The 57,671-nt window shown below is 50.2% G+C and carries 53 protein-coding genes, 9 tRNA genes, 1 rRNA gene, 1 other RNA gene and 1 pseudogene (1 of these 65 running past the window's edge); 7 read left to right on the top strand and 58 right to left on the bottom strand.

All coding sequences use genetic code 11. From position 1 onward, the window contains the following. Positions 1 to 902 carry the start of an S-layer homology domain-containing protein gene (locus ACE5KN_RS21035; RefSeq protein WP_375533143.1) on the bottom strand. 2,209 nt of this gene lie to the left of the window's left edge, so 902 of the gene's 3,111 nt are visible here — the first part of the coding sequence; the start codon lies at positions 900 to 902; its stop codon lies off the left edge, out of view. 1,043 nt (positions 903 to 1,945) lie between these two features. On the opposite strand from ACE5KN_RS21035, the gene ACE5KN_RS21030 reads away from it, so the two are divergent. The 3 genes from ACE5KN_RS21030 (at position 1,946) to ACE5KN_RS21020 (ending at position 3,713) form a co-directional block, all read left to right on the top strand. Further along, on the top strand, positions 1,946 to 2,395 hold the full coding sequence (locus ACE5KN_RS21030) for a MarR family winged helix-turn-helix transcriptional regulator (RefSeq protein ID WP_375527038.1): 450 nt from the start codon (positions 1,946 to 1,948) through the stop codon (positions 2,393 to 2,395). A 52-nt stretch (positions 2,396 to 2,447) separates the two neighbouring features. Continuing rightward, the gene (locus tag ACE5KN_RS21025) at positions 2,448 to 3,224 is read left to right on the top strand and encodes a pirin family protein (protein WP_375527094.1); all 777 of its coding nucleotides are present in this window, start codon (positions 2,448 to 2,450) and stop codon (positions 3,222 to 3,224) included. 84 nt (positions 3,225 to 3,308) lie between these two features. Beyond that, positions 3,309 to 3,713 carry a DoxX family protein gene (locus ACE5KN_RS21020; protein ID WP_375527039.1) on the top strand — a complete coding sequence of 135 codons (405 nt, stop codon included), beginning with the start codon at positions 3,309 to 3,311 and terminating at the stop codon, positions 3,711 to 3,713. 361 nt (positions 3,714 to 4,074) lie between these two features. Here the strand turns inward: ACE5KN_RS21020 and ACE5KN_RS21015 are convergent, their stop codons facing one another. After that, positions 4,075 to 4,383, bottom strand: a complete 309-nt coding sequence (locus ACE5KN_RS21015; RefSeq protein ID WP_375527040.1) for a winged helix-turn-helix transcriptional regulator — start codon at positions 4,381 to 4,383, stop codon at positions 4,075 to 4,077. A gap of 128 nt (positions 4,384 to 4,511) precedes the next feature. Here ACE5KN_RS21015 and ACE5KN_RS21010 point away from each other — a divergent pair, with 128 nt between their 5' ends. Further along, positions 4,512 to 5,678 (top strand): MFS transporter, encoded by a 1,167-nt coding sequence (locus tag ACE5KN_RS21010; protein ID WP_375527041.1) that lies wholly within the window; start codon positions 4,512 to 4,514, stop codon positions 5,676 to 5,678. Positions 5,679 to 5,839: 161 nt separating this feature from the next. Here ACE5KN_RS21010 and ACE5KN_RS21005 read toward each other — a convergent pair whose 3' ends face one another. After that, a complete protein-coding gene (locus tag ACE5KN_RS21005; protein WP_375527042.1) occupies positions 5,840 to 6,040 on the bottom strand; it encodes a hypothetical protein in 201 nt (66 codons plus the stop codon). 290 nt (positions 6,041 to 6,330) lie between these two features. On the opposite strand from ACE5KN_RS21005, the gene ACE5KN_RS21000 reads away from it, so the two are divergent. Then, positions 6,331 to 6,882 (top strand): DUF421 domain-containing protein, encoded by a 552-nt coding sequence (locus ACE5KN_RS21000; RefSeq protein ID WP_375533142.1) that lies wholly within the window; start codon positions 6,331 to 6,333, stop codon positions 6,880 to 6,882. Positions 6,883 to 7,037: 155 nt separating this feature from the next. Here ACE5KN_RS21000 and ACE5KN_RS20995 read toward each other — a convergent pair whose 3' ends face one another. From ACE5KN_RS20995 to ACE5KN_RS20900, 20 genes and pseudogenes are all read right to left on the bottom strand, one after another. Continuing rightward, complete coding sequence (locus ACE5KN_RS20995) at positions 7,038 to 7,421, bottom strand: retropepsin-like aspartic protease (RefSeq protein ID WP_375527044.1); 384 nt, start codon at positions 7,419 to 7,421, stop codon at positions 7,038 to 7,040. Beyond that, complete coding sequence (locus ACE5KN_RS20990) at positions 7,418 to 7,675, bottom strand: hypothetical protein (RefSeq protein ID WP_375527045.1); 258 nt, start codon at positions 7,673 to 7,675, stop codon at positions 7,418 to 7,420. The genes ACE5KN_RS20995 and ACE5KN_RS20990 overlap by 4 nt, the downstream gene beginning before the upstream one ends. Before the next feature lie 161 nt (positions 7,676 to 7,836). Beyond that, positions 7,837 to 8,394 carry a hypothetical protein gene (locus tag ACE5KN_RS20985; protein ID WP_375527046.1) on the bottom strand — a complete coding sequence of 186 codons (558 nt, stop codon included), beginning with the start codon at positions 8,392 to 8,394 and terminating at the stop codon, positions 7,837 to 7,839. A 26-nt stretch (positions 8,395 to 8,420) separates the two neighbouring features. Then, on the bottom strand, positions 8,421 to 9,305 hold the full coding sequence (locus tag ACE5KN_RS20980; protein ID WP_375527047.1) for a hypothetical protein: 885 nt from the start codon (positions 9,303 to 9,305) through the stop codon (positions 8,421 to 8,423). A 147-nt stretch (positions 9,306 to 9,452) separates the two neighbouring features. After that, positions 9,453 to 11,171, bottom strand: coding sequence for a restriction endonuclease (locus ACE5KN_RS20975; RefSeq protein WP_375527048.1), 1,719 nt, complete (start codon positions 11,169 to 11,171; stop codon positions 9,453 to 9,455). Between the two features lie 331 nt (positions 11,172 to 11,502). Then, a pseudogene (locus tag ACE5KN_RS20970) lies at positions 11,503 to 11,838 on the bottom strand (Rpn family recombination-promoting nuclease/putative transposase); the annotation flags it as partial. A gap of 70 nt (positions 11,839 to 11,908) precedes the next feature. Then, positions 11,909 to 12,272: a transfer-messenger RNA gene (gene ssrA, locus ACE5KN_RS20965) on the bottom strand. Positions 12,273 to 12,530: 258 nt separating this feature from the next. Further along, on the bottom strand, positions 12,531 to 13,010 hold the full coding sequence (smpB, locus tag ACE5KN_RS20960; RefSeq protein ID WP_375527050.1) for an SsrA-binding protein SmpB: 480 nt from the start codon (positions 13,008 to 13,010) through the stop codon (positions 12,531 to 12,533). A gap of 340 nt (positions 13,011 to 13,350) precedes the next feature. Further along, a complete protein-coding gene (gene rnr, locus ACE5KN_RS20955) occupies positions 13,351 to 15,960 on the bottom strand; it encodes a ribonuclease R (protein ID WP_375527051.1) in 2,610 nt (869 codons plus the stop codon). A 537-nt stretch (positions 15,961 to 16,497) separates the two neighbouring features. Beyond that, on the bottom strand, positions 16,498 to 16,731 hold the full coding sequence (gene secG / locus ACE5KN_RS20950; protein ID WP_355323898.1) for a preprotein translocase subunit SecG: 234 nt from the start codon (positions 16,729 to 16,731) through the stop codon (positions 16,498 to 16,500). 186 nt (positions 16,732 to 16,917) lie between these two features. Beyond that, a complete protein-coding gene (locus tag ACE5KN_RS20945) occupies positions 16,918 to 17,331 on the bottom strand; it encodes a DUF3899 domain-containing protein (RefSeq protein WP_375527052.1) in 414 nt (137 codons plus the stop codon). 2 nt (positions 17,332 to 17,333) lie between these two features. Continuing rightward, a complete protein-coding gene (locus ACE5KN_RS20940; RefSeq protein WP_375527053.1) occupies positions 17,334 to 18,989 on the bottom strand; it encodes a peptide ABC transporter substrate-binding protein in 1,656 nt (551 codons plus the stop codon). 95 nt (positions 18,990 to 19,084) lie between these two features. Further along, on the bottom strand, positions 19,085 to 20,044 hold the full coding sequence (locus tag ACE5KN_RS20935; protein WP_375527054.1) for an ABC transporter permease: 960 nt from the start codon (positions 20,042 to 20,044) through the stop codon (positions 19,085 to 19,087). A 1-nt stretch (position 20,045) separates the two neighbouring features. Beyond that, positions 20,046 to 20,972, bottom strand: coding sequence for an ABC transporter permease (locus ACE5KN_RS20930; protein WP_375527055.1), 927 nt, complete (start codon positions 20,970 to 20,972; stop codon positions 20,046 to 20,048). 344 nt (positions 20,973 to 21,316) lie between these two features. Beyond that, a complete protein-coding gene (eno, locus tag ACE5KN_RS20925) occupies positions 21,317 to 22,603 on the bottom strand; it encodes a phosphopyruvate hydratase (protein WP_375527056.1) in 1,287 nt (428 codons plus the stop codon). 49 nt (positions 22,604 to 22,652) lie between these two features. After that, positions 22,653 to 24,197, bottom strand: a complete 1,545-nt coding sequence (gene gpmI / locus ACE5KN_RS20920; RefSeq protein WP_375527057.1) for a 2,3-bisphosphoglycerate-independent phosphoglycerate mutase — start codon at positions 24,195 to 24,197, stop codon at positions 22,653 to 22,655. Between the two features lies 1 nt (position 24,198). Then, a complete protein-coding gene (tpiA, locus tag ACE5KN_RS20915; protein ID WP_375527058.1) occupies positions 24,199 to 24,951 on the bottom strand; it encodes a triose-phosphate isomerase in 753 nt (250 codons plus the stop codon). A gap of 20 nt (positions 24,952 to 24,971) precedes the next feature. Then, the gene (locus ACE5KN_RS20910) at positions 24,972 to 26,153 is read right to left on the bottom strand and encodes a phosphoglycerate kinase (RefSeq protein ID WP_375527059.1); all 1,182 of its coding nucleotides are present in this window, start codon (positions 26,151 to 26,153) and stop codon (positions 24,972 to 24,974) included. Positions 26,154 to 26,271: 118 nt separating this feature from the next. Then, positions 26,272 to 27,279: a type I glyceraldehyde-3-phosphate dehydrogenase gene (gap, locus tag ACE5KN_RS20905; RefSeq protein WP_375527060.1), complete on the bottom strand. Its 1,008-nt coding sequence runs from the start codon at positions 27,277 to 27,279 to the stop codon at positions 26,272 to 26,274. Between the two features lie 314 nt (positions 27,280 to 27,593). Further along, complete coding sequence (locus ACE5KN_RS20900; RefSeq protein WP_375527061.1) at positions 27,594 to 28,622, bottom strand: sugar-binding transcriptional regulator; 1,029 nt, start codon at positions 28,620 to 28,622, stop codon at positions 27,594 to 27,596. Between the two features lie 292 nt (positions 28,623 to 28,914). Here ACE5KN_RS20900 and ACE5KN_RS20895 point away from each other — a divergent pair. After that, positions 28,915 to 28,989 (top strand) — tRNA-Arg (locus ACE5KN_RS20895). A 194-nt stretch (positions 28,990 to 29,183) separates the two neighbouring features. Continuing rightward, positions 29,184 to 29,780, top strand: coding sequence for an ATP-dependent Clp endopeptidase proteolytic subunit ClpP (clpP, locus tag ACE5KN_RS20890; protein WP_375527062.1), 597 nt, complete (start codon positions 29,184 to 29,186; stop codon positions 29,778 to 29,780). A 99-nt stretch (positions 29,781 to 29,879) separates the two neighbouring features. On the opposite strand, the gene ACE5KN_RS20885 is transcribed toward clpP, so the two are convergent. The 35 genes from ACE5KN_RS20885 to ACE5KN_RS20715 form a co-directional block, all read right to left on the bottom strand. Continuing rightward, a complete protein-coding gene (locus ACE5KN_RS20885; RefSeq protein ID WP_375527063.1) occupies positions 29,880 to 30,962 on the bottom strand; it encodes a PdaC/SigV domain-containing protein in 1,083 nt (360 codons plus the stop codon). A gap of 147 nt (positions 30,963 to 31,109) precedes the next feature. Continuing rightward, the gene (locus ACE5KN_RS20880; RefSeq protein WP_375527064.1) at positions 31,110 to 31,868 is read right to left on the bottom strand and encodes an SIMPL domain-containing protein; all 759 of its coding nucleotides are present in this window, start codon (positions 31,866 to 31,868) and stop codon (positions 31,110 to 31,112) included. Between the two features lie 317 nt (positions 31,869 to 32,185). Beyond that, the gene (locus ACE5KN_RS20875; protein ID WP_305757081.1) at positions 32,186 to 32,455 is read right to left on the bottom strand and encodes an HPr family phosphocarrier protein; all 270 of its coding nucleotides are present in this window, start codon (positions 32,453 to 32,455) and stop codon (positions 32,186 to 32,188) included. 146 nt (positions 32,456 to 32,601) lie between these two features. Then, entirely contained in the window at positions 32,602 to 33,546 is a 945-nt protein-coding gene (whiA, locus tag ACE5KN_RS20870) for a DNA-binding protein WhiA (protein WP_375527065.1), read from the bottom strand. 5 nt (positions 33,547 to 33,551) lie between these two features. Continuing rightward, positions 33,552 to 34,538 carry a gluconeogenesis morphogenetic factor MgfK gene (mgfK, locus tag ACE5KN_RS20865; protein WP_375527066.1) on the bottom strand — a complete coding sequence of 329 codons (987 nt, stop codon included), beginning with the start codon at positions 34,536 to 34,538 and terminating at the stop codon, positions 33,552 to 33,554. Between the two features lie 15 nt (positions 34,539 to 34,553). Beyond that, the gene (gene rapZ / locus ACE5KN_RS20860) at positions 34,554 to 35,456 is read right to left on the bottom strand and encodes an RNase adapter RapZ (protein WP_375527067.1); all 903 of its coding nucleotides are present in this window, start codon (positions 35,454 to 35,456) and stop codon (positions 34,554 to 34,556) included. 46 nt (positions 35,457 to 35,502) lie between these two features. Further along, complete coding sequence (locus ACE5KN_RS20855; RefSeq protein ID WP_375527068.1) at positions 35,503 to 36,453, bottom strand: ROK family glucokinase; 951 nt, start codon at positions 36,451 to 36,453, stop codon at positions 35,503 to 35,505. A gap of 418 nt (positions 36,454 to 36,871) precedes the next feature. Further along, complete coding sequence (trxB, locus tag ACE5KN_RS20850; RefSeq protein ID WP_375527069.1) at positions 36,872 to 37,825, bottom strand: thioredoxin-disulfide reductase; 954 nt, start codon at positions 37,823 to 37,825, stop codon at positions 36,872 to 36,874. A 32-nt stretch (positions 37,826 to 37,857) separates the two neighbouring features. Then, positions 37,858 to 39,600, bottom strand: a complete 1,743-nt coding sequence (locus ACE5KN_RS20845; protein WP_375527070.1) for a tetratricopeptide repeat protein — start codon at positions 39,598 to 39,600, stop codon at positions 37,858 to 37,860. Between the two features lie 143 nt (positions 39,601 to 39,743). After that, the gene (locus tag ACE5KN_RS20840; RefSeq protein WP_375527071.1) at positions 39,744 to 40,691 is read right to left on the bottom strand and encodes a ribose-phosphate diphosphokinase; all 948 of its coding nucleotides are present in this window, start codon (positions 40,689 to 40,691) and stop codon (positions 39,744 to 39,746) included. Between the two features lie 451 nt (positions 40,692 to 41,142). Then, on the bottom strand, positions 41,143 to 41,967 hold the full coding sequence (gene hisJ, locus ACE5KN_RS20835) for a histidinol-phosphatase HisJ (RefSeq protein WP_375527072.1): 825 nt from the start codon (positions 41,965 to 41,967) through the stop codon (positions 41,143 to 41,145). 49 nt (positions 41,968 to 42,016) lie between these two features. Next, positions 42,017 to 42,712, bottom strand: a complete 696-nt coding sequence (hisIE, locus tag ACE5KN_RS20830) for a bifunctional phosphoribosyl-AMP cyclohydrolase/phosphoribosyl-ATP diphosphatase HisIE (protein ID WP_375527073.1) — start codon at positions 42,710 to 42,712, stop codon at positions 42,017 to 42,019. Continuing rightward, positions 42,709 to 43,467 carry an imidazole glycerol phosphate synthase subunit HisF gene (gene hisF, locus ACE5KN_RS20825; RefSeq protein WP_375527074.1) on the bottom strand — a complete coding sequence of 253 codons (759 nt, stop codon included), beginning with the start codon at positions 43,465 to 43,467 and terminating at the stop codon, positions 42,709 to 42,711. The genes hisIE and hisF overlap by 4 nt, the downstream gene beginning before the upstream one ends. Positions 43,468 to 43,496: 29 nt before the next feature. Then, positions 43,497 to 44,234 (bottom strand): 1-(5-phosphoribosyl)-5-[(5-phosphoribosylamino)methylideneamino]imidazole-4-carboxamide isomerase, encoded by a 738-nt coding sequence (gene hisA / locus ACE5KN_RS20820; RefSeq protein WP_375527075.1) that lies wholly within the window; start codon positions 44,232 to 44,234, stop codon positions 43,497 to 43,499. A 291-nt stretch (positions 44,235 to 44,525) separates the two neighbouring features. Continuing rightward, positions 44,526 to 45,170: an imidazole glycerol phosphate synthase subunit HisH gene (hisH, locus tag ACE5KN_RS20815; RefSeq protein ID WP_375527076.1), complete on the bottom strand. Its 645-nt coding sequence runs from the start codon at positions 45,168 to 45,170 to the stop codon at positions 44,526 to 44,528. Between the two features lie 3 nt (positions 45,171 to 45,173). Next, positions 45,174 to 45,782, bottom strand: a complete 609-nt coding sequence (gene hisB / locus ACE5KN_RS20810) for an imidazoleglycerol-phosphate dehydratase HisB (RefSeq protein ID WP_375527077.1) — start codon at positions 45,780 to 45,782, stop codon at positions 45,174 to 45,176. Between the two features lie 6 nt (positions 45,783 to 45,788). Continuing rightward, positions 45,789 to 47,078, bottom strand: coding sequence for a histidinol dehydrogenase (gene hisD / locus ACE5KN_RS20805; RefSeq protein WP_375527078.1), 1,290 nt, complete (start codon positions 47,076 to 47,078; stop codon positions 45,789 to 45,791). Beyond that, on the bottom strand, positions 47,075 to 47,734 hold the full coding sequence (gene hisG, locus ACE5KN_RS20800) for an ATP phosphoribosyltransferase (protein ID WP_375527079.1): 660 nt from the start codon (positions 47,732 to 47,734) through the stop codon (positions 47,075 to 47,077). Before hisG ends, hisD begins: the two co-directional genes overlap by 4 nt. Positions 47,735 to 47,754: 20 nt before the next feature. Next, complete coding sequence (locus ACE5KN_RS20795) at positions 47,755 to 48,942, bottom strand: ATP phosphoribosyltransferase regulatory subunit (RefSeq protein ID WP_375527080.1); 1,188 nt, start codon at positions 48,940 to 48,942, stop codon at positions 47,755 to 47,757. Positions 48,943 to 49,147: 205 nt separating this feature from the next. Then, positions 49,148 to 50,344 (bottom strand): acyltransferase, encoded by a 1,197-nt coding sequence (locus ACE5KN_RS20790; RefSeq protein WP_375527081.1) that lies wholly within the window; start codon positions 50,342 to 50,344, stop codon positions 49,148 to 49,150. Between the two features lie 174 nt (positions 50,345 to 50,518). Next, positions 50,519 to 51,004: an acyltransferase gene (locus tag ACE5KN_RS20785; protein ID WP_375527082.1), complete on the bottom strand. Its 486-nt coding sequence runs from the start codon at positions 51,002 to 51,004 to the stop codon at positions 50,519 to 50,521. Further along, positions 51,001 to 51,654 (bottom strand): pyrophosphatase PpaX, encoded by a 654-nt coding sequence (gene ppaX, locus ACE5KN_RS20780; protein ID WP_375527083.1) that lies wholly within the window; start codon positions 51,652 to 51,654, stop codon positions 51,001 to 51,003. The genes ACE5KN_RS20785 and ppaX overlap by 4 nt, the downstream gene beginning before the upstream one ends. A gap of 2 nt (positions 51,655 to 51,656) precedes the next feature. Beyond that, entirely contained in the window at positions 51,657 to 52,703 is a 1,047-nt protein-coding gene (gene lgt / locus ACE5KN_RS20775) for a prolipoprotein diacylglyceryl transferase (RefSeq protein ID WP_375527084.1), read from the bottom strand. 36 nt (positions 52,704 to 52,739) lie between these two features. Continuing rightward, positions 52,740 to 53,678: an HPr(Ser) kinase/phosphatase gene (hprK, locus tag ACE5KN_RS20770; protein ID WP_375527085.1), complete on the bottom strand. Its 939-nt coding sequence runs from the start codon at positions 53,676 to 53,678 to the stop codon at positions 52,740 to 52,742. 237 nt (positions 53,679 to 53,915) lie between these two features. Further along, positions 53,916 to 55,040, bottom strand: coding sequence for an ABC transporter ATP-binding protein (locus ACE5KN_RS20765; protein WP_375527086.1), 1,125 nt, complete (start codon positions 55,038 to 55,040; stop codon positions 53,916 to 53,918). 102 nt (positions 55,041 to 55,142) lie between these two features. After that, a complete protein-coding gene (locus ACE5KN_RS20760) occupies positions 55,143 to 56,147 on the bottom strand; it encodes a PucR family transcriptional regulator (RefSeq protein ID WP_375527087.1) in 1,005 nt (334 codons plus the stop codon). Positions 56,148 to 56,385: 238 nt separating this feature from the next. Next, a tRNA-Lys gene (locus tag ACE5KN_RS20755) sits at positions 56,386 to 56,458 on the bottom strand. Between the two features lie 8 nt (positions 56,459 to 56,466). Further along, a tRNA-Tyr gene (locus ACE5KN_RS20750) sits at positions 56,467 to 56,552 on the bottom strand. 8 nt (positions 56,553 to 56,560) lie between these two features. Continuing rightward, positions 56,561 to 56,633: transfer RNA gene (locus tag ACE5KN_RS20745), tRNA-Phe, on the bottom strand. Positions 56,634 to 56,968: 335 nt separating this feature from the next. Continuing rightward, positions 56,969 to 57,045: transfer RNA gene (locus ACE5KN_RS20740), tRNA-Asp, on the bottom strand. A gap of 13 nt (positions 57,046 to 57,058) precedes the next feature. Next, positions 57,059 to 57,134: transfer RNA gene (locus ACE5KN_RS20735), tRNA-Thr, on the bottom strand. A 5-nt stretch (positions 57,135 to 57,139) separates the two neighbouring features. Further along, a tRNA-Val gene (locus tag ACE5KN_RS20730) sits at positions 57,140 to 57,215 on the bottom strand. Positions 57,216 to 57,225: 10 nt separating this feature from the next. After that, positions 57,226 to 57,302 (bottom strand) — tRNA-Met (locus tag ACE5KN_RS20725). Between the two features lie 75 nt (positions 57,303 to 57,377). After that, positions 57,378 to 57,465, bottom strand: a tRNA-Ser gene (locus tag ACE5KN_RS20720). Positions 57,466 to 57,594: 129 nt separating this feature from the next. Further along, positions 57,595 to 57,671, bottom strand: a 23S ribosomal RNA gene (locus ACE5KN_RS20715); the annotation flags it as partial.

Raw genomic sequence — 57,671 nt, 5'->3', positions numbered from 1 at the left:
TTACCAGGATGCTCTGGATCTTGTCCTGTCGCAACGTTCTCGTCCACTGTTACTGTCGGCAATGTAACTTCTTCTGATTGTGTAGCCGTCTTTGGAGTTGTAGTGTCTGCATCAAACGTCGTCGAAGCAACTACTTTGTACTTCCCTCCCGGCAGTAAAGGCCTGAATACGATCGGCTCTCCGTTGCTTGGATACCACCCATTTGCATCAGGTGTAATTTCATTGCCATTTTGGTCATACGCTTTATATCCTGTAACGGGGTTCCCGTCAAGATCGGTAATGCTCATCACCGTACTTACATCAAGAGGGGTTGCAGTAATTGCGCCTGAGCCTTCATAAACCGAATAAACGGCCGACGTTACATCCTTAATACCACTGGTAAAAGCAGCAACATTCGTTGTCGCCGTGATAGCATCACCTATGACACCGGAATTATATTCGACGATAACACCGGGATCTTTGTAGGCACTAGAGCCACCATGTGTATTATTTACAGCTAAGTAACCTATCTTCGTATTATTAGTGTCCAACAGAAGTGTAAGATGGTCGTATGCTCCATTAGGTACAAAATTACTCGTCAACTCAAGGCCTGTTGGTTGACCATTTGATACATATCTTGTCTCATTATTAGTAGAGGTGCTCCAGTTAGATGCCGCTGTAGTTTTTGTGGCACCTATGAAGCTTATAAAATCCCACTCTGCGGTAAAGCTAGTCTTAAATTCTTTAAACATACTGGCAATGGCCAGCATTTCCGCAGGCTTATTTGCTGCTGGCTCTACAAGATGCCCGCGATTGTTCGTTGCAATCGTTACAGCATCCTTAAAAGTCATGGTAGCCGGTCTTGCCACGTATACAAAATGGCGTCCATTGTACGTGCGGACAGATGTTTTCCCATCGCTCAACGGCGCCCCTGGCATCACGTTTACTGTGACCTTTTGGGATTGTCCTGAAGCTTGCGTAAATGTCAACTTTCCAATTGTATCTTGGATGTCAGCATAAGTATTGCTGCCTGTAAAGTTGAATATCCGGTTGGTAGACGTGGACTTGTCAGTGACAACGCCACTGATTGTGATGCCATTCGTCAACTCGGTAATACCATTACCAAGAGTTCCGACGGCAATCGAACCATTATTCACGGCCACTGTAAAGTATCCGCCCGCCGGATCAACGACACCGTTGCTTCCAAATGCAGCTTTTGATAGCTGATAGGTCGTTTCGGATAATCGAGCAGGCGTACCAAGATCAAGTGCTGGTGCAGCTGCTGCTCTTACTTGTGACGGCTGAAAAGGCAATATCGTCAATACCATAACGATTGCCATCATCACGGACATTATTTTTCGATTTTTTAGTTTCACTGTTTCCCGCTAACGAAAGCATATAGGAATGCCATATTGCAGATTTCTTTCTGTTAGCAGATTTCCCCCCTTTTTATAAAATGATGTGTCGATGCATCCGATTCAAGCGCCGTTGCTCTCTTATTCCCCAATCCCTTTTTCAAACATTTTACAAGGGTAACTGTTTATTTGGACTCCAGTAACCTCCTTTGTTCGCCAACGAACTTATCATCGTTTTCTTTGGCTGGGATTGCAAAATAGGCTGGCACCTTTACACAATCTCTTTTTGTTGAAATTTGAAGCATAATATTTTCGTCAAATTCCAACATCTACTGCACTTCTTAGTTTAACGGTCCTATCTCTACAAAATCTCTACAAGCTGAAATGAAGGTCAGGTGCAAGTCACGCTTCAAGAACAAAATCATTCTTCGAGTGACATAGCGTCAAAACCAACCAATATATCCACAACTTTATACACACCTTATCCACAGATTACAAGAATCATAATTTCCTATACAACAAAAAACCATTGACATCAGAATAATCCCTGGTATATATTTATCTCAACTTAAAGATTTTCAAAAAAGAGACTACTTAAGGGAGTGATCACATTGCCCCTTCAACTGGACGACGCTCAGGCAACATCCCTAAAGCTATTCGTTGTTCTTTCCAAAGCATACAAAGCAATTTCGGAGCAGGTTATAAAGGATGTGAAGCAGTATGGTCTATCCCCTTCCGAATTTATGATTCTGGAAGTGCTATATACGAAGCGGCGGATTCCTCTGCAGCAAATTGGGGAAAAAATATTAGTAACAAGCGGCAGCGTCACCTACAATATCGACAAGCTGGAGAAGAAGCAGCTGTTAAGACGCGTTCCCTGCCGGGAAGACCGCAGAGTGATCTATGCTGAAATTACAGAGGCCGGAGATGAATTTCTGAGCCAGATCTTCCCGGATCATGCGGTGACTGTCCATCATTTAATGGAGGGAATTTCCCTGACTGAACAAGAGGCGGCGATTGCACTTCTCAAGAAGCTGGGGAAAAGCGTGAAGCCAGGTTAGAGGCTCAGTTCATATAGATTTGATTTCAAATGTATAGAAGGAGGAATTCATGGTGCAACCAAGAGTATACACCCCTGCCATGCAGGGAAAGGGCGAATTTGACGGCGGAAAAATCAAGGAACAAAAGCCCATCGGCTTCTCGGGCGAGGGATCGGTCATCAAACGTGTCGGCCCTCTGTTCTACTGGGCATGGGGGACCTCAAGCGAAGAGGCCATCATCGGATTGCATCCTCATGAAGGCTTCGAGATTATGACCTATGTAGTGGAAGGCCTCTCCTCCCATAAAGATACCATGGGAACGGACAGCGCAGTCGGCGCGGGCGGAGTTCAGATCATGCAAACCGGCGCGGGCGTCAGTCATCAGGAAAAGCTCAGCCCGAATACGGAGTTTTTTCAAATCTGGTTTGAGCCTTATTTAGAGGAAGCGATGCTGAGACAACCGGTCTATCACCAATATGAGCATGCAGATTTCCCGCAGCAAAGCCATGCAGCAGGCTATAAAGTAAAAACGGTAATTGGCAGCGGTGCCCCTATCGAGCTTGTGGCCGACGCAGAAATGTGGGACGTTGAAGTTAGCGAAGGAACCAAGTATGAGCATACAGTGCCTGCAGGCTACACTCTAACAGCTCTTGCCATTCGCGGGCAAGGTGTATGGGGAGAAGCTGGCGCAGCGAAGCATCCCCTTCCTTTTCATCATCAAGATTTCATTGTTGGGTATGCGGATTCAGATACAACGGTGGAAATTACAAATTCGAATGAAGGTATTTTGCGGCTGATCCTCATCAAGGTGCCGACAACCGTAAGTTATCCGCTTCAACCGAAGCGATAATATCAGGAATGTATAAGTTGCTCACGTCATATATCTTTAATTAGAGATTATCAAAATAAAAATTAAACTTAGGAGATGATTAGAATGATGGCATTAGGATTATTGGTCATACGTGTGGTTGTAGGCTTGTTGTTTGTGGGGCATGGTGCGCAAAAGCTGTTCGGCTGGTTTGGCGGTCACGGTCCGAAAGGAACGGGCGGATGGCTGGAATCGATCGGCGTTAAACCCGGTGTCACGATGGCAGTCATAGCCGGACTCCTGGAATTCCTGGGAGGTCTTCTGTTTGCGCTAGGACTGCTGACCCCAATCGGAGCATTGTTCATCATCATCGCCATGATTGGCGCCATTAAAACTGCACACGCCAAAAACGGTCTCTGGGTGACGAATAACGGCTACGAGTACAACCTTGTTCTGATCGCGGCAGCCGCAGGTATTGCTTTGACGGGTGCGGGTACTTATTCTCTGGATGCTGTATTGAATATTTTTTAATGAAAAGTAAAAAGAACACAAGGTTCACTCTATATAAGCTGTTCCATATATAGCAAAAGAGCCCCGGACAGAGCACATTCCGTCTTGGGCTTAAATTTTTTCGTATGATTCATTTTTTGCGGATGGGATACTTTGCCGATTAGGTCCGGTTTCGGGAATTGTTTTGTCTACCGCAATAGATGGCTGGCCCCGAATATCTCCCATCATATCCACATACCGTGGTAGGCGGCAGGGTCCCTGTGCAGCTTTTGCTTGACCCGACTTCCCCTCCAGGGGAATTGGAAACGTACAGCAGCCCACCATTTTACGTTATTTGTTGACTACAGGAACAGAAAGACGCCCGGCTTGGGATCACAGGGGATTATTGCCATCTAAGCGCCCATTTTTCCATTTCGGTCAGAGCGTGTTTAAAGTCCATCCCCTTCTCCGTCAAACTATACTCCACCGAAACCGGCACGGTAGGAAATACCTTACGGTGCACGATCCCTTTCGCCTCAAGATGCTTAAGCGCGTTTGTTAATGACTGTGTTCTGACGACGGCCACGTCACGATGCAGCTGCTTGAATCGCTTCGGTCCGGCAGCCAGCTTGGCAATAATCAGAATCGACCATTTGGCCTCAAGCACTTCCAAGAATGCGCAGGTATGCATAAACTCCTCGTTCATATTCATGATGCACCTCCACTTTCCAAAGTATAGCTGGTCAATTTATTTGGTTTATATCCATTCATTTTGCCTTCTTATCTAAGTATAGCTTCTTAATTATAATACAACCAAGACTTAGGAAGGGAATGGTTCTCATGTATCGATCAGCTATTTACCTGCTTGCGCTGGCCGTGTTTCTGACTGCTACTTCAGAACTGGTCATCTCCGGTATCCTGGCCATCATTGCGAACGATATGGGCATTTCGCTTGCCGCTGCCGGGCAGCTCATCACCTTTTATTCACTTGCATTTGCCATTGGCACTCCTGTTGTGATATCGCTGACCTCCCGCATAGACCGTAAAAAGCTTCTTTTCTCGGCCATGGTTGCTTTCACGGCAGGCTGTGCGCTTTCGGCCCTCAGTGCGTCGGCGGCCATGCTGATTGTGTCGCGAATTATACTTGGCGCGAGTTCCGGTGTTTTTCTGGTCACCGCATTTGGCATCGCAGCCAAGCTGGTGCCGGCTGAGAAGCTCGGCAGCGCGATCGGGACCATTATTCTCGGCTTTAGCACGGCCATGATTTTGGGCGTGCCCGCAGGCATTACGATTACCGAGTGGCTGAATTGGAAATCCATTTTTGTACTGCTTGGGCTGTTGGGCATCGTGATTGGCATGATCCTGTTTCGCCTGCTGCCGGAGATGGAAGGAGACGAACCGGCTCCGTTTTTTCAGCAATTCAAATGGTTGGGGAGCTCTGTCGTGATCATCGGCTTACTCATCACTCTGTTCCGCGAGGGCGGAAATTCCGTTATGATGACGTATTTAACGCCGTATTTGCAGGAGCTGTATCATTTGCACACATCAGAGCTGGGGCTTGTTATGCTGGGGCTGGGCGTGATCGGAGCAGTTGGCTCCCGGTTAGGCGGGTACGTTGTCGACCGCTGGGGGACCGCCGTTGTCATAGGTTATGCCCTTCTGACGCATGCGGCCGCGTTCATGCTGCTCCCCTTAACGGGCACCGTTCCGGGATTCGGATTTATTTTGATCGCCTGTGCTGTTCTAGCCATGTTTGCTGCGGGGCCGGCCATGCAGAGCTATTTTATTCAGAAAGCGCCCCATTCAGCTAATTTTATACTGAGCATAAACACATCCGTCATCCACCTTGGACTGGCGGCCGGCGCCGGCATTGGCGGCATCGCCGTTAACCAGGCAGCAACGCTGGCGTATCATCCTTGGATCTCAGGCATTCTGCTGCTGCTCGGGCTGTCAGCCTGGGCGATCGGAGCCGTCGCGGGCAGAAAGCGGGCTGAGACGGTGCAGTGATGATCAAAAACCCTGCATAAAGGATACCCTGCAATTTTATTCATGAGCCAGAAGGCTCCGAATTTAAGTAACAAGGCGATATCGTAATTATTGTTGAAAATGAATAAGCAAAAGAAGCGACCCCTTCCGGTCGCTTCTGTCATATATATCAACAGCCGTCTTCATTCTTCCTCCGTCAACGGATACGAGTAACATCCGGTTATCTCACGTTTAGACGACATTCCATACAGCTTGGACACTTGTCCGGAAATCGTAAACCCGTTAACACCAAAATGCTTGCGATAACCGCGGATGCAGCTATTCCCGTCATAAGACTTCAGCCAACTTGCTGCAGCGGACTGCAGCCGCCTCTCCCTGTTCATTCTTTTGACTCGCGGTGTATTTGTACTTTTCTTTTTCTTTCTTCCCCAACGATGTCCCTCCCACAAAATTACGAAAAGAACCGTTCAATTTTCCTCAGAATGCTCTTCCAGAATAGCAGCGATCGTCTTCACCGAATGTAACCCCTGTACATTTTATCAGATCTTTGAAGGGGCATAAAATCAAATCAGCTAATAATGCTGCACCCGAGACGCATCCAATAACGACTTATAGTATGAAAAATTATCCAACGGATATAATTGATAACAATCTTCTTAAGGGGGCAACCTGTTTGTTTGCTTTGGATGCAATAGTTCTTATCATTTCGGGATTTATTTTGCTCAGGATCGCAGGAAAAAAGGTCATTTCTGAAATGACCCCCCTTGAGATGGTGACCACGCTGGCCATCGGCACGATCATTGGACATGTTGACGCCCACAGCAGGTTATTGAGGACGATTGTTACGATTGGGTTGTTCATCATTATACTGATCGTGTTTCAATATATCGCTATGAAATGGCCTTTTTTTCAAAAAATGATTATTGGCAAACCCACGTTAGTGATCAAGGATGGGCAAATATTACAGCAAAATTTGGCTAAACTAAGAATGACTACTGAACAATTGGAACTGCGCGTCAGACAGCAAGGTATCACGAACATATCGGACATCAAAACGGCGACACTCGAAGTAAACGGCCAGCTTGGTTATGAACTCACCAAATCGGCCAGCCCGATCACTCATAAGGAGTGGGAGCAGCTGTTAAAAGCTTTAAAGGTTGAGTTGGAAAAAGAGGAACCGAAAAAAGACAGTGTGTTTGAGAAGGTGCGGAGAAATGCGGAGTAAAATCAATGGTTGGGGAGACTTTCTCTAGGTCCTCTGATACGAAAAAGGCACTGATCTTATTGGTCAGTGCCTTTAATGTGTTGAGACGAGCTGTATCTGAGTAAAACAGTTCGTCGCTATATATTTGAATTCGAATCATTGAAAAAGTTACTTAGTTAGCCTCTTGCTGTAATTGTCAACTTTCCTGAATCAATTACCAATCCGGCAGATTGAATAAAGTCAAATCCAAGGATGCCGTCAATCTCCATGCCATAATTCATTTCTCCAATCTCTACCTCAAAACCTTCCTGCGAAACCAGCCCTACTTTAACAAAATCAAACTGCTTGGAGTAAACGATCTCTACTCCGCCAACACCCCTGATTTTATTCAGAAAGTCTCCAGGTTCAATCTTAACCCCGATGGCATCTACTGCATCGGCACCGAATATCGTTCCCGCTGATCCCGTATCAAGCAATACATTTCTCAAGTGAAGTTCTCTTCCATGATAACAAATGGTAACTTCAACAAAAGGAAGCCCATATCTCACGTTAATTTTCATCGAGGGCCCCTTACTCCCGCCCACTTCTCACGAAGCTTCAACGTTTCTCGGGAAGTGTGAAAAAAACCATATTCCCGATGAGGCTGCTCCCGGTGCAATTCATAATAACGTTTCATGGCAACTGTAGAATCGTCAAATCGATCAATAAGAGCTACCTCATCAATGAGCCAATACCCATCCTTGGAATGAGACTTTAATGCTTCACAGACCACCCACTCATTAGGAAACTGTTCACGAACTTCCTCCCATCGCATCCTCATCACCTCCGAAAGAATTAATTATTTTCATTGTAGCACAAAAGACTAAACGGAGAAGGTATGTAGTATCTTATATGTAAAGTAGTAGGATCAAAAGCTGCGTTCAGCCGTCCACGATATGAAGATTCTGTAGATTTAAAATGTGGCGCCTCGTGGCTCTATTGTACGTACATTTCGGGTACAACATGCTCTCGTGTAACAACTATCTCGAAAGGAAAATAGTAATCAATATGTTCAATCAGATTAATCATTTCAATTGTTTCGTGCTCAGACATCTCTGTGCCAACTGTGTTTGTTCCCATAGAGAGCATTGTTCCAATATGTCGATAAAAACCAAACAATGAGACATGCGCGAAATCATAACCGCTCTCACTAAAAGATATATATGGGAATCCGGCAGGAATCCATAATCCTGTGATATCACAAAAATTATCACTTTTCAAAGACCGAGTTATCCTTGGATATTGAAAATATGAATTATTTATTCCTATTCTCTCTGCATACAACTTAACCAAGTATTCAAGCTCAGAATAGCTTAAGCCAAAACATGCCCTAGACAACTCTTTGTTCTCCTCAAAGTACCATGAATCACCTGTCTCGATTCTTTTTTCAATACCAAAATATGGATTATTCACCCTCGGTAATCTCATAATATAATTCTTAAGCTGTTTATAATTGGAGGGAGAATCAATTGTTTCGTACAGCTCTGACAACATAAATATTCCCCTTCTCACAAAATTAGTTAGTTCTGGTCTTCTAATTCTGCTGCTATTTCTGCCTCCATTTCTTTTTGAACTTGAACATAGCGATTGAGTCCATCCCAACAATCCTCGAATATTCCCTGCATTTCATCTTCATCCAATTCAAAATCGCTGTCATCTGTACTAATTTTAAGGATCCCTTTTTGCAGATCATACTCCGATTCAAAAATTATATCCCCTAATAAGTGCTGACCAGATATTTGTAACGACACAGTCAACGAAACTGAAGCCTTATCATTTTCAGAATCTTCTTCAGTATAGAGAACTGCTGTGATAATTACTTTTTCATCCTTATTTTCAAAACTTATCTCACCCTCCCATTCATACTCTACCAGAAAGTCGATGATTTCACTGAGTAGATCCCCAATTTGTTTCTTTACTTTGCTAATTCGTATACAAAAAGCTTCAATATCAATCTCTTGCAAACCTTCATAATCGTAGAAAGGAAACGATCTACCATCATTTTCAAATACTCTGTAAGGCACCAAAATCAGATCATCTTCTGCTCTAAAAATAATCTTTATCGGTATGAGTACATGATCAATACTTTGAGTTTTTTCTATAACTTGAAAAGAGTTATTAATAGTCTCTTCTAACTTTTGTATTAGTTTTTTGGAGAAAGTTTGCCCCTGTTTAATACCATGTTTATATCTCTTTTTCGTAACAATCTCTTTCTTTACATCGAACAGATCAGCTAAGATATTATCGATTATAATCTCATCTATAAACATTTCTTGTAAATCATCTGGTGGAAGGAAGTCAATATCCAATATTTCTCCTTTTGCTTTTCTTATAACATAGGAATTAAAAACAGGAGTATCTTCACCCATCACATATTTGAAACGCTCTATTATTTTTTCATCCAACCTATAAAGCCCTCCTTGAAAACCTTTCTTGATATATATCAACGCCCGTTTTGAATTTTAAGAAACAGACTTGAGGAGTCAATCTATTCCGGAAGAAAACGCCTTACCAGATTAAAACCAATTTCATTGCTCATGTAGTGTTCTTTTTTACTTCCCCGCAAGAATTCTTTTAGCCTCACGAAGATCAATCCTTGCATGGTGCCCATGTTTCTCCAACAAGTGTAATAAATTTGAACCATTCAATAACGTAAGTGGCTTCCCCTTTGCAAACTCATAAGCATCTGGCCCATAATCCGCTGTAGATACCAGAATCCCTTTTGTCGCACCTTCATTAACTACAGTTCCATACAAGTCCCGAACCGCAGAAAGGCCTACTGTATTTGTATATCTCTTTGCCTGGATTACAATTTTCCCGCCTCTGATCGGGTCAGGATCAAATGCAATCGCATCAACGCCCCCATCTCTACTTGCTTGAGTAACCTTTACCTCTCCACCATTAATCTGAAACTCCTTTTCAAACAGCTCACGAATCAGATGTTCAAAGTCTCCCCAATCCATTGCAGCTAAATTGGTGGATTCATCTAACTGATTTGTAACATCGTAACTCTCAACAAACCGTTTATCTGTTTTACTAATTTGGAGTATTGGTTTAACCGGGCTTAGAGCACTAAGCTTGCTACTCGCAATACCTTTTAGGTTTTTAAAACATATTCTAGGATCAACGTTTGCCAAATCAATATCTCTAAATTCTTCTTTTTTGACCTGGATTGTTAGTATGCAATTATTTTCTTCTTTTCCTGTGGCTTTATTAATGGCCTCGACCCATCCATTGAAGGAGATAGCATCAATCGCCTCCGCCTTATCTGCTTCAAACAATTCATGTAACGTACGTAAAGTGATTTTATACATTGATTCATCAAACATCTTCTGAATCTGGCTCTCTGAAAGGTGAACTTCTTTGAGTTCTTTTTTTGATGCGATGTATTTCAATTCTTTCAATGTAGGGAAACAGTTGATTGATGGCAACTGATACTCAATCACAAGAATCTTATTTTCAGGGTTGTATTCCAACTCGTAGTTCTTGGGAAAAGTCTCCGGATACTTGGAATTTTCTAATACCATTTCGCAGTATTCAATGATTGAAGCTTCATTTTGATTGAAGTATGATTTCTTCATCTCCTCAATTTTTTTATTGAAAGTTTCTTGCTCTCTTTCAAATGCTTCTTTCTTAATCTCCCATTCCTTAACCTTCTCTTTCCATTTTTGAGTTTCCTCTTCGTGTTCTTGATCCAAAAGAAGGTTGTAGTTATCAATATCTGAAATATATTCCTTCCAGTTAGCTAATGCCGTGGCGTATCTGTTCTCGTACTCCTTAATTTTTTGCTCTCTCTTCGGTTTAAGTATTTTTTCTAGTAATGTGAAACTGGGTTCCTCTTTTTTTGGTTCCTGCGGATATTCCCTCTTATTTGGGGGAGACGGTTTTGATGGTTTCTTTTCACAATATTCATCGCTTCTCTTTAAAACATCCCAATTAATAGTGTCATCAACAGCCAAAGTGTGAAGCAATAAATTATGAATAGCACTAATTGCTTCTACCGCTTCCTCTGTTCTTCTAGCCGCCTCTTCAATACTTGCTTCTTTTTCTTCTAGGCTTCGTTGTTTTAATTCAACTTTTCCCCATTTCTCATTCCACTTTTCAATCTGTAAGTCTACTTTGTTCTGAAGAATATCTAGGTCAGGTGCAGATACAATCTTGTGTTCTTTTAACCCTTCATCATACATTTCCACAGAATATTTAATAATTCGAGTAAATGCTGTGTTCCAATGCTCTTCCGCATATCCTACCTTGATACGATTTCTTTCCATAAAATCCTCCCCCGTTCAAATACCTTCGGCACTATACATAATATTACAAAATTCGCCACAGACCCTGAAATCCCTCCAAAACTGAATAAAAACTTTTGTTATAGGAAGTTTTATGCTCGTACCTTTTATAAAATACAACGATAAATGATAGTACCTCCTCCTACCACATATGGAGGTGAAGGGAGTTAAACCCCTGTTCGAAGGTAATACCATACGAAATGGAACACTTTTAACTTTACAAAATCACTATTTTTAATGCATTGAGAAATAGCTTGCAGCAAAAAAAGTTGCCAACAACCATATAGTGGTCATTGGCAACTGATAGTATGATTCATGAAGAGTGTCGTGTGTTTCTCAACCACTCTATTTCTTCTTTTGTTAGTCCGGTGGATGAAGCGATGATAGTTGCGTCCACTCCTGATTGAATCAATTTCTTGGCAATTTCGGTGGCCTTGCTCCGTTCTCCTTCTGCCTTAGCTCCTTCAATCATGGAAGCTTCATCATGTAGATACTTCTGTCTGTCTTCGTACAATCGGCGGGCCTCAGCATCCTGACTTAGAAACTCCAACGTATCCATTGCTTTTTTCAATACAGGTTCATTCATCGTCAGCACCTCCCAATTGGATTTATCGACCCCCTTCAAAAAGAGCAGCCAATTGACCAAACCGCAATGCCCCCTGAAGTATCCCCACAAAACGTAGAAAGACCACCTTCAAAGGTGGTCCCACTGATGATTTAAATGGAGGCGAGGGGAGTCGAACCCCTGTCCGAAGATAACGCCACATAAGCTTCTACGGGTGTAGTAACAGTTTTGATGTCACCCTAGAGACTCCCCGTTACCGGATTCCCTTCGGGTCAGCCTGGTTGTCTTCTTCAGCTAGCCGCAGGCGGAGACTAGACAGCGTATCCCACTAAAGTTGAGCCCTCATCCCGGTACATGGGCGATACAGAGCGAGAGCACGTCTGCAGGTTATTAAGCTGCGAGAGCGTAGTTAGTTTGTTGTTTGCCGTTTAATAGGCTTTAGCGTTGATGAAGCGGACGCGTCCCCACTACCCGCTACTCATGCTCGAACTATCCCCGTCGAATCCATAAACGCCCCCTCAATATAAAAGGGCTTCTGGATTAGATCCGGCATAACCGGGCATAAGCATTGATCTATTCCTCATCCTTTCCCTCCATTAAAGAAAGGATGTTCAGAAGCATCACGATGCAGTTTTCCTAAGAACACTGCTTAAATAGTATACCATACATCAGCATCAAAATATAGATGTTTCGATATACTGAGCGTATATAAATTGCCCCAATTCAGGCACTCTGAACCGCCATAAACAGCATCTTCCTGTGAAGCCAACTCCATATTAACGCGCGACCTTCTGCTTCTCACGTAGCGCACGTTGGATGTCGCGTTGGGCATCCCGTTTGGCAGCTGTATCGCGTTTGTCGTACTGCTTCTTACCTTTCCCCAACCCAAGCAGCAGCTTCGCATATCCATTGCGGACGTAAATCTTCAGCGGCACGATCGCGTAGCCATCCTGCTTCGACAGGCCCAGCAGCTTGTTGATCTGTTCCTTATGCAGCAGCAGCTTGCGCGCACGGGTCGGATCGGCGGGATTATGCCGGTTGCCCTGCTCGAACGGGCTGATATGCATGTTATGAATATGAATTTCCCCGTTACGGATGGTTGCAAACGCATCGTTGATATTGGAACGCCCGTTGCGGACGGACTTGATCTCCGTTCCCGTCAGCACCATTCCCGCTTCGTAGGTGTCTTCAATAAAATAATCATGGGAAGCTTTCTTGTTCTGGGCGAGCACTTTCCCGTCGGCTTTTTTACCCATGACAATCACTCCTTTAACAAAATAACATATAGCGCAGCCAGACATTAATTGTAGCAAATGCACCTTGGCAAAAGCAAGGATATCCGGCTACAATCAGCTGCAATACGACACACACTTTGCTCCGCAAGCGAACAGCCTGTCGTCACAACAGGCTGCTTGTGCTTGTTATGGCTACCAGTGTTTGTTATGGCCCCTTGAGCAAGCAGCCTGCCCCATGACAGGCTGCCTACTCTTGCCATGACTCCTTGAAGGTCTCGGACATTGCCGATCCTTCTGACGGTCGCAATGACAGTTAGAGCTCCTCAAAACTTGCACAAATCCAAATCAACTGCCTGTCCGTTCACTTTTTCTTCTTACGCACAAAGGCTGCCGTCGCGTTTCCGCCGCTGCCGCCTTTGGACTTCTTCCGCTTGCGGCGCACCGGACCGGCGGCATCGCTGCCCGGTGTGGCCGACTCACCGATGAAGATGCCGCTCGCCGACGTCTTCTTGCGGCGGCTTCCACTGCCGCCGCTGCCACCTGCAGGCGAATTATAGCCACCCTTGCCGCTGCCAAAGCCGAAGCTGACCGCCGGTGCCGAAGCAGCGCCTCGCTCAGAGTGGCTTCTGTCGCCGCTCCGCTTGCCTTTTCCGCTCACCTTACCGCCGGAACGACTTCCTTCAGCGGAGACTGCACCGCCACGACTGCCTCCCTTGCCGCCGGAGCGGCCTCCTTCTGCGACGGCTGCACCGCCACGGCCGCCTCCCTTGCCACGGCCGCCCGAACGCCCGGAGCCGCCGCCTGCCCAGTCGGGCCGTCCGCGCTCGCTGCGCGGCTTCATATCCACCAGTTCGAAGTCGATGGTGTGCTCATCCATGCTGACGCGCGCCACGCGCACCTTTACTTCATCGCCAATGCGGAATACGCGGGAGGTGCGCTCCCCGATCAGGGCCATATGCGCCTCATCGAAGTGATAATAGTCGTCCGTCAGGCCACCCATCCGGATGAGCCCCTCCACCGTATTTTCCAGCTCAATGAACATACCGAAGCTGGTAACGCTGCTGATAATGCCGTCGAACTCTTCCCCGACTTTATCCAGCATGTACTCCGCTTTCTTCATCTGCTCTACATCGCGCTCGGCATCTACCGCAACCCGCTCCCGTTCGGAGGACTGCTGCGCAATATCCTGCATGCGGGAGGCGAGGTATTCCTGGCGCTCTGGCGAAAGCGTGCCGCCGCTCTCCAGCACCTCCCGAATCACGCGGTGAATGACCAGATCGGGATAACGGCGAATCGGGGACGTGAAGTGGGAATAAAACTCCGCCGCCAGCCCGAAGTGACCCGTCGACTCGGAATCATATTTCGCCTGCTTCATGGAGCGCAGCATCATCGTGCTCAGCACGGTCTGCTCCTTCGTGCCCTGGATATCCTCCAGCAGCGTCTGCAGGGCACGAGGGTGAATCGAGTTGCCGCGGCCTTTAATCTGATATCCAAAATTGGAGGCAAATGCCATAAAATTCTGCAGCTTCTCCTGATCCGGGTCCTCGTGAATCCGGTAAATAAACGGCACCTTCAGCCAGTGGAAATGCTCCGCCACCGTCTCATTCGCCGCCAGCATGAACTCCTCGATAATCTGCTCGGCCACGGTGCGTTCCCGCTTGACAATATCCACGGCTTTGCCTTCCTCATCGACGATGACCTTGGCTTCGTCGAAATCAAAATCCACCGCGCCCCGCTTCATACGATGACTGCGCAGCTTCATCGCCAGCTCTTTCATCAGCTTGAAGGTATCAACCAGATCCTTGTAGCGCTCCAGCAGCTCCGGATCCTCTTCATCGAGGATTTTGCGGACATTTTTGTAGGTCATCCGTTCCTTTGTCTTGATCACACTTGTAAAAACATCATGCCGTACAACCTTCATAGTCGGATCGAATTCCATTTCACACGACATCGTCAGCCGGTCAACCTGTGGATTAAGGGAGCAAATCCCGTTAGACAGGCGATGTGGAAGCATCGGAATGACACGGTCCACCAAATACACGCTGCAGCCGCGGTTATACGCCTCCTGGTCGAGCTTGGAATTCTCACGCACATAATACCCTACATCGGCAATATGAACGCCAAGCAGATAATTCCCGTTCGGCAGACGCTCCACATTGACTGCATCATCGAGGTCCTTGGCGTCTTCGCCGTCGATCGTCACGATCGTTTTGCCGCGCAGATCCCGTCTCCCCTGCCGGATGATTTCATCCTCCGTAATGGAATCGGGAGCCGCGTCCGCTTCTGCCATGACCTCCTCGGGAAAAGATTCCGGAAGCTGATGCTTGCGGATAATGGACAGAATATCCACGCCCGGGTCGTCCTTATGACCAAGAATCTCAATGATTTCACCTTCCGCAGCCGCACGGCCCTCGGGGTAATTTACAATCTTGACAACGACCTTCTGTCCATTGACCGCCCCATTAAAACTGGGCTGAGGAATAAAAATATCCCGATTAATCCGTTTGTCGTCAGGGATTACGAAGCCGTACACTTCATGGCTTTGAAACACGCCGACCACCTGCAGAATGCCGCGCTCGACGATCCGCACCACTTCACCTTCCAGACGCCCGCCCTCAGGCCCTCTGGATGTCACACGGACCAGCACGGTGTCGCCGTTCATCGCGCCTTTGAGGTCATTGGCATGGATATAGACATCAGGATGGTCCCTGTCCTCCGGAATCAGAAATGCAAAACCCTTGGCATGAGCCTGCAAGCGTCCGCGCACCAGATTCATCCGCTCCGGCACGCCATACCGGCTGCCGCTGTTCAGCAGCAGCTTGCCGCTCTCCTCCAGCGTGTTCAGCAGCTTCAGGAATTCCCTGAAATCCGCCGCATTATCAATCCCGAAATGCTTCTCCAGCTCCTGATATGTCATCGGCTTATAAGCGGCATCCCGCATAAATTCAAGTATTTGTTCTTCTGTTATCATTTCGTTCACCTCGGGTGACCTTTAATTTTCGACCCATCTCTCTCTGATCTGTTCCTGCTCTACGTTCGTGAGGTGCAGGCGCCTCATCCGGTCATCATTAGACCAGTCCTAGTATACTCATACCCTAGTATACACAGATTCAATCCCGTGCATCCCTGCACCCGTTAAAGTATGAACTTTCCTATATTAGCGCGTGTTCAAAAAGTCAGGTTTTCAGCACCGAAGCTTATGCTTCCGATGTGCGTTTTTTCAAAACGCTTGAATTGGATGAAGCCGGGACTGAGGAGCGGAGCGTACTTGGGGTACGTGAGCACCTGAAATGTTTCCGCAGGAAACATGCTTCGGAAGCATTCGCTTAGGCCCGGCTGAATTCAAGATTCGATGTCGAGTCCGCTTCCTGATTTCCTTCGTGATCAAAAGATGACTTTTTGAACAACCTCTATTAGAATATCGCTTATTATGTATTTCGGTCACGGCCTTATAAATATTCAAAAAAAGCCTCCGTTTCGGTTGAAACGAAGGCTTTAGGTGTTCGTATTAGCTCACCAGGACAGCAACCAGAATGGAGACGATCATAAACGCCGCTCCAAGCCCTGTCGTTACACGCTGCAGAATCAGATCCATCCCGCGCGCTTTGGTCTTGCCAAACAGATGTTCCGCTCCGCCGGAGATGGCACCGGACAACCCTGCGCTCTTACCTTTTTGCAACAATACAACCGCGATTACAGCAATGGACAATACAACGAGCAAGATTTTCAAAAACAATTCCATGTAATCCACCCCCTAAGACTGAGCATCACTATCTATGCATTAAAATGAAGAGTTCACGTCTCATAAACAGCATTTTTATTTTATCATATCCATTTATTTAACACAACCAATCTTTCCAAAATCTCCTCAAATCTCAAGGGATGACAACTGATCTACATGGCTTGCTCATTGACGTAGTTTGCGCGGTTAGTTTGCTGTTTGCAGCAACCAGACTGTACTGGCCAGCACCAAACCGCCCCCAATCGACGCACTATACCAGGACAGCCCGCGATACAAGCTCAGCTTCCAGGACTGTAATTCCTCATCCTGCATCAGACGTTCATTCTCCCGCTGCAATGATCTGGAGGTTCTACTCACCCCCTGCAACAAGGTCAGCCCTTTCGATAATGGAGCAAAAAAGCCCGTATTGCGTACATACGCCAAGGCCCCTATAACCAGTGCCAGCATACCGTACAGAAATAATCGATTCGCAGCCTCCTGCCCGCCCTGAAGTACGGATACTGCACCAACACCCACGACAGCAGCCTGAACACTCCCATTGCAAATGAACCAGGTGATTCCAGCCGCCAGTCCCGTTACCGCGATGGTTCTCAGCAGCATGCTTACTCCGCTACCCGCTTGGCAAAGCGAAGGTCTGCATTGGCACGGGCATCAAAGACGATCCCTTCCACCTTAGGACTGACCAATGCGGTATCTGCGGAGAACAGCAGGGTCATAATCGGGAGCTCGTCCATTAGAATGCCCTCTGCCTCATGCAGCTCTGCAAAGCGCTTCTCCGGGTCCTGTTCATACGTTGATTCCTGAATCAATTGATCATAAGCTGCATTGCTCCAGTTCGTGAAGTTGTTCGAGTTATCTGTAGTGTAATGCCCAAGCACACCAAGCGGGTCCAGATAATTGCCAACCCAGCCCATACGCGCAGCCTGGAAGTTCTTCTGCTTGAACGTATCAATATATGTTCCCCATTCCTGGTTTTCCAGTTGAACCTGAACCCCCAGGTTTTCCTTCAGCATTTCCTGAACAGCTTCCGCGACTTTTTTGTGCTTGTCATTGGTATTGTACTTGAAGGTTACCGGTGGCAGCTCGGTCAGGCCCTCCTCTTTTAAGCCTTCGGCCAGCAGCTCCTTAGCTTTATCTACGTTATATTCGTAATACTTTTCTGTAGCTTCATCCCTGAAATCCTTGCCGGATGGAGCCGTAGTACCATATGGAACATAGCCGTAGGCCGGAACCTCACCTGCTTTGGTGACATTGTTCGCCAGCGCCTCCCGGTCGATCGCATAGGAGAAGGCTTGTCTAATCTTTTTGTTATTAAAAGGCTTCTCCTTAACATTGAACGAGTACGTATACACACTGAATGAAGGATGCGACACATATTCCTTATTACTCTTCTCCTGATCAATCGTATCCACAGGCAGGGACAAAATGAGATCGAGATCCCCCGTTTTGTACATCTGATAATAAGTCGTGGAATCCTGCACCATCTTAAAGTTAATCGTATCCAGTGCAATGAGGTCCTTGTTCCAGTAATTCTCGTTCTTGCCCAGTGTAATCTCCTCATTATGCTTCCAGCTTTTCGCCGTGAAAGGTCCGTTGCCTACCAATGTCTCCGCTTCTGCTGCCCATTTCTCATTTTGCTCTACAACAGTATGATTTACAGGCAGGTAAGCATGGCCTACCGCTACGATAGGGAAAAAGCTGAGCGGCGCCTTCAGTTCCACCTTCAGCGTCCGATCATCTACAGCCGTAACGCCCACATCCTCAGCCTTGCCTTTACCTGTGTTATATTCCTCAGCACCCTTGATGTAATATAAAGATGACGGATCGTAAGCAGCAGTCTCCGGGTTCAATACACGCTTCCACGAGTATTCAAAATCCTGAGCTGTGAGCGGGTCCCCGTTGGACCATTGCGCTCCGTCGCGGATCGTGAAGGTGTACGTCTTGCCGTCCTTCGAGATATCTACGCTGCTTGCAGCGGCTTCTACGACATTACCCTCTTTATCATAGCCATACAGTCCTTCATACAGATTGTCGATAACCCAGTAGGAGGTTGTATCGGAGGCAAAGGCCGGATCCAGAGTATAGGGCTCCCCTCCCGCCAGATTGGTAGTCAGCACCTGAGGGACAGCTGCTCCAGCTCCCTCTTCCGTGCTGCCATCGGCCGAATTTGCAGACGGGGTGTTGCCGCTCGAGCATCCAGCCAGCGCCACGGCAGCCAGCAGCAGGACGGTGATCCAAGTTCGAGTGAATGATTTCATATGACTCTACCTCCAAGTAAATTATAGTAAGTTATTATGTAGTTCCCTTTATCGAAGCCCTTAAAGGCCTTATAAGATCTTTAAGGGCCCTGAAGCTAGTTACTGCTTCGGGGATCAAGCACATCCTGTAATCCGTCTCCCAGCGCGTTGAATGCGAACATCGTCAGGGAAATCATGAAACCCGGGAAAAACAGCCTCCACCACTGTCCGCTCAAAATAACGCCTAATGAATCGTTTGCCATCGTTCCCCAGCTTGCTGCAGGAGCCTGAATACCCAGACCAAGAAAGCTCAGAAACGACTCGGAAAAGATAGCCGACGGAATGGTAAAGGTCAGATTTACAACGATGATGCCTGCGGCGTTGGGCAGCAGATGCTTCATGATAATCCGGGTGTGCGACATTCCCAGCATACGGGCCGCCAGCACATATTCCCTCTCCTTGAGCTGCAGAATCTGGCCTCTGACAACCCGGGCCATACCAACCCAGCCCGTGATGGACAAGGCGATGACCATCGTCCATATGCCCGGCTTCATAATGACCAGCAGCAAAATAATAACCAGCAAATAAGGGATGCTGTACAAAATTTCAACCACCCTCATCAAGACGCCATCTATCCGGTCACCCAGGGGACTTCTCCCCGCCATGTAACCGGATATGCCGCCGACTACAATGCCCAATACCAGATCAATCACTGCCGCTGCAAACCCTATGAATAAGGATATTCGGGCGCCCGCCCAAGTACGTGCCCACACGTCACGCCCAAGATCATCCGTACCGAACCAATGCTCGGCTGACGGAGGCAGGTTCGTCTGTGTTAAAGACTGCATACTGGGAGTATGCGGAGTTAAATGAGGCCCCACCCAGGCCATGGCCAGGATTAGCAGCAACAAGACCGCACCGCATACAGCCAGCTTATTCCGGAGGAGCCGGATCGTCAGCTCTCGCCAGGCCGGTATGACGGGGCGCTTCTGGAAGGAAGCAGCGGGCTTGGCCGCCCCAACCAATTGGAACGATGATTCGGAGTAAAGGTTAAGCTGTTCATTAGCTGATTTCATGCTATTCTCCTTTGCTCACCAGTTGAATTCTCGGATCGACCACACGATACAGAATGTCAATCAGGAACAACGTGATGACGAGCACCGTGCTGTAAAAAATAGTCGTGCCCAAAATCACCGGATAATCGCGATTAAAGACACTGTCCACAAAATATTTACCGATCCCCGGAATCGCAAAGATCTTCTCGACCACAAAGGTTCCGGTAATCACGGAAGCAAATAACGGCCCCATGAAGGACAGTACGGGAATGAGCGCATTCCGCAGACCATGCCTGATGACAACCTCCCAAGTGGATAATCCTTTGGCTCTCGCCGTACGAATGTAATCCTGATTCAATACATCAATCAGACTTGTTCGCACAAAGCGGGCAATGATCGCTAGCGGTGTAACGGATAGAGCCAACGAAGGCAGTACCGTGTGCTTCCACGTGCCCCAGGAAGCTACAGGCAGAAGCCTCCACTGTACTGCGGCATACTTAATGAGCAGCGGCGCAAGAATGAAGCTGGGAATAGAGATGCCGATGATGGCTACAATCATGGCGAGATAATCCAACGTGCGGTTGTGATACAACGCAGCCACACTGCCCAAGGTAACACCCGCCAAAATGGCGAAGATCATCGCTTGCAGACCGATCCAGGCAGAAGGAGGAAACCCCCTGCTGATTAACGTATTCACATCCGTCGTCTTGGATTGAATGGACGGCCCAAGATCGAGTGTCAGCAAATTTTTCAAATACATCACATACTGCACAGGCAGCGGTTGATCCAGGTGATAGCGTGCCCGCATATTTTCCACTACCGCTTCTGGCAGCGTATTGGAATCAGAGGCAAAGGGGTCTCCAGGAATCATATGCATAATCAGGAAGGTCAACGTAACCACAATCCAGATTGTGAGCAGCATCGTCAGCATGCGTTTAACAATATACATCATTCAATTCTCCTGTCTTCATAACACTCTGTAAAACAATATGTATAGTAAGATTTAGAAGCGCAGCAACACCTTCTCTGTTGAAAGAATAGTAAATCGCAAGATTTATTCCTACAAATTTAATAGGAATAATATAGTATTGAACTTGTTGTGTCAACTTTTTTCTAATATTGATTTGATTGATGCCTTCTGTTATTAGACAACAAATAAAACAAAGCGTATAAAAAAAGCGGACCCCGGGGTTACCCTGGTCCGCTTTCTTATCATGAGCTTCTCACATGCAGAGCTCATATTACGAGTGTCCCATCCCTTGTCTTCACACGAAGACGACCGAAGTGAGATACTTATTTTTTCAGGTTGTAGAAGGATTTCAAGCCGTGGTATTGAGCCAGCTCGCCGAGCTGGTCTTCGATACGAAGCAGCTGGTTGTACTTTGCGATACGGTCCGTACGGGACGGAGCACCGGTTTTGATTTGGCCGGCGTTGGTAGCAACCGCGATGTCAGCGATGGTGCTGTCTTCGGACTCACCGGAACGGTGGGATACTACTGCAGTGTAGCCAGCGCGTTTCGCCATTTCGATGGCGTCGAACGTTTCTGTCAGGGTACCGATTTGGTTTACCTTGATCAGGATGGAGTTGCCGATGCCTTCTTCGATACCTTTGCTCAGACGCTCAGTGTTGGTTACGAACAGGTCGTCACCAACCAGCTGGATTTTGCTGCCCAGCTTCTCGGTAAGCAGCTTCCAGCCTTCCCAGTCGTCTTCTGCGCAGCCGTCTTCAATCGTAACGATCGGGTATTTGTCAACCCAGGAAGCCAGCAGGTCTACGAACTCAGCGGAAGTGAAGGATTTGCCTTCGCCTTCCAGCGTGTATTTGCCATCTTTATAGAACTCTGTGGATGCTACGTCCATACCGAGCAGAACGTCTTCGCCTGGCTTGTACCCAGCTTTTTCGATCGCCTCGATGATGGAGGACAGCGCATCTTCGTTGGACGTGAAGTTAGGAGCAAAACCGCCTTCGTCACCAACCGCCGTGTTCAGGCCTTTGCCTTTCAGAACGGATTTCAGGTTGTGGAAGATTTCTGCACCCATACGCAACGCTTCCTTGAAGCTTGGAGCACCTACAGGCAGGACCATGAACTCTTGAACGTCAACGTTGTTGTCGGCATGAGCGCCGCCGTTCACAATGTTCATCATTGGCACAGGCAGCTGCTTCGCGTTGAATCCGCCAAGGTATACATACAGAGGCAGGTCCAGAGCGTCTGCAGCAGCGCGTGCTACCGCCATGGATACGGCCAGGATTGCGTTCGCGCCAAGTTTGCCTTTGTTGGGAGTACCGTCCAGAGCGATCATCGTTTTGTCGATTTCCAGCTGGTCAACCGCGTTCATACCGATGATTTCCGGTGCGATCACTTCATTTACGTTTTTAACTGCTTGCAGTACACCTTTACCGAGGTAACGGTCTTTATCGTTATCGCGCAGCTCTACAGCTTCGTGAGCGCCAGTGGATGCGCCGGAAGGAACGATTGCGCGTCCCATAGCGCCGGATTCCAGATATACTTCAACTTCTACAGTCGGGTTGCCGCGGGAGTCGAGGACTTCGCGAGCGTACACGTCAGAAATAATAGTCATTGTACAGATCTCCTTTGGTATGTTTATTCTATTCCTAAATTAGCACATCTTATTTACGCGCTGCAATCATGGACGTTCCAGTCATTTCCGCAGGCTTCGGCAGACCCATCAGGTCCAGCAGTGTCGGAGCGACGTCAGCCAGGATACCGCCTTCGCGCAGCACCACGTTCTCATCCGTCACAATGAACGGTACCGGATTGGTGGTGTGAGCAGTAAATGGACGGCCCTCTTCGTCGATTTCCATATCCGCATTGCCATGGTCGGCAATAATAATCACTGTACCACCTTTGGCCTTAACGGCATCAACAACACGTCCTACGCACTCATCCGTCACTTCGACCGCCTTGATCGTAGGCTCCATTTTGCCGGAGTGCCCTACCATGTCCGGGTTCGCAAAGTTCAGGATAATCGCGTCATGCTTGTCGGATTCGATCTCCTTCACACAAGCGTCCGCCACTTCATAAGCGCTCATTTCCGGCTGCAGATCGTAGGTTGCCACTTTTGGCGAGTTGATCAGCACCCGAGTTTCGCCTGGAAGCTCTACGTCACGGCCGCCGCTGAAGAAGAACGTTACGTGCGGATATTTCTCCGTTTCGGCGATGCGCAGCTGCTTCTTGTTATGCTGTACTAGCACTTCCCCGAACGTATTGTCCAGGTTCTTCGGTTTGTAGGCTACAAAGCCGTTTACCGTTTCACTGAACAAGGTCAGGCACACGAAATGCAGATTTTCCGGGAATTTCGGACCTCTGTCAAAACCGCGGAAATCGGCATTGGTGAATACCTGGGACAGCTGAATGGCACGGTCAGGACGGAAGTTCAGGAACACAACGGAATCCCCGCTCTCCACCAGACCTACCGGACTGCCGTCCGCTTTGGTAATAACAGTAGGCTCTACAAACTCGTCAAATACGGACTTCTCATACGATTCGCGCAAGGCTTGCAGCGGGTCCGTATATTTAGGGCCTTCTCCATACACGATGGCACGGTAGGACTTCTCAACCCGTTCCCAGCGTTTGTCACGGTCCATCGCATAATAGCGGCCTTGTACGGTTGCAATTTTGCCGATGCCCGCTTCCTGGATTTTCGCGATCAGCTTCTCCATGAAGCCTACGCCGCTGTCAGGCATTACGTCGCGTCCGTCCATAAATGCATGGATGTATACTTCGTGCAAATCCTCCCGCTTGGCCAGGTCGATCATGGCAAACAGGTGGTCAATGTGGCTGTGTACGCCGCCGTCGGACAGCAGTCCATACAGATGCAGCTTCTTGTTATTATTCTTCGCGTAACGAACGGCTTCAACCAAAGTTTCGTTCTCGAAGAATTCGCCTTCCCGGATGGATTTGGAGATTCTGGTCAGATCCTGATACACAATCCGGCCTGCACCGATGTTCAGGTGCCCTACCTCCGAGTTGCCCATTTGCCCTTCCGGAAGTCCAACCGCTTCGCCTGACGCCGTCAGCGTCGTATGCGGGTAAATGCTTAAGTATTTGTCGTAATTCGGCTTATTGGCCTGTGCAACGGCATTTCCTTCCACCGTGTCTCTGAGGCCGAAGCCGTCCATAATGATCAATGCCACCGGTCTTGGTGCAGTCATGTTACTTCGCCCCCTCAACAAGCGCAATATAGGAATCCGGCTGCAGGCTTGCCCCGCCAACCAGTGCGCCGTCGATGTCGCTTTGGCCCATGTATTCTGTTACATTTTCGGGTTTTACGCTGCCGCCATATTGAATGCGGACCGCATTGGCCGTGTTCTCGTCATACAGGTCTTTAATCAGAGAACGGATGTAAGCAATCACTTCATTGGCATCCTGTGCCGTAGAAGATTTGCCTGTCCCGATAGCCCAGATCGGTTCATAAGCCACGACAACCTTCGCCGCCTGATCCTGCGCAAGGCCGGCAAAAGCAGCTTCCGTCTGCACTTTGCAGACTTCCTTCGTTTGTCCGGCTTCACGCTCTTCCAGCTTCTCGCCGACACATACGATCGGAATCAGGTCATTGCGGAAGGCCGCGTGAACTTTCTTGTTCACCGTTTCATCTGTTTCCGCGAAATATTGACGGCGCTCGGAGTGTCCGATAATGACGTAGTCCACGCCAAGATCCTTCAGCATGCGGCCGCTGATTTCGCCTGTATAAGCACCATCTTCAGCAAAGTGAAGGTTTTGTGCTCCAATTTTGATGGAGGTTCCTTTCACAGCTTCCACCAGAGCCGGCAGGTTCGTGAATGGTGCGCAGATTACGCTCTCCACGCCTTCCACTTCAGCTTTGCCTTTCACGTTCTGGATGAAGTCTGTTGCTTCAGGAACCGTTTTGAACATTTTCCAGTTGCCTGCAATAATCGGTGTTCTCACTCTATTCAGCTCCCTGCTTTTTACTTGTCGTTCAATGCTACTACGCCTGGAAGCGCCTTGCCTTCCATGAACTCAAGGGAAGCGCCGCCGCCTGTGGAGATGTGGTCCATCTTGTCAGCCAGGTGGAATTTCTCAGCCGCAGCCGCGGAATCACCGCCACCGATGATGGTGTAGCCTTCTGTTGTTGCGCAAGCTTCCGCTACTTCACGAGTGCCGTTGGAGAATGGTTCAATTTCGAATACACCCATGGGTCCGTTCCACACGACCAGCTTGGAGTTTTTGATCACATCGGCATAGATGGCACGGGTTTTTGGACCGATGTCCACGCCTTCCCATCCAGCAGGAATACCGTCGATATCAACGATCTGCGTATTGGCAGAAGCGCTGAAATCATCGGCAACCACAATGTCCACCGGAAGGTAGAAGTTTTTGCCCAAGCTTTTTGCTTTCTCGATAAAACCAAGGGATTCATCCAGTTTGGTCTCATCCAGCAGGGATAGGCCGATTTCATGACCCTGAGCCTTGAGGAAGGTATAGGTCAGGCCGCCGCCGATAATGATGTTGTCCGCAAGGCTGATCAGATTGTTGATCACGTCGATTTTGTCCTTAACCTTGGAACCGCCAATAATGGCCGTGAACGGGCGCTCAGGATTGGACAGCGCTTTGCCCAGAACGGACAGCTCTCTCTCCATCAGCAGGCCGGAAACGGCCGGCAGCAGATGTGCGATACCTTCCGTGGAAGCATGTGCACGGTGTGCAGCACCGAATGCGTCGTTGACGAACAGATCCGCCAGTTCGGCAAATTGCTTCGCCAGTTCAGGGTCGTTCTTCTCTTCGCCTGGATAAAAGCGGACGTTTTCGAGCAACAGTACATCGCCGTTTTGCAGCTCCGCCACTTTCGCTTTCACCGCTTCACCAACAGCCTCATCAGCCTTGGCTACAGGTTTGCCCAGCAGCTCGGACAGACGTGCTGCCACAGGCGTCAAACGCATGGATTCCACCACTTCGCCTTTTGGACGTCCGAAATGGCTTGCCAAAATAATTTTAGCACCTTTTTCGATCAGGTAGTTAATGGTTGGCAGAGTTTCACGAATACGCTTGTCATCGGTGATTTTGCCGTCCTCTACAGGAACGTTGAAATCCACACGGACAAACACTCTTTTGCCGGTTACCTCTACATCGCGAACGCTTTTCTTGTTCATAGTTTTACTCCTCCGCACCAGGAATTTAATAATGTGCAAATCAAGGAAGTCATAGATAAAGAGCGGAAACAATGGTATGTTTCCGCTCTATGTTGTTTCATTTTTCGCCGAGCCGTTATTACTTAGCCAGCTTCGCGAAGTGCTCCAGTGTACGAACCAGCTGAGCAGTGTAGGACATTTCGTTGTCGTACCAAGCTACAGTTTTAACCAGCTGTTTGTCGCCAACAGTCAGCACTTTTGTTTGAGTAGCGTCGAACAGGGAACCGAAAGTCATACCTTTGATATCGGAAGATACGATTTCGTCTTCTGTGTATCCGTAAGTTTCCGGATCGGAAGCTGCTTTCATTGCTGCGTTGACTTCGTCTACAGTTACGTTTTTCTCCAGAACCGTTACCAGCTCAGTCAGGGAACCAGTTGCAACCGGAACGCGCTGAGCAGCACCGTCCAGTTTGCCTTGCAGTTCAGGGATAACCAGACCGATTGCTTTAGCAGCACCAGTTGTGTTAGGAATGATGTTCTCGGCAGCAGCACGCGCACGACGGAAGTCGCCTTTGGCATGCGGAGCGTCCAAAGTGTTTTGGTCGCCAGTGTAAGCGTGGATTGTAGTCATCAGACCTTCCACAACACCGAACTTGTCGTTCAATGTTTTAGCCATAGGAGCCAAGCAGTTCGTTGTACAGGAAGCACCGGAGATTACAGTTTCGGAACCGTCCAGTGTGTCATGGTTTACGTTGTAAACGATCGTTTTCATGTCGCCTGTAGCAGGAGCGGAGATTACAACTTTCTTCGCGCCGCCTTTCAGGTGCAATTCAGCTTTTTCTTTTGTTGTGAAGAAGCCTGTGCACTCCAGCACGATGTCAACGCCCAGCTCGCCCCAAGGCAGCTCTTCAGGGTTGCGGTTAGCCAGAACTTTAACTTCTTTGCCGTTTACTTTGAAGAAGCCGTCATGTACTTCAACGTCTCCGTCGAAACGTCCTTGAGTTGTATCATATTTCAGCAAATGAGCCAGCATTTTGGCGTCAGTCAGGTCGTTGATTGCTACTACTTCAATGCCTTCCACATTTTGAATACGACGGAAAGCCAGTCTGCCGATACGTCCAAAACCGTTAATACCTACTTTAACCATGAGTAAGTTCCTCCCAAGTTTTGTTTTTATTTATTCAAGACAAGCGGTTAGACCTGTCAAGACAACAATTATTAAAGCACTTCCCTAGAGGTAGTTCAAAAAGTCATCTTTTGATCACGAAGTAAATCAAGAAGCGGACTCGACATCGAATCTTGAATTCAGCCGGGCCTAAGCGAATGCTTCCGAAGCATGTTTCCTGCGGAAACATTTCAGGTGCTCACGTACCTCAAGTACGCTCCGCTCCTCAGTCCCCACCTTCATCCAACCTTCTCGGTGCTGAAAACCTGACTTTTTGAACACGCACTTTTAAGCAATTAGAAATTGCGCACGATGATTTCCGCCGCTGCTTCGTCGGTGACCAGAATGTCCTCCTGGCCAAACCGCAGTACGGCCTGAATCGCCGCCGCCTTGCTCGCGCCTCCGGCGATGCCAAGAACAATTTCCGTCCTCATAATGTCTTCGAGACGCAGCCCAATGGTGAGCATCCGGTGCACAACGACACCCTTCTCATTAAAGTAGTAGCCAAAAGATTCAGCCACCGCTCCTTCAGCCTGGATCTCCGCCACGGTATCCGGGTCAAGCCTGCGCCTTTTCGCCATTGCCATGGCATTGCCGATCCCATGAATAATAATCCGGCTCTTGCGGATCGTCTCCACAATTTCCTGAATCATGTGATCCTGGACAAGCGACTCGTAGGCCTCCTGGCTCAACAGATCCGGCACATGCAGCAGTCTGTACTGCGCCCCTACGTTGCGGGCCATCTTGGACACGATGGAGTTTGCCTGCATTTCCAGGCTTTCACCCAAGCCCCCGCGGGCAGGCACAAACCATCCGCCCTTCATCGACCCGCCGGACGGTGTCGTCAGGTGCTCAGCTACATCAGCAATGGTGGTGCCACCGGTAACGGCGACAATATCCTCATCCCCCATAACGCTCAGCAGCGCCTTGGCTCCTGCCCGTCCCAGCTCCCGTTTGGTCATCGGCGACGTATCCGAATCGCCAGGCACGACGATCACCTTGCGCAGGTTATAGGCCTGGCGGATCTGGTCCTCAAGCAAAGACAGTCCGAACAGCTCTTTGGCAATGGGCTCAAGCTGTTCCAGCAGCTCCCTGCCGGCTTCGCTCACCCGCATGCCAATACTCTCAATCTCTATAAGGCCCTGGGCTTTCAAAAGATCGGTTTCAGCACGCAGCACGCGTTCGGTCATATGTAACGATGCCGCAAGCGTTCTGCGTCCAATGACGTCTGACAGCATGATCTGATGAAGGATAGTATACCTTTTCTTCAATACATCCGTGAGATCGGGCAGAAGCTGCTTCTGAATTTCTAATATATTTCGCATGCTTTCCACTCCCGCAGACTTCTACTGTTCATTTTCCACTTTGTGGCCTTAGTTGGTCTTAAAATGTCCCGGGTTAACTTTTTAAGTCCCACAATCATTTTAACCAATTCCAACCTCACATGCAAGTGTCAGAACCTATATTTCTCATTCTTTCAGCCGATTATGCGCAGCGGTTCAGCAACTATTATTAACGTAAAAGTTATTTGCCAGACTGCTGAAATAATAACTTGCATTTTGCCTGTGAGTCGCATATAATCATTTTTGTGTCCTATTTCAAAGGAATACTGAATATGCGCCCGTGGTCCAATGGATATGACGTAGGCCTCCGGAGCCTGAGATCGAGGTTCGATTCCTCGCGGGCGCGCCATTTATTTGAGTTTATATATACTGTTTAACCAACGGGAGCGCAGAGGGCTCTTTTTTTTCACCAATAGTTTGACTTTCTTTGACTTTTTGTTTGAAATTGTTTATGATGTGGGTAATACGGTAACAGTTTATTATGGAGACTTTACCTGTATCAGGTAGTACGTATCCTAGCACATATTTAAGGGAGGGTTTTACGTGAGCTACATTCCTATGGTCGTTGAACAAACCAACCGCGGTGAGAGAGCCTATGACATTTACTCCAGATTGCTGAAGGACCGCATCATTTTCCTCGGGTCTGACGTGAATGACGTTGTCGCCAACTCCATCATCGCGCAAATGCTGTTTCTGACTGCGGAAGATCCGGAAAAAGACATCCACCTGTACATCAACAGCCCCGGCGGTTCCATCACAGCCGGCATGGCGATTTTCGATACGATGCAGTTTATCAAACCCGACGTATCCACCATCTGTGTGGGGATGGCCGCTTCCATGGGCGCGTTCCTGCTGAATGCAGGTGCCAAAGGCAAGCGTTTTGCCCTGCCAAACAGTGAGGTTATGATTCACCAGCCTCTTGGCGGTGCTCAAGGTCAAGCGACGGATATCGAAATCCGTGCACGCCGCATCCTGAAAATGCGGGATAAGCTGAACCGCATCCTCGCCGAGCGTACCGGCCAGCCGCTGGACCGCATCGAGAAGGATACCGACCGCGACTACTTCATGACGGCTGACGAAGCCAAAGAATACGGCCTGATCGATCAGGTGATTTCCAGCACTCCCCCACAAGGAGTCTAAGCCGGGACCACGAACAAATTTTTATAAGCAGTATGTGCAAAAAAATCCGCCCAGTGTTCCTACAGCAGGAACGCGGGGCGGATTTTCTTTTTCCCGAATTTATTTTCCGAAAGGTTTGGCTCCTGCGGGAAGCAGATCCGTAAAGGCAAAGTAGAACTCCGGAATACCGGCCGCATAAGCGGTGTACTCGTACTGCTGGAAGAAAATGACGATGCCCGTTCCGGTGACATAGAAATCCGGTTTATCCGAAAGCCCCTTAAAGCCTCCCAAATATCCGTTGGATACCGGCACTTGCTTGAGCAGCTTGTTGTTCAGCGTCTTCTTGTAATCCGGATTGGCTTTCAACACATCTCCAAGTCCCAGCTGCTTGCCATCCTCCAGGGAGAATGTAAATGCAGTACGGGCAGTGGAGCCGTGAGCGCCGCCAAAATAGGAGTAGTCCTCCACAATCAGGCTGACATAGCCTCCCCGGTTGTAGGTAACGGCATAATTGCTTTCAAATTCATATGGACGGTCCGCCGTAGCATCTCCGATCTCATCAATTTGCTTCTTGATCCATGCCACATTCGTCTCTGCATGCTGTTTCAGCGCGGCATTGATTTTATCCACACCAGGCTGGCTGCCTGTGAGCTGAGGATATTTCAAATCAAACTTCGTCTTATCCGACTTATCCTGGGATAGGTTTACCGTTTTGATGGAGACGGAATTCAGCTGGCTCTTGGTCATGCTGACCGTCTTGGCAGCCGCATTCCAGGCAGCGTCAATGCCAAGATAAGCCTTCAGGTGGCCGATGGGAACATAGAGCCGGTTGTTGACCATCCGGGCCTGCATATCATACGTATGTACCCCGTTTACATTGACGTACGGCTCATCGTACCCCATTGCAATTTTCAGCTTGTTATAGTTGGCGCCGATCGTATAAGACTTGTCAGACGCATTATACGATACAGGCAGCTTCAAATCATCCCTCAGGGCCGCTACCGGAATCAGGGTTTGCCCCTTGATCATAAGCCCTTTCGTCTGAAGGGCCTTGCCGTTCCACTTCAAGGTTACCTGGGTTTGCTGAGCGGCTTGGGATGCGCTTCCTGCAGCGTGCAGCTCGGAAATAGGTGCGGTAACCCCGCCGGTGACCAGAGCGGCCGCAAGCAGCGCTGTACCCAGCCGTTTTGTCTGAATGTTCATTAGTTGATGTCCTCCTCTGATCCTTGATGCAAGTAGCGTTATGAATTAACCATCTGAGAGATATCTTAAAACAATTCGAGCCGGAAAATGTTACAGGCTGGGTTACAATCCTGACTCATTTCCGGCTCATTGGTTTCTAACGTGTTATCAGTTCATTTCATACTGCGCGCTCAAGCGGGTGTCCAGCGTAATCTGTCCGGGCTCTACGGAAGTGCTTGCGCCAGCGGCTGAGTCTTCAGATTTGGCCATGGCCACCTCCCGGTAAAACACAGGAGCATCCGCATTTCCCAAATTGACGTTCAGCAGGCTGCCGAGCTGGCGGTTGGCCGCTTTGGCTACGGCCGAAGCCTTCATCTGCGCATTGGACAGCGCTTTGGCAATTACCTCTTCTTCATACTTATCCGGATTCTCTACCGTAAACCGGACACCGTCAATGTTGTTGGCACCGGCGCCGGCTGCCGCATCAAGCAGCTGGCCGATTTTGGACAGATCACGATAAGCCACGTTCAGCGTATGATAAGCTGTATAACCTTTAAGCTTCTGCCCGCCCTCTTCGCTATAAGCGTAATCCGGCTGAACCGAAAACTGGGTGGTCTTGATATCCTTGGCGTTAATGCCCCAGCTTGTCTTGAGCAGATTGTTCACTTTGTCCATGATCTGTGCATTCTCTTTCTGGGCGGCGGCTGCCGTCTTGCCCTGCGTCTGCACACCGATGGACAGGTAGGCGATATCCGGGCTTACAGAGATTTCACCCTCACCGTCTACACTGATCACATTACGGACCACGTTAACGGCATCGGCATACGCTTTACCGCTGTTGCCCCCGAAGTCCAGCCCGCCAAATCCGCCAACAAACACTGTTCCTGCCAGTAATGCTGCACCTGCTGTTTTTGCCCATATTTTCACTGTAACCCGCTCCTTTATGGTACTTTTTTCATGAAATCGATCGTACCCTCTAGACGGAGCTGGCGCCAAAAAGTTGCAGGCAATAAAAAAGTCCCTGTTCCCAGGGACCCCCCTTCTTCCAAGAGGTAGTTCAAAAAGTCATCTTTTGATCACGAAGGAAGTCAGGAAGCGGACTCGACATCGAATCTTGAATTCAGCCGGGCCTTCCGGTGCTCACGTACCCTAAGTACGCTCCGCTCCTCAGTCCCTAGCTTCATCCAATCTTCTCGGTGCTGAAAACCTGACTTTTTGAACACTCACTAATAGCAAGCCGCTCTTTACTGGTTTTCCAGTTCTTCCTTGCTTACGAGACTTACTAAAGCGTTTACAGCCTGTTCTGCATCCGCGCCTTCCGCACTGACATAAATTTCCGTACCGGAGCTGATGGCAAGGCTCATAATGCCCATGATGCTCTTGGCATTCACTTTCTTGTCGTCCTTTTCCACAAAGACTTCCGAGGAATATTTATTGGCTTCCTGTACGAACAATGCAGCAGGTCTTGCATGCAGTCCTGTTTTCAAACGTACAACTACCGGATGTTTAGTCATGAAAAACGGTTCCCCCTTTATAAGTAAATTGACAAATGAATTAAAACCACATTTATTCCATTTTATTTATCACATTATACCATCAACCTGAATCATAAACTAGAAAAAAAACAGGCACCCATCCCCATCCGTGCCTGTCAGACAGGCTACAGGATCATTCCTCGCTCTGCCCGGACCTTGTCAGCCAGCTCATCAATCTTCCGCAGCCGGTGATTTACCCCGGATTTACTGACCGTGCCTTTCAGCAGCTCCCCGACTTCTTTCAGATTCATGTCAGGATGGGCCAGGCGGATTTCAGCCACTTCGCGGAGTTTGTCCGGCAGGGAATCCAGCCCGACCTCCTTCTGCAGCAGCTTGATATTTTCGATTTGACGAACTGCCGCTCCGATCGTCTTGTTCAGATTCGCGGTTTCACAGTTTACGATCCGATTGACCGAGTTCCGCATGTCACGCATGATGCGCACATCCTCAAACTTGAACAAAGCCTGATGAGCACCGATAATGCTCAGGAACTCAATGATTTTCTCGCCTTCTTTAATGTAAAGGATGAACCCCTTCTTCCGTTCAATACAACGGGCATTCAAGTGGAACTCGTTTGCGAGATCCACGAGTGCCTGGCAGTGCTCTTCATACATCGAGGCAATTTCCAGATGGTAGGAGGAGCCCTCCGGATTATTCACCGAGCCCCCGGCCATGAACGCTCCCCGCAGATAAGCCCGCTTACAACAGTTTTTCCTGATTATCGCCGGATTAATCCCGTCTGTAAACAGAAACCCCTCCGAGACGATGTACAGCTCCTTCAAAATCTCTTGAACCCGGTCCGGAATGCGGACAATGTACACATTGTTTTTCTTGAGCCGCATTTTCTTGCGGACCAGCAGTTCGGTATGCACTTGAAAATGCTTTTTGATGAAGGAGTAAATGCGCCTTGCAATCGCGGCATTTTCGGTGGAAATGTCCAATACCACTTTTTTGTTCGAAAGCTGTACGGACCCCAGCATCCGGATCAGCGCCGACAGCTCGGCCTTCTCACAGCAGGACTGGGCTTCAATCATCGTCAGCTCTTTTTTCGTTTGAGCCGCAAAAGACAAGGGACTCACCTCCTTCTTAATATCCAGTTTTGCACGAGCTGATAAATATGCTGGCTCAGCTTGTCGGCATCATGCCGCAGATATGTTCTGAACAGGACCAGCGTGTCAGCCACCACTTTATACCCCTGTCCGGTCACCGAATCCAGATCCAGCTGAACCGGCTTGGCGCCCTGTTCTGCATATTTATCCAGCACCTGGGCCGGAATGTCCCCGTTGTTCACAATCACATAGTCAAAAAGCTGATGGCCAACATGATCGTAAACAGCCTGCAGATGATCCCCTACACTGTAGTTATCCGTTTCTCCAGGCTGCGTCATGACATTGCATACAAAAATTTTGACCGCCTGCGAGGCCACAACCGCTTCAGCCAGCTTGGGCACCAGCAGGTTGGGCAGAATGCTCGTGTACAGGCTCCCCGGTCCAATCAGAATGGCGTCGGCCCGCTCAATCGCCTCGACCGCCTCAGGCAACGGCTCCACGTGAGTCGGCTCAAGGAACACACGTTTGATGCGGCCACCGGCTTCCGGGATCTTGGACTCGCCCGAGACCACGCTTCCGTCTTCCATTTCCGCATGCAGCACCACGGCTTCCTCTGCCGCAGGCAGCACTCGCCCGCGTACGGCAAATACACGGCTCAGCTCACGAACACCTGTAACAAAATCACCCGATATATCGGTCATGGCCGCCAAAATAAGGTTGCCCAGACTATGGCCAGCCAATCCCGAGCCCGAGCTGAAGCGGTATTTGAGCAAATCCGCCATCAGCGGCTCGACATCGGCCAGGGCTGTCAGTACGTTCCGGATATCGCCCGGGGGCGGCATTTGCAGCTCGCTGCGCAGGATGCCGGAGCTTCCCCCGTCGTCAGCAACGGTGACGATCGCCGTAATATCCAGCGGCTTTTGTTTTAATCCCCGCAGCATGACGGACAGCCCTGTTCCGCCTCCCATCACGACAATGCGCGGACGCTCCAGCTGTGTTCCCGCTAATTTCATAATTTCACCTCTATATCAATGCCGATCCCGATCCGCGTCCCGGTGGCTTACCGCAACGGCCTCCGTTTCACTCGTTCCAAGCATTTTACCAAGATATTCGGAGATGGCCACCGACCGGTGTTTGCCTCCGGTGCATCCTATACCGATAATGACCTGACTCTTGCCTTCCTTCCGGTACTGCGGAATCAGAAAATGCAGCATATCCATCAGCTTCGTCAGAAAGGTCTGGGTTTCTGGCCACTTCATTACATATTCATAAACGTCGCTGTCCATCCCGGTATTCGGCCGCAATGCCTCTATATAATGCGGATTGGGCAGAAAACGCACATCAAACACAAGGTCCGCATCGATAGGGATCCCGTATTTGAACCCGAAGGACATGATGTTAATGGAGAGCAGACTGCTTTCCAGATGGGAGAACCTCGATATAATACGCTTCTTCAACACGGAAGGCTTCATTGTGCTGGTGTCGATGACCTGCGTCGCCGAATTTTTGAGATTCTCCAGCAGCTTACGCTCAAGATGGATACCGTCAAGCGGCATGCCGTCCGGGGCGAGGGGATGACGGCGGCGGCTCTCCTTATAACGCTGAACCAGGACGCTGTCATTGGCATCAAGAAACAGAATTTCACAGTGAATCGTAAAATGATCTTTAATATAACTCAAGGATTCCGAGAGAGCTGTGAAAAATTCCCGGCCGCGCAAATCGATCACCAGCGCCACCTTGCCGATTTTACCGTTGGACTGCTCAATCAGTTCCGCAAATTTGGGAATAAGGACAGGCGGCAGGTTATCAACGCAAAAGAAACCGAGATCCTCCAGGCTCTGTACGGCGATCGTCTTGCCCGCGCCGGACATCCCCGTAATAATAATCAGCGTCGCGCCTGCCGGCGGTGCCGTGTTATTATTTTCCGACATGTTCCTTCTTTCCCCTTCCCGTAATCCAAAATTGATAAGCCGGGCACTAGGACCGCAGAAGCAATCCGGCCGCCCCGACGATTCCTGCATCATTCCCCAGCGTAGCCGGCACAATGGAGGTGCCGCGCTGCAGCGGCTCCGGAGTCAATTGAGCGAATACCCGCCGCAATTCGTCGAACAGAATATCGCCCGCCTTGGATACGCCGCCGCCGATAATGAACATTTCCGGGTTTAAAATCGCGGCTGTTGTGGCCATGGCTTTACCCAGATAGAAAGCAGCCCGGCCCACGATGCGCAGCGCCACTTCGTCCCCGGCCTTGGCGGCATCGAAAACGTCCTTGGCCGCGATTTTCTCCACGGTTGCAAGAGAGGTACGATCGCCGCGCTCTACCGCATCGTTCGCCATCCTGATAATACCCGTGGCTGAAGAGACCGTCTCCAGACAGCCCATTTTGCCGCAGCCGCACTGGATCGCTTCAAGATCGGGCACAACGGCGATATGGCCGACTTCCCCTGCCATGCCGGAGAAGCCCTGATAAATTTTTCCGTCGATAATAATGCCGCCGCCTACACCGGTGCCCAGCGTGAAGCATACGCAATTGCCCACGCCTTTGCCCGCTCCGGCCCAGGCTTCGCCCAACGCCGCCACGTTGGCATCGTTATCAATTTTGACCGGCTTGCCCAGCCGTTCCTCCAATGTGGCCCGAATCGGCACGTCCCGAAAGCCTATATTCGGCGCAAGCACGACGACTCCGTCACGCACGTTCAGAAAACCCGCAATACCGGCGCCAACCCCCTGCAGCTGATCCCAGCTGTATGGAGACTGCTCCACAATAAGTCTTACGTACTTCTCGATATTGGCCAGGACGGTGTCCGCACCCTTAGCCACCTCGGTAGGACCTTCATAGGTTTGCAAAAGCTGCCCTTCCACATTGCAGATGCCGACTTTGATTGTCGTACCACCCAAATCCACGCCGATATAGATGCTTTCAGACATGTTACAAGCCACCTTTTTCTATACATATAATGGTTCCCGGTCTATCTTGCGGTACCGGCAAACGATGGTTCCATACAGTAAGTCTCGTATCCAACTATAAGCGAACCTACCCATCCGGTCAAGGCGCGGGGAGCAGCTTCCGGGCCGGTGGAGAGCACGTGAACTTCGCAAAGTTATGTGAACTCTCTGAGACATCGGCTCCTGAAAAAAAGCACCCGCGCAAGATATACTGTACGGGTGCTCTTGGTGCTTCCGAAGCATGTTTCCTACGGAAACATTTCAGGTGCTCACGTACCCCAAGTACGCTCCGCTCCTCAGTCCCTAGCTTCATCCAACTCAAGCGTTTTGAAAAAACGCACTTCGGAAGCATACGCTTCGGTGCTGAAAACCTGACTTTTTGAACACGCAATTCTACAGATTACTTGTCGAGCGTTTCGCTCCAGTCATGAACTGCGCTGCCTTCGAGGAATTTCTCGGCATCCATGGCTGCCATACAGCCTGTGCCGGCGGCGGAAATAGCCTGACGGTAACGGTTGTCCTGCACATCGCCGCATGCGAAAACGCCCGGGATATTCGTCTCGGTCGTACCCGGCTTCACTTGAATATAGCCGTGGTCATCGGTCGTAATTTTGCCGCCCAGGAAGCCTGTGTTCGGCGTATGTCCGATCGCTACGAAGACGCCGTCCGCTTCAATCAGCTCCTCCTTGCCTGTCTCATTGTTGCGCACCTTGAGCCCTTTTACCCCGCTGTCGTCTGCAATGACTTCAACCGGAGTACGGCCCAACGCCCACTGGATCTTTTCGTTATCGCGGGCACGGTCCTGCATGATTTTGGAGGCGCGGAGTTCCTCGCGGCGATGAACCAATGTCACCGAGGAGGCAAAGCGTGTCAGGAAGCCCGCTTCCTCCATGGCGGAGTCGCCGCCGCCCACAACAATAATCTTCTTGCCGCGGAAGAAGAAGCCGTCACAGGTCGCACAGGTACTGACCCCGCGGCCCACGTTCTCCTGCTCGCCGGGGATACCCAAATATTTGGCGGATGCTCCGGTAGCGATGATGACCGTTTCCGCTTCCAGTACACCCTGTCCTTCCACCTTAACTTTGAAGGGGCGCTTGCTGAAATCCACTTCTTCCACCCAGCCGGATCTGAATTCCGCGCCAAAGCGTTCGGCCTGCTTGCGCATGTTATCCATTAACTCGGGTCCCATAATCCCTTCCGGGAATCCGGGGAAGTTCTCGATTTCGGTCGTTGTCGTCAGCTGCCCGCCCGGCTGCATGCCTTCAATGACAAGAGGATTCATGTTGGCGCGTGCCAGATAGATGGCTGCCGTATATCCTGCAGGGCCTGTTCCGATGATAATGGATTTGTACATAGGTGGTACCTCCTTCAGAGATTATTAGATATTTATACCCTTTCGGTAAAAGAAGGGAAACGCTGAGCTATTTTTTGCTTGATTCCGCAGACGCTGTCAATCTGGCGGGCATAACGGCTGACAGTGGATACGGAGATGCCATAACGGTCGGCAATCTCCCTGTAGGTTGCCCGGGTGTGATGCATTTTGGCCGTCAAATATTCAAGAGCCGCCGCCCAGCCCTCCACATGCTGGATGGTAAAGCCCTCCGGGCTGATCCGGTCCAGGTACTCGAGCCACAGATCTTTCAGATCGTTCTGCTGGGCGGTATCATAACGCTTGCCCATTACGGAAAATGCCTTATCCAGCACCGCCTGGATCTGCGGATTGGCAGCCGCTGCTCCCTGCTTCAATGGCTGTTCCGCCAGCGCCACGTCAGACAACGGTGCAAACGCAGACGTCTGTCTAACATCCATACCCTCTAACGCCGCTCTCGCCCGCTCCCTCACCGCCGGAGCCTGGGATACATCGGCAAGCAGCAAGCCGAGCGCTTCCCGCACCTCTTCATCGCCAATCATCGCCAAGGCCTGGATGACCTGAGACTTCGTCGCATCGTCTCCATGGCGAAGCGCCCAGAAGAAAGATGACCGGACAAGCGGGTCCTTCTTCATTTCGTCAGGCACACTGCGGCTCCCGTATTTCTCCCACAGCTTGAACTGTTCATCAAAAGGCAGATGATAGTGATAGCTGAGCTTCTCTATGGACCGTCCCATCCTGCGCAGCTCATTCAGCCGGGACAGATAGAAACGCGGTGTCTCCGATTCCGGATCAAGCTTCTTTACAAGCTCCCACAGCCGTTCCGCCTCCGCATACCTTCCCGTATTGCTTGCGGCCACGGCCGCATAGTGATACAGAGACGCGTCCGCTTTGTTCTCGCCGTCCTTCAGCAGCCGGCGGAAGTGCCTGTAGGCCTCTTCATGACGGCCGAGGATGCCCATCGTCGTACCCAGCTTGAACACCTGGTCCTGCTGGAAGGGCACGATGACCGTCAGGCTCTCCAGCAGCGCATCGAGATGGGGGCCTCCGCCCTCATTCTGATAAAATATAGCCAGGTTGCAGAGCGCATGCAGGTTGCCCGGTTCATCCTGCAGCACTTGCAGGATGGTTTCCTTCGCCTTCTCGAACATCCCCATATAATAATAAGAGAGGGCCAGGTTGTTGCGCGCCGCCAGCAGATCGGGCTGGTCGCCGGAGATTTGCTCCAGCAGCTTTGCAGCCTGCGCGAACTTGCCTTCCTCCAGCAGCAAACGGGCCTGATCGTGCTCAACGACGCCCTGCCGCGCTTTGATCCGGTTCAGCTTGGCAGGCCGGTTAAGCTCGTAATACAGCAGCTCCATCATGTCTTCCGCTTCCTCCAGAAACTGGCCTTCCTCATCCTCTTCAAGATAGGTTACAAGCGCTTTCTCGGCCGCCTCGAACTGCTCCATGTTGGCATAGTTGTTGGCCATATAGAAATAGCATTCCGTCATCGACGGATTGACATTCTTCAGAATGGATTCCAGCACTTCATTCGAGCCCTGGTAATCCCCCATCTCAGATAATATACCCGCCATATTGGCATGATTCACGGGATTATCCGGTTCATATTCCACAGCCTTGCGAAAATATTTCAATGCCTTGTCATAATGATTGCGATCCAGCGAGCGGACGGCTCTCTCAAAGAAAAAAGACGCGTCAAGACGCAGGGCAATGATATTGGGGCGAGTGTCCGTAACCCGCAGGTTTTTGCCTTTCATAATAACAAAGGCACCTCCTTTAACTTGCTATTGAGCCTATACATTATAACATAAGATTGACCGCTGCTCATCCCATGTGAAAGCTTGTTTTCTGTAATTTTACCCATACGGTTTCATGAAACACAGCCCAAAGAGACACGAGCTTATACACCCGCGTCTTTGAATAAAGTTGCGATCGATCCGCCCTCCACAATGATGTGGACGGCACGGGCCAGCATCGGGGCGACGGAAAGCACCGTAAGCCCATCCGGAACCTGCTCCGGCAGCTGGATGGAGTCCGTAATGACAACCTCCCGAATATATGGATGCTTCAATTTTTCCAGGGCGGAGCCGGAGAACAGGCCATGGGTCGCACATACGATGGCTTCCCCTGCTCCTTTCTCCTTAAGTCCCTCAACCACGTTAATGATCGTGGAACCGGTATCAATTAAATCTTCAATAATAATAGGCGTTCTGCCTTCCACATCGCCTATAAGATGCGTGATGACGGATTCATTATGAGCAGGTCTTTTCTTGATCATGATGGAAAAAGGCGAGTCCATGCGATTCGCCAGCTTCTCCGCCATGGAGGCCCTGCCCGCGTCCGGCGATACGACGACAGGCCTGTCGATGCCGCGCGTGCGCAGATATTCACTGATCAAATCGAGCGCGGTCAGATGATCCACCGGAATATTAAAAAAGCCCTGTATGGCCGCCGCATGCAGATCCAGCGTAACGATCCGAGAAGCTCCGACCGTTGTCAGCACATCGGCCACCATTTTGGCGGAAATGGGCTCACGCGGTGCAGATTTGCGCTCCTGCCGGGCATACCCGTAATAAGGAATAATAACGTTAATGGTTCGTGCCGAAGCCCGTTTGGCTGCGTCGATCATGACAAGCAGTTCTACGAACAGTTCATTGACGGGGTGTGCCAAAGACTGCACAAGAAAAACGTCACAGTTCCGAATGCTCTCTTCATAATGCACATAAATTTCCCCGCTTTTGAAACGGGACAGCTTGATTTTGCCCGGCTCCACGCCCAGCTTGTCGCACATTTTGCGGGCAAGCATCGGATTCGAGGATCCGGAAAAAATACGCAAGGACTGATGCATCGTTTTCCTCCTTCGGCAGCTTTACGGTCTATGCCATGGGTAGCGAGTCTTATGTTCGTATACCTTGAAAAACTACCGCTAAACGCGGTCTGGCTTCTTTGAATGTACATCAATATACGCTTTTATTATACCTTCCAGGGTCATCATATGGAAATAGCCGGGCATTTATAGAAATGACCAGCTTGAACATATCTTATAGAGGTTGTTCAAAAAGTCATCTTTTGATCACGAAGGAAATCAGGAAGCGGACTCGACATCGAATCTTGAATTCAGCCGGGCCTAAGCGGATGCTTCCGAAGCATGTTTCCTACGGAAACATTTCAGGTGCTCACGTACCCTTAAGTACGCTCCGCTCCTCAGTCCCTAGCTTCATTCAACTCCAGCGTTTTGAAAAAACGCACTCCGGAAGCATACGCTTCGGTGCTGAAAACCTGACTTTTTGAACTCGCACTTATATGGTTAGCTTAATACTGGAACGCTCCCGTTTTTCAAACACAGCCAACTCACGGTAGCCAACCTCATAGAGCAAGGATCGGGCCTGATCCAGATGCTCCGACAGCTTCTCCGGCTGATGCGCGTCTGAACCCACGGTTACAGGGATACCAAGCCTGTATGCTTCCTCAAGCATGCGCCGGCTCGGGAACATTTCCGCACACGGCTTGGACAAGCCGGAGGCGTTCAGCTCCATGGCGCGGCCGCTGCGCGCCACGGCGGCAAGAGCATCTTCTTCCAGCGCACGCAGCTCCTCTTCCTGCTCCGGGGCAGGCTTATGCCCGAATCTTTTGATGACGTCCAGATGCCCCATAATATCGTAAAAGCCCGTTGCGGCGGCTTTGGCTACGGCATCATAGTATGTACGGTACACGCTGAGCACATCTTTGCCCTCCCAATGATGTACCTGACGGAAATCCGTTACGTCCCACTCACCCAGAAAATGCACCGATCCGATGACATAATCCCACGGATAGGAGACAACAATGTCCTCAATCTGCCGTTCCCAGCCTTCGATGTAATCCCCCTCAAGGCCGACGCGAATGTCGATCTGCCCGCGGTAACGCTCCTTCAGCTCCAGGCATTCCTCCACGTAACGCGGCAGTTCCTCCATCGGCATGGCCATTTCCGGATAATAATCCGCCGGATTTACATGCAGGAGCGGCATATGGTCGGACAAGCCCAGCTGGTCCAGCCCGAGCCGGATTCCTTGCTGAACATATTCCTCAAGGCTCCCCGACGCGTGTCCGCAGCGGGCATGATGCGTGTGGTAGTCAATACGCATATAACGCTACTCCTCTGCAAAATGGTAGTTTCAAGCAGCCGCCGCAAGACTAATCCCTGCGGGGCCGCTCATGTCTGCGGTTCAGCTCGGCCATAATATCGTCCAGCGGGAGCTTCCGCTCCTGCAGCAGCACCAGCAGATGGTAAATCAGGTCGCTGACCTCAAGCCGCAGCTCTTCGTTATCGTTATTTTTGGCGGCAATAATGGTCTCGGAAGCCTCTTCACCGACTTTTTTCAGAATTTTATCCACGCCTTTATCAAACAGATATGTCGTATACGCGCCTTCCGGACGTGTCCGCTCCCGCTCCGCAATGACTGCCTCCAGTTCGGACAACACCGCAAACCGTCCGCTGTCTGAGCGTGCAGCCCTCTCCAGCTCCTGGTCCGTACCAACAGCAATATCACGATAAAAACAGGTCTCTTCCCCGGTGTGGCAGGCCGGGCCCTGCGGATTCACTTGAACGACCAGGCTGTCTCCGTCGCAGTCCAGACCCATCCGGACGATCTGCTGCGTATTGCCGGACGTGGCCCCCTTGTGCCACAGCTCCTGCCTCGAACGGGACCAGAACCAGGTCTGACCGGTTTCGAGCGACAGTCTCAAGGACTCCTGACTCATATAAGCCAGTGTCAACACCTGTCCCGTAGCCGCATGCTGAACAATGGCCGGCACGAGACCCGCGTCATCCCAGCGGACGTTTTCCAAAAGCTGCTCCAGAGAAAGCTCCTGCCGTATATCGTCACTCATCGTATTTCCACTCCTCTGTCCTTCAAATCACGCTTTAATTCAGGAATCGCAATTTCTTTATAATGAAAAATGGTCGCCGCCAGTCCGGCATCCGCCTTGCCCTCGGTGAACACATCATAGAAATGCTCCTTCCGCCCGGCTCCGCCGGAGGCGATGACCGGGATGCCCACCGCATCCACGATGGCCGATGTTAACGGCAGATCAAAGCCGTCCTTCGTACCGTCCGCATCCATACTGGTCAGCAAAATTTCACCTGCTCCCAGCTTTTCGGCATCCTTGGCCCAAGCCAGCGCGCGGATGCCCGATGGTTTTCTGCCGCCATGGGTATAGACCTCCCACTCGCCCCAAGCCTCATTATACTTTGCATCGATGGCTACCACTACACACTGGGAGCCGAAGCTGCGCGCCCCGTCCGTAATCAGCTCCGGATTGAGGACAGCGGCTGTGTTAATGCCGATCTTGTCCGCCCCTGCGCGCAAAATTCGTTTCATGTCGTCTACTTGGGAGATTCCTCCCCCTACCGTAAACGGAATTGTAATTTCTCCGGCGGTCTGGCGAACCACTTCCTCCATGGTTGCCCGACCCTCTACAGACGCCGAGATATCCAGAAACACAATCTCGTCGGCACCTTCGCGGTCATACAGAGCAGCAAGCTCCACGGGATCGCCCGCATCGCGCAGATTCACAAAATTTACACCTTTGACCACCCGTCCGTCCTTCACGTCCAGACACGGGATAATGCGTTTCGCCAGCATCGCTGTGCCCCCTTTTTCCGCTTCCCAGGTTAACGGGTAGTTCCCGTCACGGCGCTAACCGCTTCTTTCAGGTTGATACTGCCCGTATACAGCGCCTTGCCCACGATCGCCCCGCCGATGCCTTCCTGCGTGTGAGCAGACAGCTTCAGCAAGTCATCCATCACACTCACTCCGCCGGAAGCGATAACCGTGCGTCCGCTGGCTTTAGCGAGAGAGCGTATTGCCTCCACATTCGGTCCCTGCATCATGCCATCCCGCGATATATCCGTGAAAATGAACGTGTCTGCCCCTTTCATGGCCAGTTCGCGAGCGAGCTCCTCGGCCTTTACCTCCGACGTTTCCAGCCAGCCTCTTGTCGCCACATAACCATTCCGGGCGTCCAGCCCGATGGCAACACGATCTCCGTATGTCCCGAGCACCTCTTCCGTAAATGCGCGGTCTTCAATAGCGGCTGTGCCGAGAATGACGCGGCTTACCCCAAGGGACAGCAGCCGTTCCACATCGCTGCGTGTGCGCAGACCGCCTCCTACTTGTACAGGGACATTGACGGCCGATGCAATTTGTCCTATCAGTGTATCGTTCACTGGATGCCCAGCCTTGGCGCCGTCCAGATCCACCAGGTGGATGAATGTGCCGCCAAGCCGTTCCCACTCTCGCGCAACCTCCAGCGGGTTATCGTTATAAACCGTTTCACGGTTATAGTCTCCCTGAATCAGACGCACACACTTGCCGTCACGAATATCAATGGCAGGATAGATCGTAAACATGGACTGCCTCCTTAAATAAACTGAATTAGCTGTACTAGAGGTTGTTCAAAAAGTCATCTTTTGATCACGAAGGAAATCAGGAAGCGGACTCGACATCGAATCTTGAATTCAGCCGGGCCTAAGCAGATGCTTCCGAAGCATGTTTCCTGCGGAAACATTTCAGGTGCTCACGTACCCCAAGTATGCTCCGCTCCTCAGTCCCTATCTTCATCCAACTCAAGCGTTTTGAAAAAACGCACTTCGGAAGAATAAGCTTCGGTGCTGAAAACCTGACCTTTTGAACTCGCACTATTATGAGTTCTGCCCTTCCGGCTTTCGCGCGGCTCCCGTCAATGCCAGGAAGTTGCCGAGCAGCTTCATGCCGAGCTGGCCGCTCTTTTCCGGATGAAACTGCATGCCGAATACCGAATCCCGGCCGACAATCGCCGTAACCGGACCGCCGTAATCCGTTACGGCCAGCAGATCGGAGGCTTGCTCCGTCTTGGCGTGATAGGAGTGTACAAAATAGACATGCCCCTCTTCCAGTCCCGCGAACAGCGGGTGATCCTCCTGCGAGAAGTACAGCCGGTTCCACCCCATATGCGGCACCTTCAAGCCCGAAGCAGACGGGAAGCGCACGACCGTTCCCGGCAAAATATCAAGCCCTTCGTGCTCCCCGTATTCCTCTCCGCTGGTGAACAGCAGCTGCATCCCGAGGCATACGCCAAGCAGCGGCTGTCCGGCGGACGCCGCTTCCTTGACGACGCGGTCCAGACCGCTGCGGCGCAGATGCTCCATCGCATCGCCAAAGGCGCCGACCCCCGGCAGGATGACGCCGTCAGCGCCCCGGATCGTGCCTTCGTCACTTGTGACAACGGCCTCATAACCGAGACGCTCCACCGCTTTGCTGACGCTGTGCAGATTGCCCCTGCCGTAATCCACAATCGCAATGGCCATGGATTACAGCACCCCTTTCGTGGACGGCACTCCCGTCACACGCGGATCGATGCTGGTTGCCTCGTCAAGAGCGCGGCCCAGCGCTTTGAACACCGCCTCAATCATGTGGTGAGTGTTCTGGCCGTAATGCACGATGACATGCAGCGTCATGCGTGCCTCCAGTGCGAGCTTCCACAGAAATTCGTGCACAAGCTCGGTGGAGAAGCTGCCTACCTGCTGGGAAGGATACTGTGCCCGGTATTCGAAGTGCGGGCGGTTGCTCAGATCGATCACCACCTGTGCGAGCGCTTCGTCCATCGGTACAAACACGCTGGCGTAACGTTTGATCCCTTTTTTATCACCAAGGGCCTGCAGCAGCGTCTGCCCCAGACAGATTCCGATATCCTCCACCGTGTGGTGATCGTCGATCTCAATATCACCTTTGGCGTCCACCTTCAGGTCGAACTGGCCGTGCTTGGTGAACAGGTCGAGCATATGGTTCAGAAAAGGCACATCCGTCTCGATCTCAGACTTTCCTGTTCCGTCCACCGCAAATGCCAGCTTGATATCCGTTTCGTTCGTTCTGCGGCTTACCTCAGCCGACCGCGCCTGTCCGTTACCGATATTCTCCATCCCTTATCACGCCTCTCCTTCGTTTTGCAGCCGGATCTCGATCGCCCGGGCATGCCCTTCCAAGCCTTCATGACGGGCCAGCTCCATAATCGCTGCGCCATTCTTGAACAGGGCCTCTTTGCTGTAATAAATCATGCTGGATTTCTTGATAAAATCGTCCACGTCCACGGGCGAGGAGAATCTCGCCGTCCCGTTCGTCGGAATGATATGATTAGGCCCCGCAAAATAATCGCCTACCGGCTCCGAGCTGTATGTGCCAAGGAAAATGGCGCCCGCATTTTCAATCAGTCCGGCATACGCCATCGGATTCTCCACCATCATCTCCAGATGCTCCGGAGCGAGCCGATTGACGACCTCAATGCCCTCCTGCAGCGTATCGGTCACGATAATCGCCCCATATTGTTCAATGGAGGCGGAAGCAATTGCCCGGCGTGGCAGCTCGGCAAGCTGCTTCTGAACCTCAGCGGCTGTTGCTTCTGCCAGCCTGCGTGATGGGGTGACAAGAATGGCGGAAGCCATCTCGTCATGCTCCGCCTGGGAGAGCAAATCCGCCGCCACATAAGCCGCATTGGCCGTGTTGTCCGCGAGCACGACAATTTCGCTCGGTCCTGCAATGCTGTCGATATCGACAGCTCCGTACACCTCGCGCTTGGCCAGCGCTACGTAAATATTGCCTGGACCGCATATTTTATCGACCGGTTTGATGGTCTCCGTCCCGTATGCCAATGCCGCAATGGCCTGAGCGCCGCCGATCCGGTACGCCTCGGTCACTCCTGCTTCTGCAGCAGCAACCAGTGTATACGGATCAATTCCGGCCTTACCGCCTGTTGCGGGCGGAGTCACCATCACGATCTCGGGAACACCGGCAACCTGTGCGGGAATGACATTCATCAGCACCGAGGAAGGATAAGCCGCCTTGCCGCCAGGGACATAAACGCCGACCCGCTTCAGCGGGCGGATGATCTGTCCCAGCAGGCTTCCGTCCGGCTGCAGATCCATCCAGGAGTTTCGCTTCTGCTTCATATGAAATGCACGGATATTGGCCGCCGCGGCGCGGATCGCCTCCAGGAAGGATGGCTCCACCTGGCTGTAAGCCGCCTGCAGTTCCTCCGGGGTGATGCGCAAATCCTGTGGTGACAGCTTCACCCGGTCAAAAGCTTCTGTGTAACGCAGTAGAGCAGCGTCACCCTCGGCACGCAGGCCTTGAATAATATCCTTAACGGCCTGATTCTGTTCAGGAGTTCCGTAATCCACCTCCCGCTGCAGGTTGAAATCACGGACAGATACGATCTTCATGCTCTGGTTCCTCCCTGCGGCTGCATTGATCTGCCCGGAATGACCTGCTGCAGCCGGTCACACAGCTCCTGGATGGCCGTATTTTTCATCCGGTAGCTGACCCGGTTCGCAATCAGCCTGCTTGTAATATCCAAAATACTGGTCTGCTCGACCAGTCCATTCTCCCGCAGCGTCTGCCCTGTCTCCACCATATCGACGATGCGGTCGGCAAGCCCGATCAGCGGAGCCAGTTCAATGGAGCCATTCAGCTTGATGACCTCCACCTGCTGGCCCTGCTCCCTGAAATATTGGGACGCCACACGCGGATATTTGGTCGCCACGCGCTGGCGAATGCCCGGCTGCCAATCCGGCAGACCGATCACAGACATACGGCAGCGGGCAATTTCAAGGTCGAGCAGCTCATATACGTCCTTATTTTCCTCAAGCAGCACATCCTTGCCCACGATGCCGATATCCGCCGCTCCATATTCCACATAAGTCGGGACATCGACGGGTTTGGCCATAATAAATTCCATGCCCAGCTCCGGCAGAGGAATGACCAGCTTGCGGGTATCATCCACGTCCGGTGGAATCGGCACGCCCGCTTCGCGCAGCAATCGGGATGCCTGTTTATATATACGCCCTTTGGGCATTGCCACCTTCAGCGTCTCTGTCATGACGAAACCTCCCTCTCCTGTTACCGAAGTCCGGGAGCCGACGCGCCCGACTTGTAGGTGTAAATTTCTTCATACGATTGCTTCTCCGCAGAAGGCTCACCGCTGCCGATCAACCGCGTGACAACATGATTTCCCGCTGAACGAAGCTGGGCTGCCTTTTCAAAAGCCTCCTTGCGCCCGGATTCGTCGTATCTGATCAACACTGGGAGCTGCACCGGCGTTTGAATGCCTTCTATGCCATCCACAATCCGGTTCGTCTTCAGCGAGAAGCCTGTGGCGGGAACGTCGCGTCCGAACTGCTGAAGCAGCTTGTCGTAGCGGCCTCCGCTGCATACAGGCGAACCGATCTCGCCCGCATAACCTTCAAAAGTCATGCCTGTATAATAGGAGAAATCCCCGATCATTGTCAGATCGATCAGGACATGCTCAGCCACCCCATACGCCTCCAGCACCTCCCACACCTTACACAGGTGGGAAATTGAAAACAAAGCCCCTGGTTCCGTACTCAGCGCCTCCGCCTGATCACAGATTTCCTTGCCGCCGCGCAGCCGCAAAATCGACTCCAGCTTGCTCAAGTGATCCTGTGCAACATCCAGCCTGCCTATAGCCGTCCGGTAGCCGACCACATCCCGCTTGAGCAGCAGCCCCTTCAGCTCCTCCTGCTCATTCGTGCGGCCCGGGATAACCTCCTCAAACAATCCGTTCAGAAATCCAACATGTCCCATCGCAATCTTGAAGGAGCTTACCCCTGCAGCCTGCAGCGAGGCAATTGCTAGGGCGACAACCTCGGCATCCGCCTCGGGTGAATCGTCTCCAACCAGCTCAAGACCTGTCTGAAAAAATTCGGCCTCTCTGCCCGCCTCTTCCTCGATGGCACGAAACACGTTGGCATGATAGGACAGTCTGAGCGGCAGCGGCTCTTCCTTCAATAAAGAAGCAACAACCCTTGCAATCGGTGCGGTCATATCACTGCGAAGCACCAAGGTAGTACCCCGGTTATTAAGCAGTTTAAAAAGCTTCTGATCCGAGGTGGAGCTGGCCACCCCAACCGTATCGTAATATTCCATCGTGGGGGTCATAATTTGACGGTATCCCCAGCGTTCCATACATTCCAGTACATTGCGTTCAATGGCACGCAGCTTGCTGACCGCACGCGGCAGATAATCCCTGACGCCGGCCGGCTTTTCAAACCCTTTCGGTTTAGACATATATCATTCACCCCGATAGTCTGATTATCGTCACACTCTTTATTGTGTTAAAGTGCTAACAAACTAAAGTATACTTGGTATATTACCATGGCTTCCTGACACCCGTCAAACTTAAGGTTCTTTGAATTGTTGATTTCATGTGCCTTACAAAAAAGGCTGTTCGGGTATAGGATTACCCGAACAGCCAATTGCCGAACCTGCTCTGCTACATATCTGCTTTTCGAGCCCGGCCCGTAACCTGTCTCTGTTTGAATTTCCCCGCAGCCGCATAGGACTTGGGCACACCTCCCAGAAACAGCTGCGCAAACGGAACGTACCTGAAACAGAATGCGACGATGAACCAGGTTATGAACAGCGCCGCCAGCAGCCCGCCCCAAACCCAGACCACGTATGTGAAGGAATCGATGGGAATAAAGTAGCGAAAGCGGCGATACACGAGCAAAATCACCGGATGAACAAGATAGATCGCAAAAGCAGCTTCCCCCAAACGGATCAGGAAAGTGACCACGCCCGGAGCCGCTTGGTCATACAGGCGAAAGGCCGCCTGCAGCAGCACCAATGAAGACAGCATCGTATGCACGTTCCAGAGCAGCTCATACCATAATGAATTGACCCAAATGCCTTCATGCCTGCCGTAGTACCACAGTGTCACATGAATCAGCGATACGATCAGCCAGTAGCCCCATAAGAGAAGGGTCCATCTTTTATGGTCGGAAGACATCTGCCTCCACGAGGCCTTCAACCAGCCCTTGATTTTATCAAAATGCAGAGCCACATAGGCCCCCATCATATAATAAGCCAGATACGATATAGCATAACTTCCCTTGTTCGGAATCTGCCATTCATACTTGTTCAGGAAAATGAAAATCCACTGCAGCGCAAGCCCGATCGGTATCGCCCAGCGTACCGCAAAACGTGAGGACTGCAGCAGCTTCAGCATAAACGGAAACAGAATGTAGAATTGAACACTGATAAATACAAAATATAAATGAGTATACGCTGAGCCCGTCACCAGCTTGCGCACAAAACTGGACAGATGCTCCGTTACCGGCTGCGCGAACAAGTCGCTGGTTTCCTGATTTAAGATAAAGTATCCTATAGAAATAACCACATAGGGCAGTAAAATATACCCCAGCCTCTTCCCGTAAAAACGCTTTACCAATTCACGATCAAGCGGCCTCTCGTAGTAGTTGTAGAACAGCACAAAGCTGCTTAGAAAAATAAATGATGGCGTTCCATACTTGAAAAAGATATTCGCAAAATTCAATATGAAATAATAAGGCGAATCCAGTGCCTGAACTCCAGCCGCATATGATGTGGCATGCACATGAAGAACACCAAGGATCGCAATAGCCCGGAAAATATCGAGCTGCGGCAGCCTCTCCTTCTGCCCAACCGCCATGGCCACTCCCCCTTTGCAGTTAACTGACCTTTTAAACGATACCGGATTATGTGGCTCATTTCAACGCATTCTGCCTGTTCCCGCGGTTTCGCGAAAGATGTCTATAACGCGCAAAAGCCCGAAACCTCAAGGGTTTCGGGCAATCTGTGCAGTAAATTTGTGTGGTAAAAATAGTTATTTAGTCCCGCCCAGTTCCCGCAGGGGATTGCCGCCGACAAAAGCGCCGGGAGGAACGTTCTTGTGAACCACCGAGCCTGCAGCGACTACCGCTCCGTCCCCAATGGTCACACCGGGTAATATCGTCGTATTCGCTCCGATCAGCACCTCATCCCCGATGATTACCTGGCCAAGCCGGTATTCCTTGATCAAATATTCATGGGCGAGAATGGTCGTATTGTAGCCAATGACCGAATTGCGTCCGATCGAAATTTTTTCCGGAAAAAACACGTCAACCATAACCATCAATCCAAAAGCGGTATGCTCCCCTACCTTCATGCCGAGCAGACGGCGATAAATCCAGTTTTTCAGGGGCAGTACCGGGCAATAACGCGCCATTTGAATACATATGAAATTTTTGACGCCCTTCCATGGACTGACGGTTTTATAGATCTGCCATAAAGCATTTTGACCTTCTACAGGGTACCGCTCTACGTTTCTCACTTTGCTTCCGTACCATGAGCGACCAGGTCCAGCAGGTCTGTCATATCCTTGAGCATAAAATCCGGGTTATAGCCGCGCAGCGTCTCCTCGCCTTTAAGAGACCAAGCTACTCCGGCGGATTGAACCCCGGCTGCCTGGGCTGCCAGAATATCGAATGAACTGTCCCCCACCATTAAAGTATGAGCAGGGTCCGCGTTAAGTTCTTGTATCGCCTTTAATACAGGCTCGGCATGCGGCTTCGGATGCTCTACATCATCCACCGTTATAATGCTGCCCATATAAGAAATCAAATCAAACATTTCAAGTACACGGATCGTGTTAGGTCTTATTTTGGTGGTTACCACACCCAGCTTAATACCCTGTTCATGCAGAGTTTTAACAACTTCAAGGACATTCGGGAAGGGCTTGACCATACGATCATGGTGAAGCATACTGTATGACCGGTAATCACCTACCAGTGCGGTGACATCCGCCAGGCCGGTAAACGTCTGAAATTGGTTCTCCATCGTTCCGCCCATATGCGGAATAATCATTTCCCTGGTCAGCGGCTGAGGCGTTTTCCCTTTCAAAACATGGAGAAATGAAGTGATGATCAGCTCATTCGTATCAATTATTGTACCGTCCAAATCAAACAAAATGGTATTGATCATAACTACTCCTTCTTATGCTGGTCTGCGATCGGAATTTCAGAGTGATCAAGCGAGTTCTCCGGATGTATCGTGCGTTCCTCGTGAAGCTTGATCTGTTCCCCTTCTACTGTATCCGGCACCTGATCTGCCGTGGCTTTGCTGGATACAATCGGATCGCTGTACCGTTCTTGTGCCCGTCCCGACGTGCGCCGCGCGACGATAAATATAACTGCAGCTACAATCAGCCCCACTGCCAGCAGCTGGGAGATACGTACATTTCCATAGGCCGGGTCCAGGTACCCTGGCTCAAATCCGAACCAAGTCATTGGAGACCAAAGGCCATTAATGAACGAAGCAAGCCATTCCGGCCCCTGGAAGGCCAGGCTGTCCGTTCTCAGCCTTTCGATAAAGAAACGGCCAATCGAGTACCAGATGAAATAGGAGGCAAACAGTTCGCCCGCCCGGAGGAAAGGCCGTCTGCGCAGAATAAGCAGCACTATAACACCCGCCAAACTCCATAAGGACTCATATAAAAAGGTCGGGTGATGATAAACACCGTTCACATTCATCTGGTTGACAATGAAGTCAGGAAGGTTGAGCTGTGAACGCAGGAAGGATTCATCGACAGGTCCGCCGTAGGCTTCCTGGTTCACGAAGTTCCCCCAACGGCCGATCATTTGCCCGACCAGAAGACCCGGTGCGCAAATATCGGCAATCCGCCAGAAGTTGTAGCCTTTATAGCGGAAATAAAAGATCCCGCAGATGATGGCGCCAATCAGAGCGCCGTAGATCGCTATGCCGCCATTCCATATTTTGAATACATCCCAAAGGTTGTTGCGGTAATCCTCCCATTTGAAGGCAACATAATAAATCCGGGCTCCAATAATCGCAGACGGTACCCCGAGCAAGAGCATATCCATAAAAAATTCCTGCGGTATTCCGTACCGTTTACCCTCGCGGATCGCCACCACCATTCCGGCAAGGGCTGCCAATCCGAGAATGATTCCGTACCAGTGTACCCGCAGAGGCCCGAGCGTAAACGCAATCGGGTCAATCAGCAATGTTGCCATATTGTTCGATCACTCCTTGTTTAGCCCTATACGTTTTTAGTCCATATCATCCATATCTTCGGAAATGGTAGCCGTCAGCTTGTTCGTAAACTGCAGTGCCGCATTGTAACCCATCTGTTTCAGGCGATAGTTCATAGCTGCCACTTCAATAATAACCGCAAGGTTCCGTCCTGGCCGAACAGGAATGGTTACCAGCGGAACATCGGTATCAATGATGCGCGTGGTTTCCTCATCAAGTCCCAAACGGTCGTATTGTTTATCCTGCTGCCATGCTTCCAGCCGTACAACCAGCGTAATTCTCTTGTTGTTGCGGATGGCGCCGGCGCCGAACAGGGTCATGACGTTGATGATACCTACACCGCGGATTTCAAGCAGGTGCCGAATCAGCTCAGGCGCAGTGCCGTGCAGCTGAAAATCGGAGGTTTGCCGGATTTCCACGGCATCATCCGCAACCAGACGGTGGCCGCGTTTGACCAGTTCCAGAGCGGTTTCACTCTTGCCGATACCGCTGCCGCCGGTAATGAGCATGCCTACACCATATACATCACAGAGCACGCCATGAATGGTGGCGGTCGGAGCTAGCTTGCGCTCCAGGAACCCTGTGATACGGCTGGATAAAATCGTAGTTGCCATGCTGCTGCGCAATACGGGAATATTCCGCTCTGCGCTAATATCGATCAGCTCCTGCGGCACTTCCAGCCCGCGGGTGATCACAATACAGGGGGTCTGCTCCGTGCATAACCGGTCCATGCGGTCCCGCCGATCTTCTGCAGGCAGCATGGACACGAAGGCAAGCTCGGTTCTGCCCAGCAGCTGAACCCGTTCCTGTGGATGATATTCAAAGTAGCCAGCCATCTCCAGCCCAGGCCGGTTCAGGTCGTCTACGGTAATGGCTCTGCGGAGCCCATGCTCCCCGGATATAACCTCCAGGTGAAATTGCTGTACAAGCTCGGATACTTTAACCTTTTTTGCCATTGTCTTGTTTTCTTCCTTTCAGCCTCGTCCTCATCCGTTATGTCTGTACGAAAAACTGTCCATGTTTAACATCATGCGTATTATTATGCGTGTCTTTATGCGTATCCCCATCGTAAAGGAATTTGTAACTGATTGCAATGCTCTGACCGTTGTCGTAACAGTGCCGGACATGCCAAAAACCGTCTGTCCCGGAAGGACAGACGGTTGCTTTATTTCGTTTGCGGATTAGTTTGCGGATTAATCTGCAATCAGAACATTCAATTCGGATTCTTTATCGAAGATATGAACTTTGTTCATATCAATCGCCATTTTGGTTGGTGCGCCTTCACGTGTATTGGAACGTCCGTCAACACGGGCGATGATGGTGTCACCGCCAGCCCCGCTCAGATAGAGCAGCATTTCGTGACCCAGATTTTCGGTAACATCCACGTTGGACGCAAAGATGGTTTTCGGTGAAGCTTCCATGAATACCGGCTCTTCGTGGATATCCTCAGGACGAACACCCAGAATCACTTCTTTACCGATATAGCCTTTGCTCTTCAGCAATTGTGCTTTACCTTCAGGCACAAGCAGATCAATATTAGAAGCTGTAAAGTACGTGCCGCCGTCTTTTTCACTCAGCTTACCGTTAATGAAGTTCATTGTAGGAGAACCGATAAAGCCTGCCACAAAAAGGTTCACCGGGCGGTTGTACAGCTCATCCGGGGATGCAGCCTGTTGAATCACGCCGTCCTTCATAACAACGATCCGGTCGCCCATCGTCATGGCCTCAACCTGGTCATGCGTTACGTAAATAACGGTAGTTTCAAGGCGTTTGGCCAGCTTGGTAATCTCCGCACGCATCTGGCCGCGCAGCTTCGCATCCAGGTTGGACAGCGGTTCATCCATCAAGAATACTTGCGGGTCACGTACAATCGCGCGTCCCAAGGCTACACGCTGACGCTGACCACCGGACAATGCTTTCGGTTTGCGGTCAAGCAAATGCTCGATATCCAGAATTTTCGCTGCTTCCCGTACACGTTTGTCGATTTCATCCTTCTTCACCTTACGGAGCTTCAGACCAAAAGCCATGTTTTGATATACGTTCATATGCGGGTAGAGAGCGTAGGATTGGAATACCATCGCGATGTCGCGGTCTTTTGGAGCTACGTCGTTCACTACACGGTCACCGATATACAACTTGCCGTCGGAGATTTCCTCCAGACCTGCAATCATACGAAGTGTTGTAGATTTACCACAGCCGGACGGACCTACTAATACCAGAAACTCTTTATCCTGAATGTCCAGATTAACATCGATAACCGTTGGTTTCTCAGCACCCGGATACTTTTTGAAAATATGCTCTAAACGTACACCTGCCATGACTTTTGCCTCCCTGAATCAAATTATGAAATCGAATACATTTCTTAATGTTATATTACCCGAGGCTGCCCTGCATGGCTATTCACAAACTGCACAAAAAAATTATTTGCTTTTTGTTACTTTGTACAATAACAAGATTAAACGCACCAGCACCGCATCATTGAACGTCCGGACATCCAGTCCGGTTTCCTGCTTGATTTTATCCAGCCGATAGATCAGCGTATTTCGGTGAATGTACAGCCTCTTGGCCGTTTCGCTTACGTTACAGTCCAATTGAAAAAAGGTGTCCAACGTGCTCAAAGTCTCTGTATCCCCGAACAGACCTGAATTGATGCCGTCCTGTTGAATAAAGTTTTGTCTTTGCTCATCCGGAATACTGTAGAGCAGCCTCTCCAATCTTAGCTCCCAAGGGAGATGAATATGCTCGGACACATGGAACAGCTTCCCCAGATGCAGCGTCTCCCGCAGCAGGGATAAAGCTCCCGGAAGATCTTCCGCCGGCAGAAACGGCCTGTTCACGGATATATGAAATACACCACCCCATTCATTGGCGATCAGTTCATACAGCCCCAGTGCAAACGCGGTCAGCACCTCTTCTACAGGCTCGGAAGGATCTTTATCCCGCTCGTCCTCTCCCCCAAGCACCGAGTTCTCGCTGGCCAGAATGAGCCATTCCTTCTGCTCGAGTGGAACCAGCAGCACATCTCCTTCCAAATAACTATCCAACAGCTTGTTCAGTTGAGAGTACGAGGCTTGCAAGCCTTCCCCCTGAAGCAAGAGTGGGACCATTTGTTTGGTCAAATCATCCGACAGGTTCAGATCCGCGGGAGGCAGCCCGCTCTCTCCTGTGTTCTGCAGCAGCAGCCAGCGCCCGAACTGTTGCATTCTTTCCTCTTCACTCAGCTTGTTTTTACGGGGCTCAACAGAGCCTGATCCTGGCTGCAAACCAACCAATAACGCTTCAATTAATTGCCGTTCTCTGAGCGTAATCTGATGTTCACTTACTGTAAAAGCTATCGCATCTTCCAATCCATCATAATATGGGAAATATACAAGCTCACCAAAAATAAAAGATAATGAGTTGTTTTCTGATTTGTCATTATTCATGAAGTCCGACAACGCCGGCTCCAGGCTATCCGTTAAGGAGACAATGCCAAAGGAAGTGCCTAAGATTTGCTGGAGCTCCTGTTGAATTGACTCGGCAGATCTCACATCATCACCGCTCTTCAGATTATTTATGCAGGCTGAAAACTCTACCCAAGTTTATTATGCCTAAGTAGACTAACTATTCAAATATATCTGCATATGCAAAAAAAGCCATCAACCGTAGTTGATGACTTTCGGATGAGCCATGAAGGACTCGAACCTTCGACACCCTGATTAAAAGTCAGGTGCTCTACCGACTGAGCTAATGGCTCTTAAAGACTGGTGGAGGCTGATGGATTCGAACCACCGAACTCGTAAGAGAACAGATTTACAGTCTGCTGCGTTTGGCCACTTCGCTAAGCCTCCATATAAAGTGGCTCGGGACGGAATCGAACCGCCGACACGAGGATTTTCAGTCCTCTGCTCTACCGACTGAGCTACCGAGCCATAAAACACAAGTTCATCTCTGCTGAAAACTTAAAAAATCTAGTCATAAAAAAATAAAGTGTTGTAGGGATATCCCTTCCCACTTTACTGCTTGTTCACAGCACATAACTTATTAAACGACTGAACCGATGGGTTTCTCTCATTTTTGAGAGTTTATAAAGCTTGTCCAACAAAGTAATGCTCCGACGTATTCCTGCTTTTCATCCCTGATACTTGTTATTAAAAACGGAACCTTCGGGGTACTCCCACTTCGTGGAAGACTGCGATGACCATCCTAACGAAGTTTATGCTCCGACGAACCCTATTGGGTTCTCATCCCGATGTTTTTTCTAAAGTGGCGGAACCGACGGGATTCGAACCCGCGATCTCCTGCGTGACAGGCAGGCATGTTAGGCCTCTACACCACGGTTCCGCGATCACTTGAATGGTGCCGGCGAGAGGACTTGAACCCCCAACCTACTGATTACAAGTCAGTTGCTCTACCAATTGAGCTACACCGGCATATATGGTGGAGGCTGAGGGGATCGAACCCCCGACCCTCTGCTTGTAAGGCAGATGCTCTCCCAGCTGAGCTAAGCCTCCTGGGTATGTATGGTAGCGGCGGAGGGGATCGAACCCCCGACCTCACGGGTATGAACCGTACGCTCTAGCCAGCTGAGCTACGCCGCCATAATTAATCGAAATTCCAGCAAAGTAATGAAGCTCTTTTGTGCTCAAAAACCTTGCAAAGAAGTTATATCAAAACGGAGAGAGAGGGATTCGAACCCTCGCACCACTTACGCAGTCTAACCCCTTAGCAGAGGGTCCCCTTGAGCCACTTGGGTATCTCTCCAAATAAAGCATTTGCTTCGCAAATGCGATTTGCGAAAAATCAGTACATCACGTTCCGTGTGTATGAATTTCACAGTGTACAAGGATTACACCCTGAAAACCGGATCCGAAACTCCATTGCGTCTTATAGTAGGATAAGCCCTCGACCGATTAGTACTGGTCAGCTCCATGCATTGCTGCACTTCCACCCCCAGCCTATCTACCTCG

The sequence above is a fragment of the Paenibacillus terreus genome (genome assembly GCF_042138595.1).
Lineage (GTDB): Bacteria > Bacillota > Bacilli > Paenibacillales > Paenibacillaceae > Paenibacillus > Paenibacillus terreus.
Note: the sequence above shows the minus strand (reverse complement) of the source record. Positions and strands in the feature narration are given on the sequence as shown.

Excerpts from the sequence above, each read along its gene's own strand:
- ACE5KN_RS21020 (WP_375527039.1), top strand. The coding sequence starts at position 3,309 with ATGATGGCATTAGGATTATTGGTCATACGTGTGGTTGTAGGCTTGTTG.
- ACE5KN_RS21015 (WP_375527040.1), bottom strand. The coding sequence starts at position 4,383 with ATGAATATGAACGAGGAGTTTATGCATACCTGCGCATTCTTGGAAGTG.
- ACE5KN_RS21010 (WP_375527041.1), top strand. The coding sequence starts at position 4,512 with ATGTATCGATCAGCTATTTACCTGCTTGCGCTGGCCGTGTTTCTGACT.
- ACE5KN_RS21005 (WP_375527042.1), bottom strand. The coding sequence starts at position 6,040 with ATGAACAGGGAGAGGCGGCTGCAGTCCGCTGCAGCAAGTTGGCTGAAG.
- ACE5KN_RS20995 (WP_375527044.1), bottom strand. The coding sequence starts at position 7,421 with ATGAAAATTAACGTGAGATATGGGCTTCCTTTTGTTGAAGTTACCATT.
- ACE5KN_RS20990 (WP_375527045.1), bottom strand. The coding sequence starts at position 7,675 with ATGCGATGGGAGGAAGTTCGTGAACAGTTTCCTAATGAGTGGGTGGTC.
- ACE5KN_RS20985 (WP_375527046.1), bottom strand. The coding sequence starts at position 8,394 with ATGTTGTCAGAGCTGTACGAAACAATTGATTCTCCCTCCAATTATAAA.
- ACE5KN_RS20975 (WP_375527048.1), bottom strand. The coding sequence starts at position 11,171 with ATGGAAAGAAATCGTATCAAGGTAGGATATGCGGAAGAGCATTGGAAC.
- smpB (WP_375527050.1), bottom strand. The coding sequence starts at position 13,010 with ATGGGTAAAAAAGCCGACGGGAAAGTGCTCGCCCAGAACAAGAAAGCT.
- rnr (WP_375527051.1), bottom strand. The coding sequence starts at position 15,960 with ATGATAACAGAAGAACAAATACTTGAATTTATGCGGGATGCCGCTTAT.
- secG (WP_355323898.1), bottom strand. The coding sequence starts at position 16,731 with ATGGAATTGTTTTTGAAAATCTTGCTCGTTGTATTGTCCATTGCTGTA.
- ACE5KN_RS20945 (WP_375527052.1), bottom strand. The coding sequence starts at position 17,331 with ATGCTGCTGAGAACCATCGCGGTAACGGGACTGGCGGCTGGAATCACC.
- ACE5KN_RS20940 (WP_375527053.1), bottom strand. The coding sequence starts at position 18,989 with ATGAAATCATTCACTCGAACTTGGATCACCGTCCTGCTGCTGGCTGCC.
- ACE5KN_RS20935 (WP_375527054.1), bottom strand. The coding sequence starts at position 20,044 with ATGAAATCAGCTAATGAACAGCTTAACCTTTACTCCGAATCATCGTTC.
- ACE5KN_RS20930 (WP_375527055.1), bottom strand. The coding sequence starts at position 20,972 with ATGTATATTGTTAAACGCATGCTGACGATGCTGCTCACAATCTGGATT.
- eno (WP_375527056.1), bottom strand. The coding sequence starts at position 22,603 with ATGACTATTATTTCTGACGTGTACGCTCGCGAAGTCCTCGACTCCCGC.
- gpmI (WP_375527057.1), bottom strand. The coding sequence starts at position 24,197 with ATGACTGCACCAAGACCGGTGGCATTGATCATTATGGACGGCTTCGGC.
- ACE5KN_RS20910 (WP_375527059.1), bottom strand. The coding sequence starts at position 26,153 with ATGAACAAGAAAAGCGTTCGCGATGTAGAGGTAACCGGCAAAAGAGTG.
- gap (WP_375527060.1), bottom strand. The coding sequence starts at position 27,279 with ATGGTTAAAGTAGGTATTAACGGTTTTGGACGTATCGGCAGACTGGCT.
- ACE5KN_RS20900 (WP_375527061.1), bottom strand. The coding sequence starts at position 28,622 with ATGCGAAATATATTAGAAATTCAGAAGCAGCTTCTGCCCGATCTCACG.
- ACE5KN_RS20885 (WP_375527063.1), bottom strand. The coding sequence starts at position 30,962 with ATGAACATTCAGACAAAACGGCTGGGTACAGCGCTGCTTGCGGCCGCT.
- ACE5KN_RS20875 (WP_305757081.1), bottom strand. The coding sequence starts at position 32,455 with ATGACTAAACATCCGGTAGTTGTACGTTTGAAAACAGGACTGCATGCA.
- mgfK (WP_375527066.1), bottom strand. The coding sequence starts at position 34,538 with ATGAAATTAGCGGGAACACAGCTGGAGCGTCCGCGCATTGTCGTGATG.
- rapZ (WP_375527067.1), bottom strand. The coding sequence starts at position 35,456 with ATGTCGGAAAATAATAACACGGCACCGCCGGCAGGCGCGACGCTGATT.
- ACE5KN_RS20855 (WP_375527068.1), bottom strand. The coding sequence starts at position 36,453 with ATGTCTGAAAGCATCTATATCGGCGTGGATTTGGGTGGTACGACAATC.
- trxB (WP_375527069.1), bottom strand. The coding sequence starts at position 37,825 with ATGTACAAATCCATTATCATCGGAACAGGCCCTGCAGGATATACGGCA.
- ACE5KN_RS20845 (WP_375527070.1), bottom strand. The coding sequence starts at position 39,600 with ATGAAAGGCAAAAACCTGCGGGTTACGGACACTCGCCCCAATATCATT.
- ACE5KN_RS20840 (WP_375527071.1), bottom strand. The coding sequence starts at position 40,691 with ATGCATCAGTCCTTGCGTATTTTTTCCGGATCCTCGAATCCGATGCTT.
- hisJ (WP_375527072.1), bottom strand. The coding sequence starts at position 41,967 with ATGCGTATTGACTACCACACGCATCATGCCCGCTGCGGACACGCGTCG.
- hisIE (WP_375527073.1), bottom strand. The coding sequence starts at position 42,712 with ATGAGTGACGATATACGGCAGGAGCTTTCTCTGGAGCAGCTTTTGGAA.
- hisF (WP_375527074.1), bottom strand. The coding sequence starts at position 43,467 with ATGCTGGCGAAACGCATTATCCCGTGTCTGGACGTGAAGGACGGACGG.
- hisA (WP_375527075.1), bottom strand. The coding sequence starts at position 44,234 with ATGTTTACGATCTATCCTGCCATTGATATTCGTGACGGCAAGTGTGTG.
- hisH (WP_375527076.1), bottom strand. The coding sequence starts at position 45,170 with ATGGCCATTGCGATTGTGGATTACGGCAGGGGCAATCTGCACAGCGTC.
- hisB (WP_375527077.1), bottom strand. The coding sequence starts at position 45,782 with ATGGAGAATATCGGTAACGGACAGGCGCGGTCGGCTGAGGTAAGCCGC.
- hisD (WP_375527078.1), bottom strand. The coding sequence starts at position 47,078 with ATGAAGATCGTATCTGTCCGTGATTTCAACCTGCAGCGGGAGGTGGAT.
- hisG (WP_375527079.1), bottom strand. The coding sequence starts at position 47,734 with ATGACAGAGACGCTGAAGGTGGCAATGCCCAAAGGGCGTATATATAAA.
- ACE5KN_RS20795 (WP_375527080.1), bottom strand. The coding sequence starts at position 48,942 with ATGTCTAAACCGAAAGGGTTTGAAAAGCCGGCCGGCGTCAGGGATTAT.
- ACE5KN_RS20790 (WP_375527081.1), bottom strand. The coding sequence starts at position 50,344 with ATGGCGGTTGGGCAGAAGGAGAGGCTGCCGCAGCTCGATATTTTCCGG.
- ppaX (WP_375527083.1), bottom strand. The coding sequence starts at position 51,654 with ATGATCAATACCATTTTGTTTGATTTGGACGGTACAATAATTGATACG.
- lgt (WP_375527084.1), bottom strand. The coding sequence starts at position 52,703 with ATGGCAACATTGCTGATTGACCCGATTGCGTTTACGCTCGGGCCTCTG.
- hprK (WP_375527085.1), bottom strand. The coding sequence starts at position 53,678 with ATGGCAAAAAAGGTTAAAGTATCCGAGCTTGTACAGCAATTTCACCTG.
- ACE5KN_RS20765 (WP_375527086.1), bottom strand. The coding sequence starts at position 55,040 with ATGGCAGGTGTACGTTTAGAGCATATTTTCAAAAAGTATCCGGGTGCT.
- ACE5KN_RS20760 (WP_375527087.1), bottom strand. The coding sequence starts at position 56,147 with ATGAATAATGACAAATCAGAAAACAACTCATTATCTTTTATTTTTGGT.